General features: G+C 30.6%; 42 protein-coding genes (2 of these 42 only partly in view). 25 read left to right on the top strand and 17 right to left on the bottom strand.

The annotated features are described in order from the left end of the window. The 4 genes from BWR22_RS05055 to BWR22_RS05040 form a co-directional block, all read left to right on the top strand. Positions 1-612, top strand: partial view of a DUF368 domain-containing protein gene (locus BWR22_RS05055; RefSeq protein WP_076732333.1) — the 3' portion only. It extends 408 nt beyond the left edge of the window; 612 of the gene's 1,020 nt are visible here — the last part of the coding sequence; its start codon lies off the left edge, out of view; its stop codon occupies positions 610-612. Further along, positions 581-1,342, top strand: a complete 762-nt coding sequence (locus BWR22_RS05050; protein ID WP_394333222.1) for a shikimate dehydrogenase family protein — start codon at positions 581-583, stop codon at positions 1,340-1,342. The genes BWR22_RS05055 and BWR22_RS05050 overlap by 32 nt, the downstream gene beginning before the upstream one ends. A 101-nt stretch (positions 1,343-1,443) precedes the next feature. Then, entirely contained in the window at positions 1,444-3,450 is a 2,007-nt protein-coding gene (locus tag BWR22_RS05045) for a DUF349 domain-containing protein (protein ID WP_076732332.1), read from the top strand. Further along, positions 3,443-4,006, top strand: coding sequence for a hypothetical protein (locus BWR22_RS05040; RefSeq protein ID WP_076732331.1), 564 nt, complete (start codon positions 3,443-3,445; stop codon positions 4,004-4,006). The genes BWR22_RS05045 and BWR22_RS05040 overlap by 8 nt, the downstream gene beginning before the upstream one ends. Before the next feature lie 477 nt (positions 4,007-4,483). On the opposite strand, the gene mazG is transcribed toward BWR22_RS05040, so the two are convergent. From mazG to ruvX, 4 genes are all read right to left on the bottom strand, one after another. Next, positions 4,484-5,257: a nucleoside triphosphate pyrophosphohydrolase gene (mazG, locus tag BWR22_RS05035; protein WP_076732330.1), complete on the bottom strand. Its 774-nt coding sequence runs from the start codon at positions 5,255-5,257 to the stop codon at positions 4,484-4,486. A gap of 90 nt (positions 5,258-5,347) precedes the next feature. Then, the gene (locus tag BWR22_RS05030; RefSeq protein ID WP_076732329.1) at positions 5,348-5,764 is read right to left on the bottom strand and encodes a DUF5606 family protein; all 417 of its coding nucleotides are present in this window, start codon (positions 5,762-5,764) and stop codon (positions 5,348-5,350) included. Between the two features lie 57 nt (positions 5,765-5,821). Next, the gene (gene def / locus BWR22_RS05025; RefSeq protein WP_076732328.1) at positions 5,822-6,412 is read right to left on the bottom strand and encodes a peptide deformylase; all 591 of its coding nucleotides are present in this window, start codon (positions 6,410-6,412) and stop codon (positions 5,822-5,824) included. A gap of 4 nt (positions 6,413-6,416) precedes the next feature. Beyond that, positions 6,417-6,827, bottom strand: coding sequence for a Holliday junction resolvase RuvX (ruvX, locus tag BWR22_RS05020; RefSeq protein WP_076732327.1), 411 nt, complete (start codon positions 6,825-6,827; stop codon positions 6,417-6,419). A 180-nt stretch (positions 6,828-7,007) separates the two neighbouring features. Here ruvX and BWR22_RS05015 point away from each other — a divergent pair, with 180 nt between their 5' ends. From BWR22_RS05015 to BWR22_RS05005, 3 genes are read left to right on the top strand one after another with little or no spacing between them, the layout of a single operon-like run. Next, a complete protein-coding gene (locus tag BWR22_RS05015; protein ID WP_076732326.1) occupies positions 7,008-7,823 on the top strand; it encodes a 2,3,4,5-tetrahydropyridine-2,6-dicarboxylate N-succinyltransferase in 816 nt (271 codons plus the stop codon). Positions 7,824-7,866: 43 nt separating this feature from the next. Further along, a complete protein-coding gene (locus tag BWR22_RS05010) occupies positions 7,867-8,925 on the top strand; it encodes a glycosyltransferase family 9 protein (RefSeq protein ID WP_076732325.1) in 1,059 nt (352 codons plus the stop codon). Positions 8,926-8,928: 3 nt separating this feature from the next. Continuing rightward, positions 8,929-9,684 (top strand): glycosyltransferase family 2 protein, encoded by a 756-nt coding sequence (locus BWR22_RS05005; RefSeq protein ID WP_076732324.1) that lies wholly within the window; start codon positions 8,929-8,931, stop codon positions 9,682-9,684. Position 9,685: 1 nt separating this feature from the next. Here the strand turns inward: BWR22_RS05005 and BWR22_RS05000 are convergent, their stop codons facing one another. Genes BWR22_RS05000 through BWR22_RS04990 form a run of 3 tightly spaced genes read right to left on the bottom strand, consistent with a single transcriptional unit; the run spans position 9,686 to position 12,142 of the window. Beyond that, on the bottom strand, positions 9,686-10,444 hold the full coding sequence (locus tag BWR22_RS05000; protein WP_076732323.1) for a lipopolysaccharide kinase InaA family protein: 759 nt from the start codon (positions 10,442-10,444) through the stop codon (positions 9,686-9,688). Then, positions 10,437-11,240, bottom strand: a complete 804-nt coding sequence (locus BWR22_RS04995) for a glycosyltransferase family 2 protein (RefSeq protein WP_076732322.1) — start codon at positions 11,238-11,240, stop codon at positions 10,437-10,439. Before BWR22_RS04995 ends, BWR22_RS05000 begins: the two co-directional genes overlap by 8 nt. Next, the gene (locus BWR22_RS04990; protein ID WP_076732321.1) at positions 11,237-12,142 is read right to left on the bottom strand and encodes a hypothetical protein; all 906 of its coding nucleotides are present in this window, start codon (positions 12,140-12,142) and stop codon (positions 11,237-11,239) included. The genes BWR22_RS04995 and BWR22_RS04990 overlap by 4 nt, the downstream gene beginning before the upstream one ends. 124 nt (positions 12,143-12,266) lie before the next feature. On the opposite strand from BWR22_RS04990, the gene BWR22_RS04985 reads away from it, so the two are divergent. After that, positions 12,267-13,262 (top strand): glycosyltransferase family 2 protein, encoded by a 996-nt coding sequence (locus BWR22_RS04985; RefSeq protein WP_076732320.1) that lies wholly within the window; start codon positions 12,267-12,269, stop codon positions 13,260-13,262. Here the strand turns inward: BWR22_RS04985 and BWR22_RS04980 are convergent. From BWR22_RS04980 to BWR22_RS04970, 3 genes are read right to left on the bottom strand one after another with little or no spacing between them, the layout of a single operon-like run. Continuing rightward, complete coding sequence (locus BWR22_RS04980; protein ID WP_076732319.1) at positions 13,254-14,171, bottom strand: glycosyltransferase family 2 protein; 918 nt, start codon at positions 14,169-14,171, stop codon at positions 13,254-13,256. The genes BWR22_RS04985 and BWR22_RS04980 overlap by 9 nt on opposite strands. Before the next feature lie 2 nt (positions 14,172-14,173). Beyond that, entirely contained in the window at positions 14,174-14,797 is a 624-nt protein-coding gene (locus BWR22_RS04975) for a NeuD/PglB/VioB family sugar acetyltransferase (protein ID WP_076732318.1), read from the bottom strand. Beyond that, entirely contained in the window at positions 14,798-15,874 is a 1,077-nt protein-coding gene (locus BWR22_RS04970) for a DegT/DnrJ/EryC1/StrS family aminotransferase (protein ID WP_076732317.1), read from the bottom strand. Positions 15,875-15,985: 111 nt separating this feature from the next. Between BWR22_RS04970 and BWR22_RS04965 the strand changes: the two genes are divergently transcribed. The 6 genes from BWR22_RS04965 (at position 15,986) to BWR22_RS04940 (ending at position 21,321) form a co-directional block, all read left to right on the top strand. Continuing rightward, positions 15,986-17,161 (top strand): glycosyltransferase, encoded by a 1,176-nt coding sequence (locus BWR22_RS04965; RefSeq protein ID WP_076732316.1) that lies wholly within the window; start codon positions 15,986-15,988, stop codon positions 17,159-17,161. 124 nt (positions 17,162-17,285) lie between these two features. Beyond that, positions 17,286-17,846 carry an L-threonylcarbamoyladenylate synthase gene (locus tag BWR22_RS04960; RefSeq protein WP_076732315.1) on the top strand — a complete coding sequence of 187 codons (561 nt, stop codon included), beginning with the start codon at positions 17,286-17,288 and terminating at the stop codon, positions 17,844-17,846. A gap of 17 nt (positions 17,847-17,863) precedes the next feature. Then, positions 17,864-19,282 (top strand): CCA tRNA nucleotidyltransferase, encoded by a 1,419-nt coding sequence (locus BWR22_RS04955; protein WP_076732314.1) that lies wholly within the window; start codon positions 17,864-17,866, stop codon positions 19,280-19,282. Further along, a complete protein-coding gene (locus tag BWR22_RS04950; RefSeq protein ID WP_076732313.1) occupies positions 19,282-19,737 on the top strand; it encodes a GNAT family N-acetyltransferase in 456 nt (151 codons plus the stop codon). Before BWR22_RS04955 ends, BWR22_RS04950 begins: the two co-directional genes overlap by 1 nt. Then, the gene (locus BWR22_RS04945) at positions 19,738-20,772 is read left to right on the top strand and encodes a COX15/CtaA family protein (RefSeq protein WP_076732312.1); all 1,035 of its coding nucleotides are present in this window, start codon (positions 19,738-19,740) and stop codon (positions 20,770-20,772) included. A gap of 36 nt (positions 20,773-20,808) precedes the next feature. Further along, the gene (locus BWR22_RS04940) at positions 20,809-21,321 is read left to right on the top strand and encodes an IS1096 element passenger TnpR family protein (protein ID WP_076732311.1); all 513 of its coding nucleotides are present in this window, start codon (positions 20,809-20,811) and stop codon (positions 21,319-21,321) included. A 7-nt stretch (positions 21,322-21,328) separates the two neighbouring features. Here BWR22_RS04940 and BWR22_RS04935 read toward each other — a convergent pair whose 3' ends face one another. Continuing rightward, positions 21,329-22,387, bottom strand: a complete 1,059-nt coding sequence (locus BWR22_RS04935) for a hypothetical protein (RefSeq protein WP_198033393.1) — start codon at positions 22,385-22,387, stop codon at positions 21,329-21,331. A 134-nt stretch (positions 22,388-22,521) separates the two neighbouring features. Here BWR22_RS04935 and BWR22_RS04930 point away from each other — a divergent pair, with 134 nt between their 5' ends. From BWR22_RS04930 to BWR22_RS04890, 9 genes are all read left to right on the top strand, one after another. Then, the gene (locus BWR22_RS04930; protein WP_076732310.1) at positions 22,522-23,418 is read left to right on the top strand and encodes an ABC transporter ATP-binding protein; all 897 of its coding nucleotides are present in this window, start codon (positions 22,522-22,524) and stop codon (positions 23,416-23,418) included. Positions 23,419-23,495: 77 nt separating this feature from the next. Next, positions 23,496-24,329 (top strand): ABC transporter permease, encoded by an 834-nt coding sequence (locus BWR22_RS04925; RefSeq protein ID WP_076732309.1) that lies wholly within the window; start codon positions 23,496-23,498, stop codon positions 24,327-24,329. Positions 24,330-24,421: 92 nt separating this feature from the next. Beyond that, entirely contained in the window at positions 24,422-27,736 is a 3,315-nt protein-coding gene (locus BWR22_RS04920; RefSeq protein ID WP_076732308.1) for a T9SS type B sorting domain-containing protein, read from the top strand. A gap of 15 nt (positions 27,737-27,751) precedes the next feature. Further along, a complete protein-coding gene (locus tag BWR22_RS04915; RefSeq protein ID WP_076732307.1) occupies positions 27,752-30,121 on the top strand; it encodes a T9SS type B sorting domain-containing protein in 2,370 nt (789 codons plus the stop codon). A gap of 136 nt (positions 30,122-30,257) precedes the next feature. After that, a complete protein-coding gene (locus tag BWR22_RS04910) occupies positions 30,258-35,795 on the top strand; it encodes a T9SS type B sorting domain-containing protein (RefSeq protein ID WP_076732306.1) in 5,538 nt (1,845 codons plus the stop codon). 280 nt (positions 35,796-36,075) lie between these two features. Further along, positions 36,076-37,920 carry a gliding motility-associated C-terminal domain-containing protein gene (locus tag BWR22_RS04905; protein ID WP_076732305.1) on the top strand — a complete coding sequence of 615 codons (1,845 nt, stop codon included), beginning with the start codon at positions 36,076-36,078 and terminating at the stop codon, positions 37,918-37,920. Between the two features lie 122 nt (positions 37,921-38,042). Beyond that, a complete protein-coding gene (locus BWR22_RS04900; protein ID WP_076732304.1) occupies positions 38,043-42,854 on the top strand; it encodes a T9SS type B sorting domain-containing protein in 4,812 nt (1,603 codons plus the stop codon). A 70-nt stretch (positions 42,855-42,924) separates the two neighbouring features. Beyond that, a complete protein-coding gene (locus BWR22_RS04895; protein ID WP_156875567.1) occupies positions 42,925-45,282 on the top strand; it encodes a T9SS type B sorting domain-containing protein in 2,358 nt (785 codons plus the stop codon). A 69-nt stretch (positions 45,283-45,351) separates the two neighbouring features. Continuing rightward, positions 45,352-50,226 (top strand): T9SS type B sorting domain-containing protein, encoded by a 4,875-nt coding sequence (locus BWR22_RS04890; protein WP_076732303.1) that lies wholly within the window; start codon positions 45,352-45,354, stop codon positions 50,224-50,226. 17 nt (positions 50,227-50,243) lie between these two features. Here the strand turns inward: BWR22_RS04890 and BWR22_RS04885 are convergent, their stop codons facing one another. From BWR22_RS04885 to BWR22_RS04870, 4 genes are all read right to left on the bottom strand, one after another. Next, positions 50,244-51,146 (bottom strand): TIGR01777 family oxidoreductase, encoded by a 903-nt coding sequence (locus BWR22_RS04885; protein ID WP_076732302.1) that lies wholly within the window; start codon positions 51,144-51,146, stop codon positions 50,244-50,246. A 131-nt stretch (positions 51,147-51,277) separates the two neighbouring features. Continuing rightward, on the bottom strand, positions 51,278-51,955 hold the full coding sequence (gene mnmD / locus BWR22_RS04880) for a tRNA (5-methylaminomethyl-2-thiouridine)(34)-methyltransferase MnmD (protein WP_076732301.1): 678 nt from the start codon (positions 51,953-51,955) through the stop codon (positions 51,278-51,280). 5 nt (positions 51,956-51,960) lie between these two features. Continuing rightward, positions 51,961-52,398 carry a hypothetical protein gene (locus BWR22_RS04875; protein WP_076732300.1) on the bottom strand — a complete coding sequence of 146 codons (438 nt, stop codon included), beginning with the start codon at positions 52,396-52,398 and terminating at the stop codon, positions 51,961-51,963. Between the two features lie 3 nt (positions 52,399-52,401). Further along, the gene (locus BWR22_RS04870) at positions 52,402-52,911 is read right to left on the bottom strand and encodes a DUF4920 domain-containing protein (protein WP_076732299.1); all 510 of its coding nucleotides are present in this window, start codon (positions 52,909-52,911) and stop codon (positions 52,402-52,404) included. 111 nt (positions 52,912-53,022) lie between these two features. Here BWR22_RS04870 and BWR22_RS04865 point away from each other — a divergent pair, with 111 nt between their 5' ends. After that, complete coding sequence (locus BWR22_RS04865; protein WP_076732298.1) at positions 53,023-54,090, top strand: branched-chain amino acid aminotransferase; 1,068 nt, start codon at positions 53,023-53,025, stop codon at positions 54,088-54,090. Positions 54,091-54,168: 78 nt separating this feature from the next. Here the strand turns inward: BWR22_RS04865 and BWR22_RS04860 are convergent, their stop codons facing one another. Beyond that, entirely contained in the window at positions 54,169-54,558 is a 390-nt protein-coding gene (locus tag BWR22_RS04860; protein ID WP_076732297.1) for a pyrophosphohydrolase domain-containing protein, read from the bottom strand. A 294-nt stretch (positions 54,559-54,852) separates the two neighbouring features. On the opposite strand from BWR22_RS04860, the gene BWR22_RS04850 reads away from it, so the two are divergent. Beyond that, entirely contained in the window at positions 54,853-55,875 is a 1,023-nt protein-coding gene (locus BWR22_RS04850) for an SRPBCC family protein (protein WP_076732295.1), read from the top strand. A gap of 73 nt (positions 55,876-55,948) precedes the next feature. Here the strand turns inward: BWR22_RS04850 and BWR22_RS04845 are convergent, their stop codons facing one another. Then, a protein-coding gene (locus BWR22_RS04845) for a hypothetical protein (RefSeq protein ID WP_076732294.1) crosses the window boundary here: on the bottom strand, positions 55,949-57,671 show its 3' portion. It continues 356 nt past the right edge of the window; the window shows 1,723 of its 2,079 coding nt (coding positions 357-2,079); its start codon lies off the right edge, out of view; it ends in the stop codon at positions 55,949-55,951.

Below are 57,671 nucleotides of genomic sequence, written 5' to 3'. Positions count from 1 at the left end.
ATTGGCGCACTTATTGGTATAAGTATTAGTTTTCTTGATCCTGCAATGGAAAACGACAATCTATGGTTTGTTTTTTTATGTGGTATTATTAGCGTTTCCGGAATGACGTTACCTGGTTTCTCAGGCTCTTTTATTTTAATATTATTAGGAAATTATGTACTACTGCTAGTAGATTCTGTTAATGCTCTTTTTGATACCTTTTACGAAATTCTTGGAGGCAACTTTAGTTTTATTAATAATACAGAACGTGTAAGAATGCTTAAAGTTCTTTTTGTATTTACTTTAGGCTCTGTTGTTGGGTTGGTTAGTTTCTCTCACATATTAAGTTACATCTTAAAACATTATAAAAGTGTTACAACAGCATCTATAATTGGTTTTATTGTTGGCTCTCTTGGTGTAGTTTGGCCTTGGAAGGAAACTATTTTTAAAACTAATAATCTAGGCGTTAAAAGTTTAGATTCTGGCGGAAAACACATAATAGAAAACTACAAACGCTTTATTCCAGAACTCAATACAGAAACTTTTATAGCTATTTTTTACATTATAGCAGGTATTGCAATTGTACTTGGTTTAGAATGGTATGGCAGAAAAACACGACAAACACATGCGTAAATTTGGTTTAATAGGAAAAGACATTTCATATTCCTTCTCAAGAAATTATTTTAAAAATAAATTTGAAAATGAAGAAATAAAAAATACAACTTATGAAAATTTTGACCTTGAAAACATTTCTTTATTTGAAACAAAATTAAAAAAAGACAAAGCCATTAAAGGCTTTAATGTTACAATACCTTATAAAGAAAGTGTTATGCCTTTTTTAGATAAGTTAAATAAAAAAGCAAAAGCTATAGGTGCTGTAAACACTATAAAAATTACAAAAAAAGGAAAATACGTTGGGTACAATACAGATTTTTACGGCTTTAAAAACACCTTAAATCCCTTTTTAAAAAAGCACCATAAAAAAGCTTTAATTTTAGGTACAGGCGGAGCAAGTAAAGCCATTGCTTATGCATTAAAATCTCTTGATATTGAGTATTCTTTTGTATCCAGAAAAGCATCACAAAATGTTGCTTTTACCTATAATCAACTTTCAGAATCAATAATTAATTCTCATCAAATAATAATAAACTGTACACCTTTAGGCACCTTTCCAAATGTGGAAGCATGCCCAGATATTCCATATCATGCAATAACAAATCAACATATATTATTCGATTTAATTTATAATCCTTCAGAAACAAAATTTCTAAGATTAGGAAAGAAAAATAATGCTACAATAATTAATGGAGAAAAAATGTTAGAATTACAAGCTGAAAAATCCTGGAGCATTTGGAATAAATAGCGCAATTTAAACAAGTTAAAAAACTGAAATTGTTATTAAAAAGACAAGTTTTAGTATATTTGAAAGTATAATTTATCACCATAAACAAAACATTTTATAAAATGTCAGAGCAAGATAACCTGCAAAATGCAGACGGAAACAAAGAAAACAAAGTACCAGAAAACACATCTCCAAAACAAGTTGAAGAAGTCAACGCGGAAAGCATTAGCGAAACCACAAAACAACTTCAGGAACCTGAAAATGAACACTCTGAAGATGATGTAATTAATGAAATTGACAACTCTAATGCAGAAGATGCAGAAGACGAAGGTACTAGTGATCGCCATAATATAGAAGAAAAAAATTATAGCGAAATGTCTTTAGACACTTTGGTTATTGAGCTAGAAAACCTAATAAAAAACGAAAAAATACAAGCTATAAAAAAGCATGTAGAAGAGATAAAAAATGAATTTAACGACAAATTCAATGCTCTTTTAGATGAAAAAAAGCAAGAGTTTTTAGATCAAGGTGGTAACGAAATAGATTTCCACTACTCTACACCTATAAAACAAAGTTTTAATGAAGCCTATAAAGACTATCGTCAAAAAATAAAAGCACATTATAACAACATAGAAAAAGGCTTAAAAGATAATTTATCCATTAGACTAAAAATTATTGAAGACATCAAGACACTTACAGATCTTGACGAAACAATGAATACAAAATACAAGCAATTTAAAGAATTGCAAGAGCAATGGAAAAACGCGGGCTCAATACCTAGAGACAAGTATAATAATGCATGGAATAGCTATCATTTTAACGTAGAACGTTTTTACGATTTATTACACTTAGATAGAGATTTACGCGACAAAGATTTTGAACACAATCTAGAAAAAAAGTTGAAAATTATAGAGCGTGCAGAAGAATTAGCAAAAGAAGATAATAATAACCGTGCCTTTAGAGAGCTGCAAGCTTTACACAAAATGTGGAAAGAAGAACTAGGTCCTGTAGCAAGAGAACATAGAGAACCTATTTGGGAGCGCTTTAAAGAAGCAACAAAAGTTATTAACGATAAGCGTCAAGAATACTACAAACATTTAGACTCTTTATACGAAAAGAATTTAGAGTTTAAAACAGGCATTATTGGTTTAATACAAGAAAAAACAAACGAACCAGGAAACACGCATAAAGCGTGGCAGAAAAAAATTAAAGAAGTTGAAATGCTTCGCGAAGAATTTTTTAAAGCAGGAAAAGTACCTATTAAAGTTAATGAAGCTACTTGGACTAAATTTAAAGCAGCAGTTCGAGAATTTAACCATAAAAAAAACTCATACTACAAAAGCTTAAAAAAAGAACAGTATGATAATTTAGACAAAAAGCTAGAATTAATAAAAATTGCCGAAGACAATAAAGACAGTGATGATTTTACTGCTACAACGCAATTAATGAAAAAAATCCAAAGCGACTGGAAACGAATTGGGCACGTGCCAAGAAAAGACAGCGATAAAATTTGGAAGCAATTTAGAGCCGCCTGTAATTATTATTTTGATAGAGTTCATGCTAAAAGAAATGAAGCAAGCGCAGAAGAAGAAAAAGCATATACAGAAAAAGAAGCGCTTCTAAATACAGTTACCGCAACAAAACTTTCGGGCGAGCAAAAAGCAGATTTAGCAACTATAAAAGACTATATCGCAAAGTGGAAAACAATTGGTCGTGTTCCTGGCAATAAGCGTAAAATTGAAAGTGATTTTAATAAAGCTTTAGACACTTTATTTGGTACTTTAGATATGAATAAAAATGAAGTAGAAATGATGAAGTTTGAAAATAAACTTCAAGATTTATCTTCTGCTCAAGACCAAAGAGCTCTAGAGAAAGAATACAATTTCATTCGTCAAAAAATTGGTGATATAAAAGGAGAAATAAACCAATTAGAAAATAATTTACTGTTTTTTAAACATGCCGATGAAAAAAATCCGTTAGTAAAATCGGTTTACGATAATATTAAAAAACATAACGAAGATTTAAAAATCTGGAAAGCAAAGCTGAAGAAAATTAAAATTATGGAAAACACTAAGGCTAAAGCCGAAGCTGAGTTAGAACAAAATAAGAGCAGTGAAGTAAATGAATAAAACATTTTTAGTTGCCCTTATTTTATTTTCTCTTTCTTTTACAGCAAAAGCTCAAGATGCAAGTGTAGAAAAATCAATATTTGGAATTCAACTTGGTGCAATAGGCCTTTGGGCACATAATGAAGCTAAACTATCTCAAAGCATAGCTTTACGTACTGAAGTAGGTGCTGAATTAGGTTTTTACAGTAGTAGTTTTATTAACGATTCTGGCGTATATGTCGTTCCATCCATTACTTTAGAACCTAGATGGTACTATAATTTAAATAAAAGAGTTTCTAAATCGAGAAGAATTGATGGAAACAGCGGAAATTTTGTTTCACTAAAAGTTAATTATCATCCTGATTTATTATTGACATCTTTAAAAGAAAATTACAATTTTATTAGTGACCTTACAATTATTCCTACTTGGGGAATTAGAAGAAATATTGGTAAACATTTTAATTACGAAACAGCTATTGGTGTAGGTTATATTAAATATTTTGAAGAAGCTAACACCTTTTTTGAGCAAGCAGATATTGGAGTAAACATACATTTACGTATTGGTTATAAATTTTAATAAAAAAATGCTCATTTTAAAATGAGCATTTTTTTATTAACGAAACTACTACAAAAACCAAATCCTGCTTGATTTACATCAAACAGGATTTTGGCTCCTAACTAAACTAACCAATTATTTCTATTTCGCTTACTAGAAATAATTTTATGTAAAATGACCTATAAAAAGTTTACGCTATTAACCAATTTTCCTATGAAGAAACAAGGTCATTTGGTATTATATACGCATACATCTTAATTTTGGACTTCAAAAAAATTAAAAAAGATTACTTTTTAATAAAAATAATATATAAATATTTGATTTTCAGTATTTTAAATAGATAAAAAATATTTTATTAGCTGTTTCAATTACAGTTTTTTGGCTTCCTCCCAAAATGAAATATTTGAAAAAATCCAATTCTGATTTTTTTCAATTATAATTTTTTGGCTTCCTCCCAAAATGAAATATTTGAAAAAATCCAATTTTGTATTTTTTCAATTACAGTTTTTTGGCTTCATCCCAAAAAACATCCATTTCAGCTAAAGTCATATCTTTTAAATCTTTATTTAATGATTTTGCTTTAGATTCTAGATATTGAAAACGTTTTGAGAATTTTTTATTAGTTCTTTCTAAAGCATTCTCTGGATTTATATTTTTAAAACGTGCATAGTTAACTAAAGAGAATAATACGTCTCCAAATTCGCTTTCCATTGCATCTCTATCGTTTTTAGCTACCTCAACTTTAAATTCGCTTAACTCCTCTTCTACTTTTTCCCAAACTTGTTCTGGCTCTTCCCAATCAAAACCTACTCCAGAAACTTTATCTTGAATACGGTTTGCTTTTACTAAGGCAGGTAAACTTTTGGGCACTCCTTCTAAAACACTTGTTTTTCCTTCTTTAAGTTTTAGTTTTTCCCAATTACGCTTTACTTCTGCTTCATCTTTTACCTTTACATCTCCATAAATATGTGGATGTCTATGTATTAGTTTTTCGCAAATAGAATTACAAACATCTGCAATATCAAAACTATTAGTTTCACTTCCTATTTTGGCATAAAAAACTAAATGCAACAAAATATCTCCCACTTCTTTTTTTATTTCTTCTAGATCGTTATCTAATATAGCATCACCAAGTTCATAAGTTTCTTCTATTGTTAAATGTCGTAAACTTTCCATGGTTTGCTTTTTATCCCATGGACATTGCTCACGAAGCTCATCCATAATCGTTAATAAACGATCGAAAGCTTTAAGTTGATTGGCTCTAGAATTCATAAAAATTATTTTTTGTAAAGGTATTTAAAATGAAAAAAATCCAGCTAAAAAGCTGGATTTTAATTTATGTTTTAAAAATAGTCTATATAACTATTCTTCCTCTTCAGAGCTTTTTTTATCTTCAAAATCTAACAAATTATTTTTTTGAAGCATATTATACCACTGTATTACTTTTTTAATATCACTTGCATACACTCTATCTTCATCGTAATCTGGTAAAACATCAAAGAAATATTCTTCTAATTTGTCTTTAGATTCTTTGTGATTTATTGATGTTTGTTCACCGTTTTCTTTAGCTTTTATTTTTTTAAAAACCTCTCGTAAAGGAACTTCTTCTGTTAAAGTATAAATAGCAATTTCGCTTAATACACTTACATTTTGCTGGATACCTACAGAAATCTTACGGTTATCTAATAACGATTTTGCAATAAAACCTCCTCTAGTTTGCGTAACTAATTCGTATAATCCTGGTTTTCCTGAAATTGCTAATATTTTATCTAATGCCATATTTATATTATTTAAAGGAGCGCAAATATCTTGTACTGCACTATGTTTTGCAAGTTTTTAACGTTTCTTTTTTAGGTTTGGAAATTTCATGCGATAATCTACATTAATTTTTCCTTTAGAAATGTTTTGCAATTTGCTTTTAATTAAACGTTTTTTTAAACCAGATAACTTATCTGTAAACAATATACCTTCTATATGGTCGTACTCATGCTGGAAAACTCTTGCTGCTAAACCACTTAATTCCATGGTGTGCTTTTTAAAGTCTTCGTCAAAATATTCTACTTTAATATTAGGTTTTCTAAACACATCTTCACGAATATCTGGTATGCTTAAGCAACCTTCGTTAAATGCCCATTCGTCTCCAGATTCTTCTAGAATTGTTGGGTTTATAAAGGTGTGTTTAAATTCTTTTAAAAAGTTGCGTTCGTCGTCGTCTAACACATCGTCGTCTGCAAATGGAGATGCATCTACTAAAAACATACGAATTGGCAAACCTATTTGTGGTGCGGCTAAACCTACACCGTAAGCGCCATGCATTGTTTCTTGCATGTTTGTTATAAGTTCTTTAAGGTTTGGATAATTTTTATCTATTTCCTTAGCTTTAACTTTTAATACTGGATCGCCGTAAGCGACTATTGGTAATACCATATTATTATTTATTGTAAAGGTAACTTTGTAATATTATTGTTGCACTAATTTCGTCTACTAGTGCTTTGTTTTGTCTTTGTTTTTTCTTTAATCCACTATCAATCATGGTTTGCATTGCCATTTTAGATGTAAAACGCTCATCTACTCTTTTAATTGGTATTTGTGGAAAAAAGGTGCGTAATCTACTTATAAAAGGTGCTATTAAAGCTTCGCTTTCACTTGCTTCATTATTCATTTGTTTTGGTTCGCCAACCAAAAACAACTCTACATTTTCCTTTGTTGTATAGTCTTTTAAAAAATCTAATAATGTTGTGGTAGCAACTGTGGTTAGTCCAGAGGCGATAATTTGCATATCGTCTGTTACTGCTAATCCGGTTCTTACTTTACCATAATCTATTGCTAGAATTTGAGCCATTATTATTTTTTATGCAAATTTAAGATATTCTATACTACATACATAAATATTATGCCAAATTATAAATAGAGGTTATATTTGCGTGAAGGATGGAGGCATTTGTTGAAGCTCCTCGCAGAGAGCGACTGCCGAGAGCCTGACCTTTAGGGCACGCCCAAAACACTAAAAAAATTATTATTAATGAAAGATTTACAACAAACTATTGAAAATGCTTGGGATAACCGAGATTTATTAACTGAAGAAACAACTAAAAATGCCATTAGAGAAGTTGTTAAATTACTTGACGAAGGTACTTTAAGAGTCGCTGAACCTATTGAAAATGGTTGGCAGGTGAATGAATGGGTTAAAAAGGCTGTGGTTTTGTATTTCCCAATCCAGAAAATGGAAACTATTGAGGTTGGTATTTTTGAATTTCATGACAAAATTCCATTAAAAACGGGTTATAAAGAAAAAGGTATTCGTGTTGTACCTCATGCGGTTGCAAGACATGGTGCTTATATTTCGGCTGGTACAATTTTAATGCCTAGTTATGTAAATATTGGAGCGTATGTAGACGAAGGTACTATGGTAGATACTTGGGCTACGGTTGGTAGTTGTGCACAAATTGGTAAAAATGTTCACCTTTCTGGTGGTGTTGGTATTGGTGGTGTTTTAGAGCCTTTACAAGCTGCTCCTGTTATTATTGAAGATAATGCTTTTATAGGATCGCGTTGTATTGTTGTTGAAGGTGTACATGTTGAAACTGAAGCAGTTTTAGGTGCTAATGTTGTACTTACGGCTTCTACTAAAATTATTGATGTTACTGGTGATGAACCTGTAGAAATGAAAGGTCGTGTTCCTGCTCGTTCTGTTGTAATTCCTGGTAGTTACACAAAATCTTTTCCTGCAGGCGATTACAATGTACCTTGTGCTTTAATTATTGGTAAACGTAAAGAAAGTACTAATAAAAAAACGTCGCTTAACGATGCTTTACGCGAGCATAATGTAGCGGTTTAATTTAGTTTTCTATTGTTAACTATTTTTTGAATATATAGTAAAAATGAAAATATTGGTAATCCAGCAAAAAATGATTGGTGATGTGCTTACAAGCAGCATTATGTTTGAAGTTTTGCGTGCTAAATATCCTAATGCACAACTGGATTACCTTATTAATACGCATACTTTAGCTGTTGTAGAAAACAATCCTAACATTAGTAATTTTATTTTTTTTACTAAAAAAGAAGAGCATAGTAAAAGAGCCTTATTTAAATTTGCAAAAAACTTACGTAAAAATAATTATAGTGTTATTATTGATGTTTATTCTAAATTATCAAGTAATATTATAACTCTTTTCTCTGCAGCCAACACAAAAATTTCTTATTATAAACCTTACACAACTTTTGTTTACACAAATAATATTAAAAGGTATAAGAACACAAAATCTAAATCTGGCTTAGCTATTGTTAATCGTTTACAATTACTAAAACCTTTAGGTATTGAAGCTACAGATGTTAAACCAAAAGTTTATTTAACAGAAGCTGAAATAAAAAATAGCAAAACGCTTTTAGAAAGCAATGGCATTAATTTAAAAAAACCATTGTACATGATAAGTGTATTAGGTAGTGGAGATAATAAAACCTATCCTTTTGCATATATGGCTAAAGTTATAGATAGAATTGTAGAACAAACTAAAGGTCAATTATTATTTAATTATATACCTAGCCAAAAGGAACAAGCGCAAACTATTTATAGTTTGTGTAAAGAAGAGACTAAACAATATATTTTCTTTGATGTTTTTGGTAAAAGTCTTCGTGAATTTCTTGCTATTACCAAGCATTGTAATGCATTAATTGGAAATGAAGGTGGTGCCATTAATATGGCTAAAGCGTTAGATATTAAAACCTTTGCGATTTTTTCTCCTTGGATTAGTAAAGACGATTGGAGTCTTTTTGAAAATAACGACAATGTTGCCGTACATTTAAAAGACTACAAACCTGAACTTTATAATAATAAAAAGGAAAAAGAGATGAAAGGTGAAGCCTATAAACTTTATCAAGAATTTTCGCCTATGTTTTTTTACGATAAACTAAATGGATTTTTACAGCAAACTATAAGTTAATAAATGCATAAACTAACAGCTATAATACCTACTAAAAATGAAGCTCATAATATTGAAGCCGTTTTAGCTTCTGTAGATTTTGCTGATGAAATTTTAGTAATAGATAGTTTTAGTGATGATGCTACGGTTGAGAAAGCTGCAGCTTTGGGTGCTAAAATACTACAACGTAAGTTCGATTTCTATGGCGCTCAAAAAAATTATGCAATAGACCAAGCAAAGTACCAATGGGTTTTATTATTGGATGCCGATGAACGTGTGACTCCCGAATTAAAAACTGAAATTATTTCAATTTTAAATCAAGACACAATTAACTACGATGCTTTTAGTATAAAACGCATAAATCATTTTATGGGACAACGTGTTAATTATAGTGGTTGGAGAAACGATAGCGTTATTAGATTATTTAAAAAAGATGTTTGTAAGTACAATAATTTACATGTACACGAATCTCTTATAGTAAACGGAACTACCGGCAAATTACAACATAAATTTTTACATTATTCTTATCGTAGTTTTAACCAATACATGCAAAAAATGGATAGGTATGCTACTTTACAGGCTAAAGATTACGATAAAAAAACTGGCCGCTTAACGCCTTATCATTTTATAATAAAACCTTTTTGGGGATTTTTTAAACACTATATTTTACAAAGCGGTTTTAGGGATGGTGTTGTTGGTTTAACCATTGGTTATGTACAAGGTTATGTAGTTTTTATGCGCTATGTAAAATTATGGCTATTAAGAAAAAATAGAGTTTAAGTTATTTTTTCCAAAATTTTAAACTGTTTTTTAGTCTTCTGCGTCTGTGAAAAGATTCTTGAAACGCTTGTGTTTCTTGCCACATTAAATTAAAAACTTTGTTATAATCTTCGTTTATTAATTTTGCATATTCATCGCTCATTATTTCAACCATGCTTTTATGTATGGTAAGCTTTGCAAAGTTTTTAATACGTTTCTTTAAGCTCATATTTTCAAAAACCATTCGGTTTAAATCCACTAAATAAAATTTATAATTACCATTATTAAATTTTATTAACGTATTTCCTGGAGAATGATCTAGAAAATTAATTCCTTTTTCATGTAAGTTAAATGTAAATTTTGTGAAAGCTCTTAAAATTGCTTCGTAATTAGGTATAGTAAAATCTGTTGTAAGTTCTCGATAAGTAATATCGTCGTTTAATTGCTCACTTATATAATAGCTTTCACCAAAAAATAAACCGTCTTTTTTCTCGTAAAATGCAACTGGATCTGGAGTTCCTACAGAAAGTGCTTTTAATTTATTAGCATACTCAAAAGAACGTTGCGCCTTACTTTTTCTAAAAAATTTATAAACTACTTTATTTACTAGATTAGGCTTTTTAAAAGATTTTACATTTAGAGTTTTATCTTCTAGTTTAAATAAACGTAAACTATTTCTATCTTGATTACCAAAAGCTTCGCCTTGCGTCTTATAGTTTTCTATAAGGCTGTCTAGCGCTTTTGTGTGCATTTGATATTTAGGGTTTACAACTTTACGCATCTTTTAAATATTTGTCCACGCCATTTTTTGCCCAAGTTATAATATTATTAACTGTTTCTTGTTCTATTGAGTCGTTTGTTTTTAATCTTCCTTTCGATTTTTCTTTATGCCAAATATGAAAAACCACACCTGTATACCTTAATCTCTTAGCTTTAACACCTTTATTATGCATTCGTAACATAAGTTCACTATCTTCTCTTCCCCAACCAGTTATTGCTTCGTTATAACCATTTACTGAAATAAAATCTGATTTAAAAAACGATGTATTACAACCACGAAACTTTTTAGAAAAATTATTTTGAGTTTTGTATAAACTAGCTAAAAAAGGTGAATAAATTGCTCTAGTTCGTTTTTTTATTCCTTTTGAAAAAGCATTAAATTTTATTTTCTTTTTTTTAAATAAACTGTTTAAATAACTTTCTTGAATATTTACTCGAGCTCCAAATAAATAAGTATTTAATGCAGCAGATAACATATGATCTTTAATAAAATTATAGTGCATAATACAATCTCCATCTATTTGAATAATATAATCTCCTTTTGCTTTTGCAATGGCTTTATTTAATATAATAGATTTTCTAAATCCGTTATCTTCATGCCAAACATGGTGTATTGGTATTAAGGAGTTAGATTTATATTGTTCTATTAAAGCCTTTGTTGTATTTGTTGAACCATCATCTGCAATAATAATTTCTTCTGGTAATTGGTTTTGACTTATAGCACTTTTAAGCACTAAATCTAAAGCTTCTGGCCAATTATAAGTTGAGATTATTAATGTATTTGAAAACTTTTTCATTTTAAAAAATAAGATTCAAAGGTAGTATTTTGCTTTTTAAAAATTTTTAAAAACTTAAACCATTGTCCAAAATTCTTTTTATTTAAAAATGATTGTTTTACTTTTAAATTATTATCACTTTTTATAAGTTCTCTTATTTTATTTAAGTTTTTTGATGGCATATAACCTAAACCTTTCCAGATAGTAGGATTAAGATAAAACAAATTTTTAAGCTCTTTATAATTGGTTTCGTTTGCTTTTTTCCACTTAGGTAAAAACTCGCTATTTATTTCATGACTGTGTCCCCAATTTTCCAATTTAAATTTTAATTCTTTCTCTGTTCGAGACAAACACTCATGCAACAAAATATTATTTGTATAAATAACACGTTGTTTGGTGTTTCTGGCGCGTTTATAATTTGGATAATTTGTAGCTAACATAACTTTTGTTGGCTCATTAACATATAGTATTCCATTATCTAAATACTTATATATATTAATTAGAAAACCTGCTATTTGAATTGGTGTTTTAACTGGATTATTTAAATACGAGTTGTTATTTTTTAAAGTATTAACAAACGCTTTAAAATCTATAAAAATTTCATCTGCATCTACTTGTATTAACCAATTCCCAATGCCCATTTCCTTAGCTAACAGATAGCGTTCTCTTGTATCGTTCTGTAATGTGCTTAATTCTGGAATGTAAAAATTATTTCTATATATTTTAATCTTTTTGTCTGTATCAAAAGTTTCAATCCAAGTAAAGAAATCTTCATCTATTTCAAATCTATTACCTTTCCAAGTTCTTTGTTTGTTATCTAAAGCCAAATAAATAGTATCTGCTTCTTTATAAACAGGTGGAATAGAATATTTAAGTTTTTCATAGTCGTAAGACATTAAAAAACCGACTTGAATTTTTTTCATAAAGTGTTAAAATCTAATAACAAACTCAAAAATACTAAACAATGTGAGATTTATTAAACAATATATTACATTTACAGATAAGAACAATTTTTAGCATTTAAATAAACTAGTTTTAAAATTTAAAATGACAGAACTTACTGTAATAATGCCAGTATATAATGGTGAAGCATTTTTAGCAGAAGCTATAGATAGTGTTTTAAAACAAACATTTAGTAACTTTAAGTTATTAATTTTAAATGATAATTCTAAAGACGATACTGCTAACATTTTAAACAGTTATAAACAACAAGATTCTAGAATAGAAATTATTACTAAAACCGAAAATGTTGGTCCTGCTAACTTAAGAAACGAAGGGATTTTACATGCTAAAACAGAATACATTGCACTACTTGATGCAGATGATATTGCTTTGCCAACACGCTTTGAAAAACAGTTACTTTTTTTAAAAAACAATTTAGAATACGGCGTTTGCGGAACTTGGTTTACATTTTTTGGTGATAAAAAAAACAAAACTGTTAAGCACGAGGAAACCCATAAACAAATTAAAATACAGATGCTAAACAATTGTTGTATTGGCAATCCTACGGTTATGTTAAAAAAATCTCATCTTGCTGACTTACGTTTTGAACACCAATATGTTCCTGCTGAAGATTATGCACTTTGGAGTCAATTAGTTTACAAAACAAAGTTTTACAATATTCAAGAATCTTTACTACAATATAGATGGCACCCAAACAATATTAGCCAGACTAAGGCTGAAAATTTAAAAAAATCTGAAAATATAATTAAGAAAAAACAATTATTAAATTTAGGAATTACTTTTAAAGATGCTAATATTAATGCCTATTTAAATGCTATAAGTTTAACTAGAGGACTCACTAAAAATGAAATAAAAAATACTGTTGAAGCTTCAAAAAAAATAATAGCATTAAACATAGAGAAACAAGTATATAACCAAGAATTATTTATTGCTCATATAAATAGAATAATAATAAAAAGTATTAGAAATTGTACCGAAAACAATTGGTCTTACTACAAATACATTAAAAATTATTCTGGCTATTATTCTAAAATTCCAACTATAGATAAAATTGCTTTGTTTTTTAAGTGCTTATTTTAAAAACTTGTATTTAAATAGTTTTTTATAGTACTTAATTTTAGTTTTAAAATCTGCTTTTTTTAAATAAGTTTTCATAAAATCTAATTGATTTTCTGTAACTTTTTCTCCTTTACTTTTAAGCTTTAAAACTTCATACATTGTAGCATTACCAAGAGATTTTACTACCTTATTTATATTAGCTGTTTTAGATTCTGGAACAGCATTTGTAACCTCTAAAACATTTAAATATGAAGAATAATTTTTAAAAAAATTAGACTGTAAAGAATACACACCTCCTTCATGCACACGATAAACAGATGATAAAACATCTATAAAAACACCTTTTCCTTTTTTAAGTAAAACAATGTATAAAGAATTATCTTTAGAATGCTTAAACGATTTTAAAAGTTCTAAATCTAAAGCTTCTTTTTTAAAAACTGCCGTTAACGTTAAAGTGCAATACGGTGAAAAAATATTATTATAATCTATAGTTGTAATCTCTTTTGTATGTCCAAAACTATTAAGCGAAAAATCTGTACCGTTAAAAATTTTATAGTTAGTCCAAGAAATTACATAATTAGAATTTGCTTCTAAAAAATCAACTTGTTTTTGAAGTTTTAATGGGTCTACCCAATAATCATCGCCTTCACATAAAGCAATATATTTACCACACGCTTGTGGGAAACTGTAATGCCACCAAGGCATTATATGTTGTGAATATTTATTTTCCGTTTGAAGAATTAATTTAATTCTAGAATCTTTTTCTGCATGCCTCTTTAAAATCTCTGGAGTAGAATCTGTCGATGCATCATCATGAATTTGAATTTCAATTGGGAAATTAGTTTTTTGAAGATAAAAACCTTCTAAAGTTTGTTCTATATACTTTTCTTGATTAAAAGTTGTGCAACAAATAGTCAATAATGGTTTCATTATTAAATGTTTTTTATTTTTCCAGGAACACCAATTATTGTATTCTCTGTTAAACAATTTTCTACAACCACTGCTCCTGCTCCAACGGTTACATTGTCTCCTAAAATTACGTTAGGCAAAATAATTGCTCCAGATCCTATATTACAATTTTTACCAATATTTGCTCCTCCTAATATTTTGGCTCCTGGAGATACGTCGCAATATTCGCCAACAATAACATCGTGGTGAATTTGCGCACCAGTATTTATTAAACAACCACTACCAATAGTAACATTATTGCTTATAAAAACATTTGGCATAATGTTACAACCTTCTCCAATATCCACATTTAAATTGCCAATTATTGCGTGTTTAGAAATAATAGCTTTATAAATAGCACCAAGTTTTATAAATTTTTCTACAATGGTTCTTCTTATTTTTGGATCACCAATAGCAGATGCAAACTCTGGCTGTTTACTAAAGTCAATTTTATTAAAATGATGTATAATAGGATATTTTTCTAAAAAAAATGCTTCTTCCGGTTTTGTATAATCATCAAAAAAAATAAGATTAGATTGGGTTTTTAAAGTTTCATTTAAAACCACTAATACATCTTTTGCATGTCCTTTTGCACCAATTACAATCATTTAAATAGTATTAATAATATTACAAATTTTAGCTACTTGTTGCTTTTCTAATTCGTAATATAATGGTAAACACAAAATTTTACTAGAAATAGCTTCAGATATTGGCATATTTACTTGTTCTTTTAAATATGGTAATGTATTAAGAGATGGATAAAAATAGCGTCTTGGGTATATTTTTAATTCAGCTAATACTTCTAAAGTTTTATCTAATAACTTTTCATTTTTAAAAATTACTGGCATATAGGAGTAATTTTTTTCTGTTAACTCTCTAAAATTTAAAAAAGTAATGTTTTTATTATTTTCTAATAAATTCTCATATTGCTCTGTTAGCATTTTTCTTTTTTCAATAACCTTATTCATATAAGGCAATACGCTTAAACCAACAGCAGCTTGCATTTCTGAAGCTTTTGCATTAATACCTAAACCATGAAAATTTAGAGGTCCATTATGTCCGAAATTATGCTGATAAAAACATTTTTTGTACAAGTTATTATTAGGCACAAAAATAGCTCCTCCTTCTCCTGTATGAAATAATTTAGTAGCGTGAAAACTTGTAGTACTTATATCTCCATAAGAGAATATAGATTTCCCTTTATAATTTACTGCAAAACAATGTGCAGCATCATAAATAACTTTAAGATTGTATTTTTTTGCAATCTCTTCAATAGCTTCAACATCGCAAGGATTACCAAAAACATGGGTGGCTAAAATAGCTTGTGTATTTTTTGTTATAGCAGCTTCAATTTTTGTTGGATCGATGGTTAACGAATCTTTTTCAATATCTACAAAAACTGGCTTACAGTTTTCCCAAACTATAGCAGAAGTTGTAGCAACATAACTAAAAGGAGTTGTAATAACTTCTTTAGTAACATCCAATGTTTTTAGTGCAATTTGAATGGGTAACGTACCATTTGTTGTTATAAAAAAGTTTGAAATTTTTAAATAGTCTGCAAGTTTAGATTCTAATTCTAAAAGTAACTCACCTCTATTTGTAACCCATTTTTTATCCCAAGCACGTTTTAAAATTTTTTCGAATTCTTGAATTGGCGGCAAGAAAGTTTGTGTAACATTTATCATTAAAACAAAATTAAGAAACTCCAAATTGTATAAGCCATAAAATATTTTTATTTAAAATTGAAGAATTTGCTTGCTAAATGTATAATTTTACAAGACAAAAAGTGAAAAAAAATGAAAAAAAAAGTTCTAATTATACCATCTTGGTATCCAAATACGAACAATAATTTAGTTGGAACTTTTTTTAGAGAGCAAGCATTTTTATTAAACAATAACGGTTTTGATATTAAAATTCTTTTTGGCGTAGAGTACAATCTTGGCTTATTTAAATATTTAAAAAGTTTTTTTACAAAAAAAACCAATCTAAATAAAAGTTATTTAATTCAAGAACCCGAAGCTTATTCTTTTTCTATTTACCATTATAAAAAGTGGCCAAAAAAATGGAAATTAAAAAAAACTAAAAATGCTTATCAAGCTGCATTTAAAAACATATCTACAAATTGGGCGCCAGAAATTATTCATGCTCAATGTAGTGCAAATGGTGGAATTTATGCACATCAATTATCAAAAAACAATACTATTCCTTTTGTAATAATAGAACACCAAACTTTTATTTTAAATTATTATCATAAAAAAATTCAAAAAGAAATTAAGGAAGCTTTAGAAAATGCTTATAAAGTTGGAGCGGTAAGTTACCACCAACAACGCAGTATTTTAATGAATAGTATTAAATGTAATCCAGAAGTAATATGGAATTTAATGGATGAAAATAAGTTTAAAATAAGTAAAAAAAATACACCGAAAAAATTTACAATTCTAACTATAACCTATCCGCATTTAATTAAAGACACCGAAACATTTTTTAAAAGCTTAAAAATATTTAAAGAAATTTGCAATGATGATTTTGAAGCTATAGTTATTGGAAATGATGCCTTTACCGATAGCTCGAAAGCAAACAGCTCTAATTTTAAAACTCTAGCTAAAAAATATAATGTATTAAACAAATGTACTTTTTACCCACAACTTACAAGAGAAGAAATTAATACCAAACTACAAACTTGTAATGTTTTTGTATCTACAAGTATTGCAGAAACTTATGGTGTAGCAGTTAGAGAAGCTATGCTTTGCGGAAAACCTGTTATTGCTACAAAAAGTGGCGGTGTTGAAGATTCAATAACGCAAAAAACTGGAGTTTTAGTAAACATAAAAGATGCTAAAGCTATTGCAGACAACCTGTTAAAAATTAAAAAAGAAGCACTCGTTTTCAATCCAGAATATATTAGAGCATATATAATTAAACAAAGTGGTCGTGAAGCTTTTATTAAAACAATGACACAGTTTTACAATTAACTTATAAAAAAACAAGCTTTTATTTTTCTTTACCTACTGTTTTTATAGTCTATATATAAAGTTTTCAACTCTCATATTTATTATCTTTGTAAACTCAAAATAAGACCAAATATTTTAAATAAAAATGAGAGAAGAAATCGATAAAGCTATAGCCGTTTTAAAAAGCGGAGGTCTTATAGTTTATCCTACAGATACTGTTTGGGGAATTGGTTGTGACGCTACAAATGCCGAAGCTGTAAAAAAAGTTTACAAATTAAAACAACGCCAAGATAATAAAGCTCTTATCTGTTTGGTTAACAATTACAGCATGTTAGAAAAACATGTAGACAATGTACCAAAAATGGCTTATACTATTTTAGATATAGCCGATAAACCAACAACTATTATTTACGATGCTCCAGCAGGAGTTGCCGAAAATTTAATTGCCGAAGACAATACCTTAGCCATTAGAATTGTAGATCACGATTTTTGCAAAAAACTAATTCGTTATCTAGGTAGACCAATTGTTTCTACATCTGCAAATATAGCAGGAAAACCAACGCCAAAAAGCTTTAAAGAAATAGACGAAGCTATTTTAAAAGGTGTAGATTATGTGGTAAATTTGCAGCAACAAAAAAATGGTGGAAATCCTTCTACTATTATAAAACTAAGTAATACTAGCGGTGTAAAAATTATACGAGAATAGCTAGTTAGCAAATAAGAATGAATTACAAGCAAGCATTAAAACATAAAATCTTTAAAACAATCTCCAAATCTGCTGCCGAATTAAATTTAGACAGTTACGTTATTGGTGGTTTTGTACGTGATTTTTTACTACAACGTGGTGATGCCAAAGATATAGATATTGTAGCCATTGGAAGCGGTATCGATCTAGCAAAACAAGTTGCTAAAAACCTACCTAACAAACCCAAAGTACAAGTTTTTAAAACTTACGGTACTGCTATGTTAAAGCTTAACGATATAGAAGTTGAATTTGTTGGAGCTAGAAAAGAATCTTACAATGAAGACAGCAGAAATCCTATAGTAGAAAATGGTACACTGCAAGACGACCAAAATCGTCGTGATTTTAGCATAAATGCGTTAGCTTTAGATTTATCTGAAGATAATTTTGGAAACCTATTAGATCCTTTTAACGGTATTCAAGATTTAGAAAATAAAATAATTCGTACTCCGTTAAATCCAGATATTACATATAGCGACGATCCTTTACGCATGATGAGAGCTATACGTTTTGCGACACAATTAGGCTTTATAATTGAAAAAGAATCGCTAGACGCCATTACACGAAATAACAAACGCATAAAAATTATTACTAACGAACGTATTGTTGTAGAATTAAATAAAATTTTAGAAAGTAAAACACCATCTACTGGTTTTTTGCTTTTAGAAAAAACAGGTTTATTACAATATATCCTACCAGAATTAACTGCTTTAAAAGGTATTGATGAAGTAGACGGACAAAAACATAAAGACAATTTTTATCATACTTTAGAAGTTGTAGATAATATTGCAAAACATACAGACGATGTTTGGCTGCGTTGGGCAGCGTTATTACACGATATAGGAAAAGCACCAACAAAAAAATTCAATAAAAAAGTAGGCTGGACTTTTCATGGTCATGAATTTGAAGGTTCTAAAATGGTTTATCATTTATTTAAGCGTTTAAAAATGCCTTTAAATGATAAAATGAAATTTGTGCAAAAATTAGTATTCATGAGCTCTAGACCAATAGTTTTAGCTCAAGATATTGTAACAGATTCTGCTGTACGACGTTTAGTGTTTGATGCAGGTGATTATGTAGACGATTTAATGACACTTTGCGAAGCAGACATAACAACCAAAAACCCTAAAAAGTTTAACAAATACCATAACAACTTTAAAATTGTTAGAAAAAAAATAGTTGAAGTTGAAGAAAAAGATCATGTTCGTAACTTTCAACCACCAATTTCTGGAGAAGAAATTATAAAAGCTTTTAATTTAAAGCCTTCAAGAGAAATAGGAATAATTAAAGAAGCTATAAAAGAAGCTATTTTAGAAGGTGAAATTCCTAATGAATATGAACCGGCTTATAAATTAATGATTAAAAAAGGACAAGATTTAGGTTTAAAAATTTCGGAATAATGAAACTGAATATTTTAAGAACAGATTCAAAAAATCCAGATTTTATTGCTTTAGTAAAATTACTAGATAGTTATTTAAAAACTACAGATGGTGATGAACACGATTTTTACAACCAATTTAATAATATAGATGTTTTAAAACACGTCGTTATAGCGTACAAAGACAATAAACCAGTGGGCTGTGGTGCTTTTAAACCTTTTAATAATGTTTCGGTCGAAATTAAACGCATGTTTACCAGACCCGAATTTCGTGGTCAAAATATAGCTAGAACAATATTACAAGAACTTGAAAATTGGGCTCAAGAGTTAGCATATAAAAACACTGTTTTAGAAACTGGAAAAAGACAAACTGAAGCTGTAAATTTCTATAATAAATGTGGATATAGCATTATTCCCAATTACGGTCAATATAAGCATATGGAAAATAGTTTATGTTTTAAAAAAGAATTAAGTTAAATGAAAAAGCACTTTAGAACCATAGCCAAAACAGCCTTAATTTTAGTGTACTTGGTTATTATTGCTGGAGCAGTTGTACGCATGACAGGTTCTGGAATGGGCTGTCCAGATTGGCCAAAATGTTTTGGTTATTACATACCACCAACACACGCATCAGAATTAGAATTTAAACCAAATCACAACTACAAAAAGGGCATTGTTATTATAAGAAATGAGGCGCTTTTAGTTGCAGAAAAAGATTTTTTATCTTCAGAAAGCATAAACCTTAATAATTGGGAAACATACACAAAACACGATTACGCCAAGTACAATCCCATACACACTTGGGTAGAATATATAAACCGATTGTGTGGTGCATTGTCTGGTATCCCAATATTAATTTTTACAATTATTTCTTTTTGGTATTGGCGTAAAAATAAATGGATTACAATACTATCTATACTTACTGTTTTTGGTATGGCATTTCAAGCTTGGCTTGGAAAAACGGTTGTAGACTCTAATTTAGCTCCATATAAAATTACCATTCATATGGTAATGGCTTTAGTAATTGTTGCTTTTATTTTGTATTTAATTTATGCTTCAAAAACAACATTTAAAAAACAAATTTCAGATTCTAAATTTAGAAATATTTTACTTTTTGCCATTCTTTTAACCTTAATACAAACCGTGTTAGGTACACAAGTAAGACAACATGTTGATGAGCAGGTTAAAGCTATTGGCTACATAAAAGAATTATGGCTTCAAAATCCAACGCTTCAGTTTTATATACACCGTACATTTTCATTTTTAGTATTCTTCACTAATGCATGGCTATATATTAGAAATAAACGTTTAAACCTAGGTTACAATAAAATGAATTTAGTTATTATTTGTATTGTTTTTGAGGTAATATCTGGAATTGCAATGTATTATTTCGATTTCCCATTTTTATCTCAACCTTTACACTTGGTAATTGCAACTATTTTATTCGGAATCCAATTTTATGTATATTTAGAAAACAGACATAAAAGTATTTTTATTTCTAAAAATATTTAAACAACAATCGTACCTTTGCAAACCAAAATTTAAATTATGATTTACAGATTTAGAGTCATTTTAGACAACGATACAAAAGAGGATGTGTTTCGCGATTTAGAAATTAAAGAAACAGATACAATGGAAGATTTGCATAATATAATTACGCAATCTTTTGGGTTTGATGGTACAGAAATGGCTTCATTTTATTTAAGTAATGATGAATGGGATCAAGGAGAAGAAATATCTCTTTTTGATATGAGTGAAGGTGCAAACCAAGTGAGATTAATGAATGAAACTTCTTTATCTGACACTGTTCACGAAGCGCAAACTAAACTTATTTATGTTTACGATTTTTTAAACATGTGGACCTTTTTTGTTGAATTAGCAGAAATTGCTGAAGAAAATGAAGGTGTTGATTACCCAAATTTAATGTTTGTTCAAGGTCAAGTTCCAGATCATGCGCCTGAGAAAATTTTTGAAGCAGAAAGTGATGATGAATATGATGATGACGATGATTTTAATATTGACGATTACGACAATTTAGATTTTAACGAAAACTGGAATTAAATTAATACTAAAAATTCTTAGTATTTACACCTTCATAATTACGCTTAACATAAGCTAGAGCATTTTTTAAAATGCCTCCCATATTTTTACTTTTTTTAAACTCTATATCTAATGTATAATCATAGATTTTAGACTTTAATAAATTAATGTGTGTTGCATTAGAAATTTCATCGTTAATCATACAATTAATTAGCGCTTCAATTCTATCATTATAACTAATCATTCGTTTAGCAACAATGGAGCGTTCTTCAATTTTATATTGATCTATGGATTCTTTTTGAAATTTTTCTGAAACTAGCTCAACCATTTTTAGGTTTTCTTTAAAAAACTGAGGTCTATAAACATTAAACTTTCCTTCGTAAGATTGTTGGTCGAAATCTATTGCTCTAATTTTAAAAACAACATGATCAAAATCATGTGTTGGAACAATAACATAATTATAAGATCGCATATCGCCAAGTAACCTAATCATGCAGCGCTCGTTAAATTTCACAAATTCTTTAGCTATTTGAGATTTTTCAGAAGCAGTACAATCGTCAAGCATATTTTCTATAAACTCATCTCCTGGAATTCCAGCAATATGCTCTTCTATTAAAGTGTCTTTATGTACCATAAAGTTTAAGTTATATGGAGATAGCATGTGTTCCAATTCTAATCCATAAACACGAGAAGCATCAGCTTTTTTTACATAAAAATAGGTGTAATTATCGTTTAAAATATTTCTAATTTTTACTCGAAATGGCTTTGAGTTTCCAAAAGTGCAATAATCTACAGCGTCTACATTTAAAAAAGGAATTGTTTTTTCGTTACCATCACTATGCAATGTTGTGTACACTTTTTTAAGACTTAAATCTATTTCTGCTCTATCAAATTCGCTATAGTATACACGAATCCAAAGTGTATCTTTATCATCTTTATCGTATACTGTAATAGAGCCTTGAAACCTAAGTAAGTCGTCGTAATTAATAGCAACACGAGTATTTCTATTATACTCATCCAAATAGTTGTTTAACATACTATTAATTGGATACGACGGCTTTTTTTTAGAAATCTTTAAATCTTTCATAACTTTAATTATACTCAAATTTAAAACAATTAATACTAAAGTTGTAACAAAAGTTCGGTAGCTTCGTCTTATTTTTAAACCAATATATACTGTGTTTTAATTATATAACATTTAGTATCTAAAAATCAACCATTTTGGAAACCATTTTACAAATTAATAATCTCACCAAAAAATTTGGCAATTTAACTGCTGTAAACGACCTTTCTTTTACTATAAAAAAAGGAAATGTTTATGGAATTTTAGGACCAAATGGAAGCGGAAAATCTACAACCTTAGGCATTACTTTAAATGTTGTAAATAAAACAAGTGGAGATTTTAAATGGTTTGATGGCTCTGTATCTACACATGAGGCATTAAAAAAAGTTGGAGCCATTATAGAGCGCCCAAATTTTTATCCATATATGTCTGCTTACAAAAACCTTAAATTGGTTTGTAAAATTAAGGGTATAGATTATTCTAAAATAGACGAAAAACTAGAAGTTGTAGGTCTTTTAGAAAGAAAACATAGTAAATTTAAAACATATTCTTTAGGGATGAAACAACGTTTAGCTATAGCATCGGCATTGTTAAACGATCCTGAAATTTTAATTTTAGATGAACCAACAAACGGTTTAGATCCTCAAGGAATTCATCAAATTAGAGCTATAATTAGACATATAGCAAGCCAAGGAACAACTATACTTTTAGCTTCTCATTTACTAGATGAAGTTGAAAAAGTATGCTCTCACGTAGTCGTGCTTAGAAAAGGTGAAAAATTATATTCTGGACGCGTAGACGAAATGATTTCTAGTAATGGTTTTTTTGAATTAAAATGTGATGATGAAGAAAAGTTATTACAATATTTAGAGCAGCATACATCTATTGAAAAAACAATTAAAAAAGAAGGTTTAATTACTGCTTTTTTAAATGCGCCATTATCTGCATCAGCATTTAACAAAGAATTGGTAGAAAAAGGTATTTATATTTCTCACTTAGTTATGAGAAAGGAAAGTTTAGAAGAGCAATTTCTTCAGCTTACAGATAATAAATAAAAATCTATTTATCAATAAACGCATCTCTGCATTATAAACCATCACTGAAAATTTTTCAGTATAAAAAATAAAAGACCATGTTAAGACTTTTAAATATAGAATTTATTAAACTTTGGAATAATAAAGCCAGTAAAGTATTAATTCTTGCTTATTTCATTTTACTTTCACTAATAGCAGGAATTGCTGCTATAAAATTCAACTTTGGAGTTTTCGACTTTCATCTTGCAGAACAAGGCATTTTTAATTTTCCATTTATTTGGCATTTTAATACTTATGTCGCTGCAGAATTAAAATTCTTTCTTGCTATTGTTATAGTTTCTATGGTTGCAAACGAATACAGTAACAAGACTATTAAGCAAAATTTAATTGATGGATTAAGTAAAAAAGAATTTATAATTTCAAAATTTGTAACCGTTGCTGTTTTTGCATTTATTTCTACACTATTCATTTTTATTTTATCGTTAATTCTTGGTTTAATCTATTCTAGTTACAATGAGACTAGTATAATATTTTCGGATTTAGAATACTTATTCGCTTTTTTTGTAAAACTTTTAGGTTTTTTCTCTTTCTGTTTATTTGTTGGTATGCTAATTAAACGTTCTGCATTTGCGCTAGGTTTTCTTTTTATATGGTACATGTTCGAAGGCATTGTTAGATTAGGTTTATTTTTAATGGAAAGCACAAAAGAATATGCCGATGCTATTACTCAATTTCTACCTTTAAAATCGATGTCTAATTTAATAGAACAACCACTTGCAAGACTTGGTGCCGCTAAAGAAATAGCTAGCATGGCAGGAGAAGATTTAAGTTACGATTACGCTGTACATTGGTATGAAATTGCTATAGTTTTAGGTTGGACAGCTATTTTTATTTTCTTTTCTTATAGACTTTTATTGAAACGAGATTTATAATAAATCTATTAAAATCTACTTTATTTTAACATTCAACTTATAGATATGTTAAAGCAATTGTAATATATTTGGTTGCTATTGCTTGTAACTAAATGAAAAAGATTGTTTTAATACTTACCACACTTTTATATTGTGCAATTTCTAATGCACAAAAAGAAGCCTCTAATTGGTATTTTGGTGATAACGCTGGAATTAATTTTAATTTAGACACAAATACGGTTACCGCTATAAGTAATGGCCAATTAGCAACAGACGAAGGTTGTACAAGTATTTCTGATAGCAACGGAAATTTATTATTTTATACAGATGGAAGAACGGTTTATAATTCTAATCATGCTATAATGCCCAATGGGACGGGTTTAAAAGGAGATCCATCGAGTACGCAATCTGCTATAATAATTCCAAAACCTCAAGACCCAGATACATACTATATTTTTACTGTAGACACACCATCTTTAGACAATATAGATTTAGGTTTTCATTTCTATGAAGTTAACATGAATTTAGATGGTGGTTTAGGTGGTGTTGTTGCAAACTCAGAAACTCAATTACTTAGTAATACTTCCGAGAAATTAAGTGCTGTTTTAAAAGATTGCCTAACGCAAGATGTTTGGGTTATTACATACGCAAGCAACAACGGAAGTAATAATAACAATACGTTTTACGCATACCAAGTTACAAATACTGGTGTAAATACTACTCCTGTTGCAACTCAAATAGGAAATTCTATAAGTGAAGCTAGAGGCTATTTAAAGTTTTCTCCAGACGGCACAAAATTAGTAAGTGCTAATGTTGCCCAAGGCTTATTTTTATATGATTTTGATAAAAATACTGGAATGGTTAGTAATGCTCAAATTATAAACACAAATTTTACCGCGCAGGATGGTACGCTTTTAAGATCTTATGGTGTAGAGTTTTCTCCAAACAACAAATTATTATATGTTTCGGTATTTAACAATAGTACCAATGCTAACAGTTCTAATAATCAATACGGTGCATTGTTACAATTTAATTTAGAAGCACAAAATATAAGTGACTCTCAAGTTGTAATAGACGATAGACAAACCTATAGAGGAGGATTGCAATTAGGTCCAGACGGCAAAATATATAGGGCAATGAGTGATAACTATCAATTAGGAAGCCCTTTTTTATCTGTAGTAAATAGTCCCAATCAAATTGGCACTGCCTGTAATTATGTAAACAATGCAATTGCTTTAACAAACAATTCAAGACAAGGCTTACCTCCTTTTATTACTTCGTTTTTTAGTGAAGATATAGATATTATCCAAAATGGTATAAGCACAATAAACTTAGGGCTTTGTACAGGAGAAACATATACTTTAATGGCAGATGATATTCCTGGTGCGACTTATACATGGACTAAAGACGGCTTACCTTTACCCGAAAGTGATTTTGACTTAGTTGTTTCAGAAGAAGGAACTTACAGAGTAGAAATTGAAGTGAATGCAAACAGTTGCGGCTTATTGGAAGGCGAAGCCAACGTTACGTATTATAATATTCCAGTTGCTAATCCTGTAGGAAACATAAATGCTTGTGATAATGATAATGATGGCATAACAACTTTCGATTTTACATCGCAAACAAGTACAATAATAGACACACAAGATGCTACTGTGTTTGAAGTTAACTACTTTGAATCTATGGAAGACGCCACAGATAATGTTAATGCCATTAATGGTACCTATACAAACACTAGCAATCCACAAACAATATTTGCTAGAATAGATAATATTAACAACAGAAACTGTTTAGATATTACCACTTTTGAAATTGAAGTATTTAATACGCCAACAATAGCTTTATCAAACGATTTACAAGTTTGTGATATTGATACAGATCCTACAGATGGACAAACGCAAATAATTCTATCAAATTTTAATACAGATATTTTAGGTAGTCAAGACGAAACAGTATACACTGTTACTTACCATGAGTCGCAAGCCCATGCAGATGCTGGTATTAATAATCTATCTAATAACTACACAAATCAAACACCTTTAAACGAAACAATTTTTATACGAATTGAAAATAACAACAACACAAATTGTTATAATACAGGAAGTTTTAATCTAGTAGTAAATCCTCTTCCAGAAGCTAACGATTCTTACATTTATCAATGCGATGAAGATGGAATAGTTAATGGTTTTACAACATTTAATTTAACAGAAGCTAATAGTGCATTAACTGGAGATACAACAAATAGAAATACACAATTTTATCTAACATTAAATGATGCTATAAACAACACAAACGAATTAAACGGAAACGCATACAATAATATAAGTAATCCTCAAACAGTATTTGTAAGAGTAACAAATACTATAACAAGTTGTTATAATTTTTGTGAACTTGTTCTAGAAACAAGCGATACACAAATTTCCAATTATACTGCTCCAATAGTTTGTGACGAACCAGATTCTCCAGATGGAAAAAACACTTTTAATCTAGATGATTTTTCTACCGATATTTTATCTGGATTACCATCAGGTTTAGAGATAGCTTATTACGAAAATGCAAACGATGCACTTTTAGAAAACAATCAATTACCTTCAATATACGAAAACACAGTACCATATTCTCAAACCATATATGTTAGAGTAGAAAATAACAATGCCTGTTACGGTATAAACGAAGTTTTATTAACTATAGATACAATACCAGATTTAGATGATGATGAAACTGTATTGTATTGCTTAAATGAATTTCCAAATACTATAACTTTAGACGCAGGTTTAAATGATTCTCCTTCAAATTACAGTTTTAGCTGGGACAGTGGAGAAACTACAGAAACTATTGCTGTAAATACAGCAGGAAACTTTACAGTAACCGTTACAAACAATACAACTTTATGTAGTAACACAAGAACAGTTACTGTAGAACCATCTAACATCGCCACTATTAATGATATTGTTGTTGTAGATGGAGATATAAACAATAATACTATTACTGTTATTTTAGAAGATAGTGAAGGTGAGTATTTATATGCTTTAACAGACGACGAAGGTAATACAACGCTTTTTCAATCTAACAATACTTTTTATAATGTATCACCAGGTATCTACAATGTATTAATTAAAGATTTTAAAAATTACTGCGGAACTGTAGAAAGCAAAGTTTCGGTTATAGGCTTCCCTCCTTATTTCACTCCAAATGGAGATACTTTTAATGATACATGGCAAGTTTATGGTGTTTCTAAAATGTTTCAAGCAAACTCCGAAATTTTAATTTTCGATAGATTCGGAAAACTTATCACTCAAATAAATCCATTAGAAAAAGGATGGGACGGTACTTTTAATGGTACTCCTCTACCACAAAGTGACTATTGGTTTTCTGTAACTCTTCAAGATGGTCGTGTTTATAAAAATCATTTTACATTAAGAAGGTAATGAAATAGCATTGTTATGTCAAAAAAAACCATATTAATTATACTCCTGTTGGTTTCTCAAGCTGTAATAGCTCAAAACCAAACGGCTAATTGGTTTTTTGGAGACTATGCTGGTCTAAGTTTTAATGCAGGCTTTCCTAATCCAAATACTGATGGACAACTTATAACTTTTGAGGGTTGCTCTACAATTTCAAACAAACAAGGAGAACTATTATTTTATACAGATGGCGTTACTGTTTGGAATAAGAATCATACAATAATGCAAAATGGTGATGGTTTAACTGGTGACAATTCTAGCACACAATCTGCTATAATTATACCCAAACCTAATAGCACTGATATTTATTATATTTTCACAGCAGATGCAAGAGCTGGAGAGGATGGTTTAAGATACTCTGAAGTAGATATAAATGGTGACTCCGGACTAGGTGCAATAACCCAAAATAAAAACATTTTACTTACCACACCTATTGCAGAGAAAATTACAGCTGTAGAAAGTGCTGATGGAGAAAGCATTTGGGTAATAAGCCACAAATGGAATAGCAACGAGTTTGTTGCCTATTTAGTAAGTGATACAGGAGTAAACACGACTCCAGTAATTAGTGCAGTAGGCTCTGTGCATGATAATGAAGTTGGAAATAATTTTATAGGATATTTAAAAGCTTCTCCCAATAGAGCAAAAATTGCTTGTATAAAATCTTATACAAATAACGAAACTCAAATTTTCGACTTTAATGCTGCAACTGGTGTTCTTTCTAATCCGATTACAATAAACAATTATAGTTCTGAAATTTTCGGACCTTATGGTTGCGAATTCTCTCCAGACAGTAAACTTTTATACGTCTCTGAAATTATAAGATATGAAACCTTATATGTCTCAAAAATTCATCAATACGATTTAACGACATATAATCAACAAGCCATAATCAATTCTGATATTATAATTAACCAAGAAGAAGGATCTTTAGGTGCTTTGCAACAAGCTTTAGATGGCCGCATATATATTGCAAAATCTGGTTCTTCTCAAATAGGAGTTATAAAAAACCCAAATGAAATTGGAGCTAATTGTAATTATGAAAGTAATGCTATTTCATTAAATGGTAGAAATTCTCGTTTAGGTCTCCCACCTTTTGTACAATCTTATTTTTTTGCTACAAATATTTTTGAAAACACATGCTATGGAGACAACACAAGCTTTAGCATAGATACATCTACAATTATAGATAGTATAAGTTGGGATTTTGGAGATATAGCGAGTGGTACAAATAATACTTCTCAAAACCTTAACCCAACACATGTTTTTACATCTCCTGGAAGTTATGAAGTTACAATATCAATACAAACTCAAGGAGAAACTCAACTCTTTTATAGAACAGTAATAATTTCTCAAAGACCTCCTGTCTTAGATTTAGATCCTATATCTACCTGTATTTCAAACAACAATACTTTAAATTTAGTTAATTCTATTCCAGATGATATAATAAACAACTCAAATTTTATTATATCTTTTTACAATACTATAGAAGATGCAAATAATAGAGAAAATAGTATTACTTCTCCAACTGAATATAATTCTCCTCAAAATAATGAAATTATATATATAAGATTAGATAATATAAATGGCGACTGTTCTAGCATAAGTGAATTAGAATTAAATATTGTAGATATTCCTGTTGTAGAAGCCAACCAATCTGTTTTCATTTGCGAAAATGAAACTACAACAATTGATGTTGGCAACTTACCTCTACCTTTAAACAACTATAGTTTTTTATGGTTACACTCTAACGAAACAACATCTCAAATTCAAGTCAATCAAGAAGGAATATACACTGTACATATATCTTATGCTTCTTCCCAAACACCTCAAAATATTAATAATTGCTTTGCTGAAAGAAATGTACAAGTTAGCGAATCTAATGCTGCAACAATTTTAAATATAGAAATTACAGGAACTACAGCTACTATTTATGCTGAAGGTTTAGGAGCTTATGAATACACAATAGACAATATTAATAATTCTTATCAAAATAGTAATGTGTTTACTAATATAACGCCAGGTGTACATACAGCATATGTTAGAGACATTAATAATTGTGGTATTTCAGAAGCTAAATTTTCTATTATTGATTTTCCAAGTTTCTTTACTCCAAATGGAGATACGATAAATGATTTTTGGCAAGTTAAAGGCATCTCTAATTTATTTCAACCCAATTCTAAAATTTTCATTTTCAATCGTTTTGGAAGACTTATAACCCAAATAAAACCATCAAGCAAAGGTTGGGACGGTACTGTTAATGGCATTCCTCTTCCACAAAGTGATTATTGGTTTTCTGTAACTCTTCAAGATGGTCGTGTTTATAAAAATCATTTTACTTTAAAAAGATAATCCTATCAAATTACAAATCTTTATACTTATACTTAAAGCATATCTACTTTAAGTTATTATAATAGTATTAAATTTACAGCCGAAATTATTTTATAATTTCTAAAATGTAAACTCTCAACATACAAATAAATACCAAATGCTTAAGAATACTTTAAAAATAACATTTATACTTTTTTTATTAATACAATCTACTTTTTCTTATGCACAACAACCTAACGATTGTGTTAATGCCGTTGTAGTTTGTGGCGATTCCGATATTGTTTTAGATGTTAATGGCGCTGGAAATAACAGTAACGAATTTCCAACATCATGTAGTAGTGGAGAAAACAATAGTTTATGGCTTGAAGTAACCGTTACAACTTCTGGTTCTTTAGCTTTTACACTTACTCCAAATAGTACAGCTATTACAGAAGATTATGACTTTTTTATTTTTGGACCAAATACAACCTGTGGAAATTTAGGACCAACAATAAGATGCTCTACAACAAACCCACAAGCCTCTGGTCAAGGCAATAACTTAACAGGTTTAAGTACAGTAGAGACAGATAATTTTGAAGGACCTGGAGCTGCCGGCAATAGTTTTGTTAGCGCTATAAATGCAACCGCAGGAGATTCATATTTTATTGTTATAGATAGGCCTGTTGGTAATAGTCCATTTAGTTTGCAATGGACGGGAACTGCTCAATTTAGTGATGCACCAACAAGTGAAACAGATCCAACAGGAGATGCTTTAGATATTACTATTTGTAATACAGGAAACTCATCAGCATTTAATTTAGAACAAAATACGCCATTAATTATTGGTTCGCAAACAGATATTGATGTCGCATATTATGAAAATGAAAGTGACGCAAATATTGGAACAAATGCTCTATCTAGTCCTTATCCAAATCTAAATAATGGTCAAACTATTTATGCAACTATTACAAATACAATTACTAATTGTTTTACCATACAAGAATTTAATCTTTTTTTAGAAGATAGTCCACAAATTACCTCTTTAACAAGTAACACTAGTGTTTGCTCTGGCCAAGACGCCATTTTCACCATTACTGGAGACGCAGGCAATGTTGTAGACTACAATATTAACGGTGGTGGTACAATGCAAGTAACACTAGATGCAGCAGGACAAGGTGTTGTTACCGTTGCAGGAGCTACAGCAGACCAAACCATAACTTTAGAAGCTGTTACCAATCCATCTACAACATGTACAACAACATTAACAGATACTGAAACAGTTACTATTGGAGCAAATCCAACCATTACAAGTTTAACAACCAATACAGATATTTGTTCTGGAGCAGACGCTATATTCACTATAGATGCCACTGCCGATGATGTTATAGACTACACTATTAATGGAGGCGCAACACAACAAGTTGTTGTAGATGCTACAGGTCAAGCTATTGTAACCATTACAGCAGCAACCGTAGACCAAACTATAGTTTTAGAAGCTATTACAAACCCAATAACTATGTGTAGTAGTATACTAACAGATACAGACACTGTTACGGTAATAGCTAACCCAACAGTAGCATTAGCGAGTAATGATCAAGTATGTATAGGTGAAGATGCCGTATTTACTATAACCGGTACACCAGGAGATATTGTAGATTACAATATTAATGGTGGCGGTACAGTACAAGTAACACTTGACGCAGCAGGAGAATCTGTTATTACTATAGCAGCACCAGCAGTAGACCAAGAAATGACTTTAGAAGCTGTAAACAATCCAACTACAACGTGTACAAGCCTTTTAACAACATCTAATACAGTGGTAGTAAATTCACTACCAACAGTAATAACTCCAACAACGCTAGAAGCATGTGATGATGAAACTTTAGATGGTTTTACAGAAATAAATTTAAATATAAAAAATAATGAAATTACCGGAAGCAATCCAGCCTATGCTGTAACCTACTATTTAAATCAAAATGATGCTATTAACGAAAGTAATCCACTTGTAAGTCCTTATACCAATATCTCAAATCCACAAATTATTTCTGTTCGCGTGGAAAATGTTAATACTGGATGTTTTGACATAACAACATTAGAGCTAGAAGTCGTTGAACCTCCTGTTTCATTTCCTGTTACATCATTAAGTTATTGTGATCCAGATAGCGACGGTTTTGGTGAATTCTTTTTAAATAATACTGCAACTCAAGCTTCTGGAGGAGACACAAACTTATCAGTTACTTTTCACGAAACAATGGCTGATGCTCAAAACAATGTTAATGCTATTACAAATGAACCATATAACAATATAGTAGCCAATACACAGACTCTTTACATTCGTGTTCAAAGTTCTACAGCATCAACAAATTGTGCGAGTTACGAAACACTTCAATTAATCGTTAACCCAGAACCACAAATTATTACACCAGCAAATTTAACACCATTAGAAGTTTGTGATGATGATGCCGATGGATTTGCAAGTTTCGATTTAACTGTTAAAGAGCCAGAAGTACTAAATCTTTTAGATGGTGATGCCACTAACGATTTAGATCCAACATTATACACCATTACTTACTACCAAACACAAGCCAATGCCGAGGCACCAAACAATGCCATAGCTACACCAAACGCTTATGTAAACACCACTGCCGATATGGACAGTGTATGGATACGTGTAGAAGACAATGCTACAGGTTGCTATAAAACCATAGAGCTAGAACTTATCGTTAATCCGTTACCAGTATTAGCACAAGCCGCATCATTAAATTTATGTGACGTTAATAATCCAGGAGACGAGGTAGAAGCCTTTACATTAGAAGATGCTAATGCCGATATTTTAGCAGGACAAACCGGTATCACCTTAACCTATTTTAGCACACAAACAGGCGCAGAAACCAACGATCCAGCCGACCAAATATTTAGTCCATACACAAACACTGCAAATGCACAAACCATTTATGTATTAGGAACAAATAATGTAACAGGCTGTAGTAGCATTACTACTTTTGATATTAGAGTAAACCCACTACCATCGCCAGTAGCAATGCCAGCGGTAGTAGAAGAATGTGATGATGATAACGATGGATTTGCACTGTTCGATTTAGACGCACAAACAGTAATAATAGAGAACGGAGAACCAGACGTTACCACAACCTATTACGAAACGCAAGACGATGCCATGAATGGAATCAATCCATTAAGTAGCCCGTATGCCAATATTGTACAGTTTAACCAAACGGTTTATACCTTTGTACAAAACGATTTAACCAGCTGTTACACTATAGTAGAATTACCATTATCGGTAATACCATCTCCAGTAGTACCAATAGCAATTGAAGATTATGTAATTTGTGATGCCGATAACGATGGTACTGCTCAATTTGATTTTGATGCCGTTATCAATCCACAAATTTTTGCAAACGGACAAACACCAGCAGATTTCACCTTAACATACCACACCACACAAGCAGGAGCCGATAGTGGTAACAACCCAATAGTAAACACGAGTAACTATACCAATGTTACCAATCCACAAACCATTTACATTCGCTTAGTAAGCAATGCTAATGGCTGTGTTACCACAGGAAGTTTTGTTATTCGCGTGGAATTCCCACCAGTAATCGATGCTAATTATGACAATTTATTATCACAATGTGATGATTTAGATGCCGATTATATGGAAGCTAATAATGGTTTCACTTTCTTCGATTTAACGGTAGAAGATATAGAAATCACCGGACCAATGAATGTAAGTTGGATAGTTACCTATTACGAAACCATGGCCGATGCGCAAGCCGATACGAATGCCATTCCAGATCCAACAGCGTACCAGAATACCATGACAGGTCCACAAACCTTATACGTAAGAGTGACCGATAATGATACCGGTTGTTTCAGTTTTACAACCGTAACCATCCGTGTATTAAACAATCCATCACCAACACCAGATCCAGAAGATTTAGAACTGTGTGACGATGTTGATATTGTAGGACCAAACGATATGCTAGAGACTTTCGATTTAACACAAAACGAAGCCACTATTATTAATGGAGAATTAGGAGTAACCGCAAGTTATTACCTATCACAAGACGATGCTATTATGGGTAACAATGCTATAGCAGACCCAAGCATGCATATTAACGAAGATCCAGCAAATCCAGGAGTTGCTGTTACACCACAAACCATTTATGTGCGCTTAACCAACGGTACAGACCCAACAGGATTAGGCGGTACAGGATGCTACAGTTTAGTGAGTTTCAATATTATTGTAAACCCATTACCAGTAGTAACACCAGTAGAAGACTATGTGATTTGTGAATTAAATACAGATAACGTTGCAGACTTTGATTTAACAACAATGACAGCAGCCATATTAAACGGTCAAGATCCAGCCATCTTCACGGTAACCTACCATGAAACACAAGCTGAAGCCGATGCAGGTATTAATGATTTAGCAATAAGTGGCGATTACACTAATACTAGTGATCCACAAACCATTTACGTTAATATTACCAATACCGTAACCGGATGCGATACCACAGCACTTACCTTTAATTTAGTAGTAGACGAAGCAGCACAAGCCAATCCAGTTGGAGGCCCAATTGTATACGAAGCCTGTGATGACACAATGGAGTTTGATGGAGACACGACAAACGACACTACTGTTTTCGATTTAACCACTCAAAACGCAGATGTATTAGACGGTCAAGATCCAGCAGATTACACTGTAACGTATTACGAAACACAAGCCGATGCAGATGCAGGTATCAATCCATTACCATTTACTTACACTAACACGGTTAACCCACAAGTTATTATTGTAAGAGTCGATAATGATTTAATGATAAACGATCCTGCCAATCCAGGAACGATGATAGACAGTTCATCATGTTACGAGACTGCAGAAATTACCTTACAGGTTAATCCAATGCCATCGTTTATGTTAGACAGTGCATACTTATTATGTATTAACACTAATGGCAGCGAGGTTATAAACTCACCAGTAATAGATACCGGTTTAGATCCTTCACAATATACTTTCGAGTGGACTTTAGATGGTGCAGTATTACCAAACGAGACCTCAGAATTTATAGAGCCAACACAAGGCGGAACTTATGGTGTAGTGGCGACAGATAATGCTACAGGATGTTCAAACGACGAAGTAACCACTTTAGTTACCGTAAGCGAGCCACCAGTATTAGAAGCAGAGGTAACAACATTGGCCTTTGCAGAGCAGCATGATATTTTAGTAACCGCAACAGGTACTACTAGCACATCTATAGCCGAATACGAATTTAGTTTAGATGGTGGCGATTGGGAATTAGGCACACAAAACACTGCGGGTGCTTATGTGTACACCTTCTCTGATGTTGCAGCAGGAGAACATACTATAACAGTAAGAGACACACAAGGTTGTGGAGAAAGCACAACAACAATAACAGTTATGGATTATCCATTGTACTTTACACCAAATGACGATGGTTACCATGACACGTGGAATATTTACGATATAGGCCGTCAGGCAGATGCTGTAATCTATATTTTTGATCGTTATGGTAAACTCTTAAAACAGTTAAGTCCATTAGGCGAAGGTTGGAATGGTACTTACAATGGTAACCCAATGCCAACTAGCGATTACTGGTTTACTGTAGAATATAGAGAACCTAATAATCCTACAGTTAAGAAACAGTTTAAAGCACACTTTACTTTAAAACGATAAACGTTAAATTATTAAAAACTAAAACGCCCAAACATAAGTTTGGGCGTTTTTTATTATATGTTATATTAGGTATTGCAATATTGAATGGAATGCATGAGTGCGCTTACGTTAAGGATAGCAGCGGCATCCTTTTTTGCGCGCGCTTATGCGCGAAAAAGATATAGCGTATAGCCTGACCGAGTCATGCCTAAGCATGGCTTGGGAACGCAAAAAAAGTAAAACTATTATTTAAAAAATATAACCCAAAATATTCGTAAGTTTAGATCATTATAAATCTGTAATGCAAAGTAAAACTGTACTCATATTATTTTTACTACTTTTTCTTCGTTTGGAAGTAAAAGCGCAGGACATTTCAATTTTCCAACAATTTAATGGCCGTTATGACTATTTAGCTATAGGCAATACTCTTAACCAAGCAGAAAATAATATTGTGCAAGATTTTTGCGAAATACTTCCTTCTTCACAAGCTACTCTCAACATTGACAATACTTCAACCATAGTCGCTGCATATTTATACTGGGCCGGATCTGGATCAGGAGACACAGAAGTATCACTTAATGGAACACAAATTATTGCGGACGATACGTACACGACAGTTTATTCTGATTTTAGCAATGGTGACTTAACATACTTTTCTTGTTATGCAGAAGTAACAAATCAAATTCTTACCGAAGGCAACACAGTGTATACTTTAGCAGATTTAGACATCTCTGAAACATTAGCAAACAACTCTGGTTACTGTAACAATAGAACAAATTTTGCTGGTTGGAGTTTATATGTAATTTACGAAAACAATAGCTTACCATTAAATCAAGTGAATTTATTTCAAGGTCTAGAAATTATAAATAGAAATGTTACCGAAAAAATTATTTTACTCGAAAACGTAAATGTACTAGATAATGACAATGCTAAAATAGGTTTTTTAGCATGGGAAGGAGACAATGCATTAAATTTTGGAGAAAGCCTCTCTATAAATGGAAATATAATTTCTAATCCTCCATTAAATATGGCTGATAATGCTTTTAATGGTACAAACTCTTTTACCAACTCTTCTACATTTTATAATGGAGATTTAGATGTTTATAGTATAGAAAATAATATTAACGTTGGAGACACACAAGTAGAAATAAAATTAACTACAGGTGCTATAAACCCAAATACAGGTATTTTTAGCGCCGATTTAATAATTGTAAATAATATTATTACAGTTTTAAACAGCCAGTTACCAGATGCTACAATTGTAATAGACACAACTGAAACTAGTTGTAACTCAAGAAATTTAACCATTAACTATATCGTAAATAATTTTAATAGTACAGAGTTATTACCTGCCAATACTCCAATAGCAATTTATGCCGAAGGACAACTAATTGCACAAGCATTTACAGAAAACAATATACCAATTAACGGTTATGAAAGTGGCGTTATTAACGTTACAATACCTAATTTAATACCTGATAATTTTCTATTAAATTTAGTGGTAGATGATGATGGCTTTGGAAACAGTACTGTAATAGAAATTTTGGAAAACAATAATATAGACGAGACTATAATTAACTTATTTCCAGAACCCACGGTTACCAATCTACCAAGCTTAAAATTGTGTGACATTGGTTTTAACACTGCTATTTTTAATTTAAATAATGTCCTAATAAATATTAATGATACTGCTTTTTTAAACTTTACTTTTTTTGAAAACTTACAAGATTTAGAACAAAATGAAAATAACATTCTAAATCCTGAAAATTACCAATCCCATAATTCTCCTCAAACTATTTTTATTAGAGCTGAGAAAAATAGCTGTTACGATATCTTCACTTTTATATTAAACACAGAAAACTGCCCACCAATTATTCCTCAAGGATTCTCACCAAACAACGATGGTATTAACGACCACTTTAACATTCAAGGTCTTTATACTATTTTCGAAAAACACGAATTACTTATTTATAGTAGATATGGGAACCTTATATTTAAAGGCAACGACAATTTAAAGTGGTATGGTATCTCTAATCATGGTATTAATAAAGGAAAACCGGTACCAACAGGCACATATTTTTACGTCCTAAAATTAAACGATAGTAACTATTCTAATTATTTGGGTTGGGTTTATTTAAATCGCTGAAAATAAAACAATTGTATTTCATCGAATAAATTTGCTTTTAAACTATTAATCGTTATTTTTGTCCTTTAAACCTTATCATTTATCGATTTATCGCTAATCTTGAATGATAATACATCCCAAATATGAAACATTTATTCCTAACAATCCTACTATTTGCTTTTGCTCATCAAGCAACTCAAGCACAACAAATTACGGTAAACGATTCACAAACACCAGAACAATTAATAAATGCTTTAGTTGAAGGTTGTGTGGAAGTTTCAAATATTTCTAGTCCAATTAATGGTACCACAAATGGTTTTTCTAGTTATGGTTTTTTTGAGCAGGCTAACTCAAATTTTCCATTTGAAAATGGAATTGTTCTATCTACTGGAAACGTAAATTCTGCTGGAAATGCACAAAATACGAATGCTCTTAATGAAGGTGAGACGTCATGGCAAACAGATCCAGATTTAGAAACAGCTTTAGGAATAAACAACACATTAAACGCAACCTCTATAACATTTAATTTTATTTCTGCCACAAGTAGTATTAACTTCAATTATATTTTAGCCTCTGAAGAATATTTTGCTGATTATCCATGTAATTATTCCGACGGTTTTGCTTTTTTAATAAAAGAAGCAGGCACAAATCAACCATATCAAAACATAGCAGTAATTCCAAATACTACAACACCAGTAAATACAAGTACAATTCATGAAGAAATTGTAGGTTTTTGTGATGCAGAAAATGAAAGCTTCTTCGAAGGATATAATATTGGAGACACTAACTTTAATGGAAGAACAAATGTAATGTCTGCTTCTGCCAACATTACTCCAAACGTAGAATACAATATAAAATTAATAATTGCAGACCAAACCGATAGAAATTTTGATTCTGCAGTATTTATAGAAGCAAATAGTTTTACAAATAGTGTAGACTTAGGAGCAGATTTTTCTACCTGTAATGCCTCAACAACTTTAAATGCAGAAACCAATAATACACAAGCTACTTACGAATGGTTTTTAAATAATTCTATTATTAATGGTGAATCTTCTAGCTCTTTAAACGCTACAAGTTCTGGATTATACTCCGTACTTATTACTGTTCCATTAAATGGTACAACTTGTACTTTTGAAGACGATATTAACGTTGTGTTAAACTCCATACAAACTTTTCCTCAGTTAGCAGATTTTACTCAATGCGATGACGCTAGTAATGATGGTGTAGAAACATTTAATTTAACTACACTAGACAGTCAAGTAGAAGCAAGTATTCCTGCTTCAAGTTACACAATAAGCTATCATACTTCAAGTCAAGATGCAGAAAACAATAGCAACAGTGTTACTACAATTAATAACTCCTTAAATCCAGAAACCATTTACATTAGAGCTATAGATAACAATACTGGATGCGTGTATATGTCAAGTGTACAGCTAATTGTAAATTCGTTTCCTACAATTTCAGAACCATCAAATATAGAAATTTGCAGTAATTCTAGTGGTGATGCAATGCTAACCAATAGTGATTTAGAAATAACAAACAACAACCCAAATTATAGTGTTACTTATCATTATTCACAAATAGATGCAGATAGTGGTGCAAATGAAATTTCATCTCCATACACTCCATCAAATACTACAGAACAATTATTTGTTAGAGTTTTAGATACTACAACTGGATGTGTAGCATTTACAAATATAACAGTAGAAGGTTTAGAAAGTCCGAATATTAATAACGAAACCCAACAAATAAATGCTTGTGAACAAGATGATGATGGATTTGAAATTTTCGACTTAACAAGTGTTATTAATAATGTACTTCAAGGAGAAACCAATGTTACCGTTACCTACCATGTAACTATAGAGGATGCTAACTCTGGAGAAAACCCAATAAATGACCCTACACAATTTCAAAATACAACTCCAGACCTTCAAACCGTTTTTATAAGAGTTGATAATGATAATAATTCTTGTTACGATATTGTTTCTGTAGAATTACATACAAATATTTTAGAAACAGGTACTAATATTAGAAATTTTGGAGCTTGTGACGAAGCACCAGACGATGGTAATGCGACTTTCGACTTAACAGCTATTACAGATGTTATTGCTAATGGTTTACCAGATATTACAATTACATATTATGAAACAGAAGAAGACTTATTAAATAACACAAACCCAATAGATGACTCTGTAGATTATGAAGTATTAAATAGCTTCCAACAATTATATCTTTTAATTGAAAATCCAGATTGTAATAATGATACAGAAATATTATTAAATGTAAATGCCTCTGTAACAATATTAAATAACAATCCTGTAACTTATTGCGATACAGATGATGATACTTTAACCTCTGTTGAGTTATCTACATTCGACTCTATAGTAAATGTTGGTATAACAGAACCTATTGTTTCTTATTTTGAAACCGAAGCAGATGCTAATGCAAATACAAATTCATTACCTCCATTTTATAATAATACAGTTAATCCTTTTACTGTTTATGTAAGAGTTATAGATGGCAGCTCTGGTTGCTACGATGTTAAACCTTTACAAATAGAAGTACTTCCAGCACCTTCAATAAATTCTAATCCAGAATTTGTTATTTGCGATAACGATCAAGACGGACTATCGATTATAGACCTAACCTCTATAAATGCAGAAATAAACTCAGAATCCACAACTTTAATTTCTTATTACCTTACTCAAAACGATGCCAATAACTCTACTAATGAAATAACAAACAGTACTAATTATAACACTGCAACATCCACCGTTTTTGCAAAAGTAGAAAACAATACTACAGGCTGTTATGCATTATTACCAATTAGTATTATTGTAAATACATTACCTAACTTTACAACAATTACAAATTATGTGTATTGTGAAACAGATGGTAACCAAATTGGAGATTTTATTTTATCTGATAAAGATGCCGAAATCCTTAATGGACAAACAGGCAAAGAAGTTTTTTATTTTGAAACTGAAAATGATGCATTAAACAATACCAATAGCATAGATAAAAACTCTATTTACAATAATACATCTCAATTTCAAACCATTTATGTACGTGTAGAAAATATAACAGATACAACTTGTTTTGGAACTTCAACATTTTTATTAGAAGTTGGGTCTGAGCCAATTTACAATGCTCCAGAAGATGTTAATGTATGTGATGACAATTCTAATGATGGTTTTGAAACCTTTAATTTAACCGAGAAAACACAAGAAATTATTGCTAATAGTACAGATACATTAACTGTAACCTACTATTTAAACCTAGAAGATGCTCAAAACCAAACTAACGCCATTACAGGAGACACTTTTACCAACACAGTAAACCCTCAACAAATTTTTGCTAGTATAGACAATGGTACTTTTTGTAAAGGCATTACAACTTTTGAGTTTAATGTTATACAAGTTCCAATTATTGGTAATGCTCCAGATTTAACAGCTTGTGATACAGACACAAATGGTACTGTGGTTTTTGATTTAACACAAGTTGAAATAGATGTTGTAGCAGTAAGACAAGATAACACTATAGTTAATTTTTACGCAAATGAAATAGATTTATTAGCAGGAACCAACCCAATTAATAATCCTGAAACATATACTAATATTTCTAATCCACAAACAGTTTACATAGAAGTCTACAATACGGTTTCTAATTGTGGAGCTTCAGTTCCTTTCAATTTAATTGTTAATTTACCACCAGAAATTGCACCAATTACAGAATATGAAACATGCGATACTAGTGACAATTCTTTTAACTTAAATGAAACAACACAATCGCTAATTGGTAATCAACAAGATGTTGTACTTACCTTCTACTCTACTTTAGCAGATGCACAAACATCTCAAAATCCTTTAGATACTAATTACAACTACAATTCAAACAACGATACAATTTATGTTAGAGCAGAGTTTACTACCACAAACTGTTTTAGTACAAGTGCTTTTACATTAGTAGTAAATCCATCTCCAACATTAAATTTACAAGATTTAGAAGCTTGTGATGATGATTTTGATAGCGAACTAGTTTTCGATTTATCACAACATTCATCAATAATTATAGGTACTCAAGATGCTAATAATTTTATAATTAATTATTTTGAAACTGAAAATGATGCGTTAAATAATACCAATGCAATTTCAGATTTAAATTATAATGCCCAAAACGAACAAACACTTTATGTACGGTTAGAAAATATAACTACAGCTTGTTTTTCAACAGGAGCATTTAATGTGTACATAAATAGAAAACCAGAAGTAAACATTACAAACCAAGTAGTTTGTATAGATAATTTACCACTAGTAGTAACGGCAGAAACCAATGTAGCATCAGACTCCTATTTGTGGTCTACTGGAGAAACAACTCCTGTAATAGACATTACAGAAATTGGAAATTATTGGGTTACAGTAACTACGGCTTTTAACTGTACAACTACTTCTAATTTTACTGTTACTGCGTCACAACAAGCGCAAGTAGATTTTGATGTTTCTCCAGCTTTCCAAGATCCACATACTATAATTGTAGAAACTCAAGGTATTGGAAACTACATTTACCAATTAAATGATAACGAACCTCAAGTATCTAATGTATTTAATAATGTACCTATTGGAGTTCATTATATTACAGTAATAGATATTAATGGTTGCGAACCAACACCTCCTAAGAGAATATTTGTAATTGATGCTCCACAGTTTATAACACCAAATAACGATGGTTATTTTGATACTTGGCATATAACAGGTGTTAGTCAATTAGAAGGAACTGTAGTAACTATATATGATCGCTACGGGAAACTTTTAAAAATTCTTAAACATAATGATTATGGTTGGGATGGACGCTATAATGGAAACCTTATGCCCGCAAGCGATTATTGGTTTGTAGCAGATGTAGTTAATGGAAGCGAAGAATTTCAAGTTAAAGGACATTTTTCTTTAAGATTATAAATACTCCTTTAACACTATTTTTTGTTCAACATATTAGGTTCTTCACTATCTTTGCATGCTGTTTGTTGTTATGATAAAGAAAACCCTAATACTATTAACGCTGTTAATTACTATCTCTCTTAATGCTCAAAACATTATTGTAGATAGTCAAACTTATACACCTCAACAATTAATTGAAGATATATTAGCAGATAGCAACTGTATCTCTAATATTGTAGTTAATGGAACTGTTGGTGGAGATTTTGGAGGAACAGACCAAAGCTATGGTTATTTTGATGCCACAGGAACTAGTTTTCCATTTCAAAGTGGTATTGTTTTAAGTACAGGAAGATTAGCAAATGTTCCTGGGCCAAATAATAGTTTAAGCGATGATAATGCCTCAAATTGGAGTGGTGATATTGATTTAGAAATGGCATTACAAGAATCGAATACTACAAATGCTACTATTATTGAATTCGATTTTACTACGGTAGCAAATCAAATTAGTTTTCGTTATATTTTTGCATCAGAAGAGTATCAAGAAGGCAATGCAAACACTTGTCAGTTTTCAGATTTATTTGGTTTTTTAATAAAGCCTGCAGGTGCTACTAACTCAGAATATGAAAACATTGCTTTAGTTCCAGAAACCACTACTCCAGTAAAAGTTACGACAGTACACTCTGGAATTCCTGGTGCTTGCGATCCTATTAACGAAAGTTATTTTGACAGTTGGAATCCAGAATCTGCAACCTCAACATCGCCAATTAACTTTAATGGTCAAACTACTATTTTAACTGCAACCGCCACTACAGTGCCTAATGCTAGTTATCATGTAAAACTAGTTATTGCAGATGAGCAAAATTATCGTTTTGACTCTGCAGTATTTTTAGAAGCTGGTAGTTTTCTATTAAACACAGATTTAGGTCCTGACAGATTGTTAGCAACCAATAATCCGGTTTGTGGTAACGAAATTATCACATTAAATGCTACACAAAACGGAACACCTTCATACAAATGGTTTCAAGACGGAATAGAACAAACTACAGAAACCTCTAGCACATTTAATGTTTCGTCAACCGGAACATATAATGTAGAAGTAACTTTAGACAATGGTTGTATATCTTATGGAGAAATTGTTATAGAATATGCACCAATTCCAAACGTTAACAATACTACTCTTTTTGAGTGCGATAGTAATCAAGATGGTTTAACAACATATAATTTATATAATGCCGAAGAAAGTATAATTAATAACAACCAAGCTTTAACTGTATTAGATTTTTATACTTCCTTAGCAAGTGCAACAACAGAAAACAATCCTATTTTAAATCCAAATAGTTTTAATAACACTGTAGTAATGCAAACAGTTTATGCAGTCGTAATCAATCAAACAACTGGTTGCAAGGCTATATCTGAAGTAACTTTAGATATCTCTACAAATACATTAATTTTAGACGATGTTACTGTTTGCGATGATGAAGTTGTAGATGGTTTTTCTACATTTAATTTAAATGATGTTGCAACCATTATAGAACCACAAGTTCCTGCTAATGCAAGCATCACTTTTTATGAAACAAGTGCAGATGCTTTTTCTGAAACAAATAGCATTAACGGAGATTATAACAATACGGTTGCAAATTCTCAAACTATATTTGTTAAGGTAACGACAGATACTAACCAATGTTATGCTATTTCAGAACTCTCGCTTAATGTTTTATTTACGCCAGAATTATTAGAAGATGAAGCATTTTTATATTGTCAAAACACTTTTCCTGAAACTATTACACTTATCGCCGGAGTTACAAATGATGTTCCTAACAATCATTATTTCCAATGGCTATTTAATGGTGTAGATACAGGTAGTGTTAGTCCTACTTTTGAAGCTAACCAAATTGGAACTTACACCGTTATAGTTACAGATCCTAATGGCTGTTCTAACACTAGAGATATAATTTTAACTCCTTCTAATGAACCTACAATAGAAAGTATAGAATATACAGAATTAACATCAAACAATACTGCAACCGCTATAATTGAAGAAGTTGGAGATTACGAGTTTGCTATAGACAACGAATTTGGCTTTTACCAAGATGCAAACACCTTTACTAACTTAGAACCTGGCTTTCATACCATTTATGTTCGCGATAAAAATGGTTGTGGAGATATAGTATCTAGAGAATTTTCAATTTTAGGCTTTCCTCAATATTTTACACCAAATGGAGATACTTTTAATGAAGTTTGGAAACCTTATGGCACATCTAAAGATTTCAACTCTAATTTAGAGCTTTTAATTTTTAACCGATATGGTAAACTACTTAGTAAAACTAGCTCCTTTAAAGGTTGGGATGGTAAATTAGATGGTTTTAATTTACCTAATGATGATTACTGGTACATTATTAATCATCCTAATGGCAAACAGTATAAAGGTCATTTTGCTTTAGTTAGGTAGACTTTTTCTTACACAACCTTCAAATTAAAGTTGGAATTATTATTTTTGTACAGATAATCAACACTTTAAATGAAATCATTCTACATCTTATTTCTTTTTTGTTTTGTTAACGTAGCTTTATATGCGCAAACCACACCAATTCCAGACACTAATTTTGAGCAAGAATTAATAAACCAAGGCATAGATACTAACGGCTTAAACGGTAACGTTTTAAATACAGATGCACAATCTATAACCAATTTAACACTAGCCGGCACTAATATTACAGATATTACAGGTATAAATGCTTTTATAAACTTAACAAATTTAGATTTAGGTAATAATCAAGTTATTACTGTTTCATTAACAGCTTTAACGCAATTAGTAAGTTTTAGAACTAATGATAATGAAGTATTAGCTAGTGTTGATTTTAGTCAAAATGTTTTATTAGAAGAAATATTTATACATGGTAATTTTCCATACACAACTTTACCACCAATTACAACAATAGATTTATCTCAAAATTTAAATTTAATTTCTTTTGACGGTGATTTTTTAAATAATGTTACAGATATTATCTGGCCAATAACCAACACACTAACCACAATTGATATAAGATATTTAGCAGATACCACATTAGATTTTTCTCTGTTAAGTGGTTTAGAAGATTTAAATATTGGCGGTTCAAGCGCAAACAATGTTGTTATTACGCTTCCTAATGTATTTACAAATCTTAAATATTTAAGAATAACCAGCATAGATATTCCTACTATAGATATTTCAAATTATATAAACCTTGAAAGCATTTATTTTTGGGGAACTTATGTAGAAAACCTTTTGCTTCCAAATTCTAATACACTTACAGACATTTTTATTATTAATCACGATATTCAAAATCCATTAGATTTTTCGGTTTTACCCAATCTAACAGATTTAGATATTACCTCTAACCAAACAACACCTTTAGTGGTAGACGTTACTCAAAATATATTATTAGAGAACGTCGACTTATCTTATAACGACATAAACACTATAGATTTAACACAAAATATAAATTTAGAAGAGTTAAGTATAGGCGCTAATAATTTAACAGCTTTAGATGTAACACAAAATACTCTACTGTATCGATTAAGTGCAGCCTATAACCAATTACCAACTATAGATTTATCTCAAAACACCATTTTAGAGTATTTAACATTAAGCTTTAATTTAATTCCAACTTTAGATGTAACACAAAATGTTATTCTTCGTCAATTAATAATAGATAATAATTTATTTACCACAACAGGATTAGATTTAACACAAAATGTAGAATTAAACTATATAAACATATCGCATAATCAAGTTGAGTCTTTATATATTTTAGATTGTATAAAACTTATAAGTTTAAATATTAGCCACAATTTATTTTCTGGTACAGATATTTTAGATCAATTATACACTGTAAAATCAAATTATTTTGGTGTTTCTGCCTCCAATTTAATAGATGTTAGCTACAATAATCTTCACGGTCTAATGCCCGATTTTGCAAGTTTAGTTGGTACAAATGCAAACTACTTTAGATTTTATTTTCACAATAACGCATTCGAATTTGGACATTTTGAAGATCAACATAACCAATTTGTAAATTTTTTATCACAAACAAACACTTTTGGATCATCACAATTACCAATTATGACCGAATACGGTTATGCACCACAGGCTAAAGTAGATGTTATACAAACTATTAATGCTAATGCAGGAGATGCTGTAACATTAACAACTGTATGTGCTGGAACTCAAAACCATTATACTTGGTTTAAAGATGGCGTTGCCATTCCAGGAGCTCCAGACTCACCAAGCTACACTATTCCTTCTGTTAACAGCTGCGACCAAGCAGTTTACCACTCCGAAATTAAAAGTGACTTAGTACCTTTCGAAAACGGAAATCCTCCTGGAACAGGAAATAAAAATTTATTATTAATAAGAAACGATATCACGCTAAATGTTAACTCTCCTGCAGAAAGTTGTACATCTTTAATTTCACCAGTAAACGGAAGCACAAATATACCATTAAATGAAGTTTTAACTTGGACAGAAAGCTTAGGTGCTTGTGGTTATTTTATAAGTATGGGTACTACTTCTGGAGCAACAGATATTTTAAATAATGTAGATGTAGGTAATGTAACTAGTTATACAACAACTTCTAATTTGCCTCCAAACACTCAAATATTTATAACAATAACGCCATATTTTCTCAATGGCACAGTATTAAATTGTAATGAAGAAAGTTTTACAACAGGAAACACAACCGTAATTCCAGAATGTACAACACTTTCGCATCCTGTTAATGGTGATACAAATCAGCCTGTTTCTATAGATTTATATTGGAACAGCATTGCTAATGCTACTGGTTATATACTTAATGTTGGAACAACTTCTGGAGCAACAGATATTTTAAATAACATAGATGTAGGCCTTGTAACAACTTATGATTTTGCAAATGATTTATCGGAAAATGAAACAATATACGTAACAATTACACCATATAACTCTGCTGGAAATGCCATTAGCTGTTTAGAAGAAAGCTTTACCACATTACAAACTTGTAACGTTACTGCCGAGACTTTGCCAGACACAACACAATGTGATAATTACACGCTGCCTACATTAACTTCGGGCAACTATTTTACAGCGTCTGGCGGAACAGGAACGCCGTTAAATGCCGGAGATACAATTACATCTACGCAGACCATTTATATATATGAAACTAATGGCAGTTGTAGTGACGAATCTAGTTTTAATATCACCATAAACATAACACCAACTGTAGACATTTTAAACAACCAAACTGCTTGCGATAATTTCACACTACAAGCTTTAACTGTTGGTAATTATTTTACTGCGTCTGGCGGAACAGGAACGCCGTTAAACGCAGGAGATACAATCAATACAACACAAACCATTTACATATATGAAACTAATGGTAATTGTAGTAATGAGTCTAGTTTTGATGTTACAATTACATCAACTCCAACTGTAGATGTTTTAAACAACCAAACTGCTTGCGATAGTTTCACGCTACAACCTTTAACCGTTGGTAATTATTTTACCAATACTGGAGGAACAGGAACACCGTTAAATGCTGGTGATGTAATTACAACAACACAAACCATTTATATATATGAAACTAATGGCAGTTGTAGTGACGAGTCGAGTTTTGATGTTACAATTACATCAACTCCAACTGTAGACATTTTAAATAACCAAACTGTTTGCGATAGTTTTACTCTACAACCTTTAACAGTTGGAAACTATTTTACCAATACTGGAGGAACAGGAACGCCGTTAAACCCAGGAAATACAATCACAACAACGCAAACCATTTACATATATGAAACTAATGGCAGTTGTAGTGATGAGTCTAGTTTTGATGTTACAATTACAACAACACCAACTGTAGATGTATTAAATAACCAAACTGCTTGCGATAGTTTCACACTACAACCTTTAACCGTTGGTAATTATTTTACAGCATCTGGTGGAACAGGAACGCCGTTAAACGCAGGAGATACAATTACATCTACGCAGACCATTTATATTTACGAAACTAATGGCAGTTGTAGTGATGAGTCGAGTTTTGATGTTACAATTACAACATCACCAACTGTAGATGTGTTAAATAACCAAACTGCTTGCGATAGTTTTACACTACAACCTTTAACTGTTGGTAATTATTTTACTGCATCTGGCGGAACAGGAACGCCGTTAAACGCAGGAGATACAATCACAACAACGCAAACCATTTATATATATGAAACTAATGGTAGTTGTAGTGATGAGTCAAGTTTTGATGTTACAATTACAACAACTCCAACTGTAGATGTGTTAAATAACCAAACTGCTTGCGATAGTTTTACACTGCAACCTTTAACCGTTGGTAATTATTTTACAGCATCTGGCGGAACAGGAACACCGTTAAACGCAGGAGATACAATCACAACAACACAAACCATTTACATATATGAAACTAATGGTAGTTGTAGTGATGAATCTAGTTTTAATATTACCATAAACACAACTCCAACTGTAGATGTTTTAAATAATATAATTGTTTGCGATAGTTATATTTTACAAAATTTGAATAATGGCAATTACTTTACACAGCCTAATGGTAATGGTACACAATTAAATGCAGGAGACATTATATCAACTTCCCAATCGCTTTACATATACAACGAAATTAATAATTGCTCTGCAGAAACCTTTTTTAACATTACCATACACGAAACTCCAACAGTAGATATTTTACAAGATGTAGTTTCTTGCGATTCGTTTATTTTACAACCTTTAAATAATGGAAATTATTATTCAGCACCTAACGGTATGGGAACTCCTATGCTACCTGGTGAAAACATTCTAGCATCTCAAACTATTTATATTTACGCCGAAACAAGCACAAATCCAAATTGTTTTAACGAAAGTGTTTTTACTGTAACCATTAATCCATCTCAAAATTTTAATCTAACACAATCAAATTTAAATATATATGAAGGTGAGTTAATAGTAACAATGAACGATACTTCTATAGATTATCAATATTCTATAGATGGTTTTAACTATCAAAATAATAATTTATTTTCTGGATTATCAGATGGCAGTTATACACTTTACGTAAAAGACACAAATGGTTGTTTAGAAAAAACTATTGATTTCACTATAGAACTTAAACAATTTATTATCCCAAAATTCTTCACTCCAAATGGCGATAACGTTAATGAAACTTGGGATATTATCGATAATAAAAATGAAATTAAATTAACATCCATTTTTAATCGTTATGGCAGACTATTAACACAACTCAAAACAACAAAAAGATGGGATGGTACGTATAGTGGAGAGTTATTACCAACATCAGATTATTGGTACATTATAGAATTAAAAAATGGCACTATTTTAAAAGGACATTTTAGTTTGGTGAGATAATATTTAGTATAAAAAAATTATACTAAATCGTTTAAAGCAGAATCTAAATTAAAATACTCAAACTTATAATTAAATTTTTCTATTTTTTTTGAACTTACACGCTGACTTTCAAATAAGATAATATGCATTTCTCCTAGAATAATTTTCATTACAAATTTTGGAATATTTGGTAGAAATAGAGGCATTTTCATTTTTTTAGCAATGGCCTTTGTTAGCATTTTATTAGTCACAGGATTTGGTGCAACACCATTATAAACACCTTCTAATTCGTTTTCTAATACATACAAAAATATTCCTGCTAAATCATGTAAATGTATCCAAGACATCCATTGTTTCCCTGTTCCCATTGCAGCTCCAACGCCATATTTTATAGGTTTTGCTAATTCAGGAAAAGCACCACCTTTATTAGATAATACAACACCAATTCTAACTTTAGATACAATTATATTTAATGTTTTAAAACTATCTACAACTTGTTCCCATTCTTGAACTACTTTACCAAGAAAAGAATTACTAACTTCTTTTTCATCTTCTGTATAATATTTAGTTAAAGAATCTGGGTAATAACCAATGGCGCTAGCAGAAATAATTTGCGTTATAGTATTATGGTTATTTTTTAAAGTTTCGTGCAGTAATGCTGTGGTTTCCAACCTGCTATTTATTATAGCCTGTTTGTGCTCTTTTGTCCAACGTTTAGAAATACTTGCTCCTACTAAATGTATAATAACATCTACATTTTTAAGACAATTAACATCTATTTTAGATTGACTTGGGTTCCAATAGAAACCTTTAAAATTATCTTTATTTTCTATCTTATCTTTACTAGTAGTAAGGTAATTTACATCAATATTTTTTTTATGACATTGCTTTACAATTTCACTACCTATTAAGCCTGTTGCTCCTGTAATAAGTACTTTCATATCTTTTTATTTAAAAGTACAATACATTCTATAATTAAGAAAGACATTTAAGTAAGGTTTAACGTTAACTAAAGACATTTAAAATGGCGGTGTGATAAATACTAATAAAATTTCTAAATTTTATGTTTGTATTACAATTTAACAGCTCTTAGCATATGTCTCTTTCCTGGAGGTCCTTCTACTCTTTCTACAGTAAATCCTACCGATATCATAGCTCGCCTTGCGTAACCTTGAGCACAATATGTAACTAAAACACCATTTACCTTCATTGCCTTATACATAATTTCGAATATTTTTTTTGTCCATAATTCTGGTTGAACTCGTGGCCCAAATGCATCAAAATAAACAACATCATATTTGTTTACATCTGTAATTTGAGCAAACTGTTTTTGTTCTTTTTTTAATTCAAAATATTTAGAAATTTCACAGCTTTGCTCCCATGTACAATTATGAAGAGCATTAAATATAGTCTCCCTTTTTAAGGTTTTAGTAAAATTTAAAGCTTTTAGTTCTTCAATAGAAACAGGAAAACCTTCTACGCCTACATAATTACAATTTAGCTTTAACTCTTCTGCTTTAATTGCAGTTAAAAACGCATTTAAACCTGTACCAAAACCAATTTCTAAAATAGAAACTTGAGATTTTGTTTTATATAAATTATTAGATGTATAAAAAAAGGCTAAGCCATGTTTTAAATAAACATGCTCAGCCTCTTGTATAGCGCCATGTGTAGAATGGTATTGTTCGTTCCACTCTGGTATATGGATGGTTGTAGAACCATCTTTAGTAATCATTATTTTACGTTTCAAAAAAACTATTTAATTAGTAGCTTTTTAATTCTTGGAATTGGTCCTGTACACTCTGTTTGATGACAAGAAATACAAACACCAATTGCATTATTAAATCGATCTTCTATAGGAATTTTTGATTCTGAATTAAAAACCTCTTGTTCTGCATTAATATATAATTGAGAATAAGCTTTAAATTTATCGTTACGCTTTTTAAAATCTGAAAGTTCTGCTGTATGAATTTTCATGAAATCTAAAGGAAATTCTCCAAGTGTATCTCCTGCTAAAATTTCAGCCTTTATTTTTTCATTTTCAGCATAAAAGGCATTCATTAAATTTGCCATTTCAGAAGGTTCATACATATCGTAAACCTTTTTATTAGAAACGCTTTTTTCATTTTCTTTAACTTTAGAATCACAACTAAAAACTAAAGCCAAAGATAATATACACAGTAGGTGTTTCATTATTTATTCTTCAACTAGTAGTACACCATCTGCTTCAAAAGAATACGTTTTTTTAGGCTCTGTAATTTGCGCAATTTCTTCGGCAGATTTACCTGCATCTTCTGCGTAATGGCGTAACTCCTCTACAGGAACTTCATTTACATAAGCTTTACCATTAATAATTACGTCTTGTCCTGCAATATTTTTTGGCATAAAAAAACCATAATCTTTAAATTTAACCATTACTTGCTCTCCATTCTCTAAGTCTAATTTCATCCAGCAACCTTTTGCTTGACAAACATCGTCTACTTTAGCAATCATTTTACTGTTAATGCTATCTCCAACATTCATTTTCTTGTAATGTTCTGCCATAGAAGCAGTAGACATGGCATCGTCTGCAATAATTTCTTTTCCAAAAGATTTATATGTTACTTCCGCAATTTCTTCAGCAGGCATTTCTTCGTTAGATTTTGCATCATTTTTACAAGCAAATATTGCTAAAGCCATTGCTAATACAAGTATTGTTTTTTTCATAATTATATTTTATTAGTAATTTACTTTTCAAAGATACTATTTTAAGATGAAATTCTAATTTCTTAAAACTTTATTCTGTATTTTTGTAATCGAAAAACCACACTTATATTCATGGGACAACTAACAAGAGAACAAATAAAAATTAACAAAGTAAAAACGTCTAAAATTGATAGTATAGATTTTAATAATCTTGCTTTTGGTCAAGTATTTTCAGACCATATGCTAACTTGCGACTATATAGATGGAAAATGGCAATTACCACAAATTGAACCTTTTGCTCCTATTAGTTTAATGCCTTCTGCGAAGATTTTTCATTATGGACAATCTATTTTCGAAGGGATGAAAGCCTATAAAGACTCTAACAATGATATCTTTTTATTTCGCCCATTAGACAATGTAAAGCGTTTAAATATTTCGGCAAAACGTTTAGCTATTCCAGAAATTCCTGAAGATTATTTTATGGAAGGTTTAAAAGCGCTTTTAAATATAGAAAAAGATTGGATTCCTACTAAAGAAGGAAGTTCGTTATATATAAGACCTTTTACTTTTGCTACTGGCGAAGGCTTTCATGCTTCTCCAGCAGATAATTATAAATTTATAATAGCTTGCGCTCCATCTGGTTCTTATTTTGCTGGTAAAGTAAAAGTATTAATCGAAGAGAAATATTCACGTTCTGCTAATGGAGGTGTTGGCTTTGCTAAAGCAGGAGGTAATTATGCTGGGCAGTTTTATCCAACACAATTAGCTAAAGACAAAGGATACCAACAAGTTATATGGACCGACGATACAACACACGAATATATTGAAGAGGCTGGAGCAATGAATGTTTTTGTACGTATTAATGATACGCTTTTAACTTCTCCTGTAAGCGACAGAATTCTTGATGGAGTTACTAGAAAAAGTATTTTGGAACTTGCTAAAGCTGAAGGTATAAAAACTGAAGTAAGAAAAATTAAAGTAAGTGAACTTGTTGAAGCTGCAAAAAACGGAAGCTTAAAAGAGATTTTTGGTGCTGGAACAGCTGCTGTAATATCTCCAATTTCTGGTTTTGGTTTTAGAGATCAAGATTTCGACTTACCAGAAATTAAAGATACTTTTGGAGAAAAATTAAAAAACAAAATTGTAGCAATACAAACTAATAAAACTGAAGATCCTTTTGGATGGAGAATTAAAGTATAAATAATTTATACCTGAAAATCCATTTATCACAATAAAAAAAAAGCAACTAGATTAGTTGCTTTTTTTATTTACGTAAGTTTATATTTTATCTAAAATAGCTTTAATATCTGGCTTAAAATAATTTGGCCCTTTTAATACTTTTCCATCTTCTCTATAAATTGGCTGCCCATTTTCGTCAAGTTTACTCATATTACTACGTTGTATCTCGTTAAAAACCTCTTCTATTTTATGTTGCATACCATGTTCTATAATAGTACCGCAAAGTATATAAAGCATATCACCTAAAGCATCTGCAACCTCAACCAAATCATCATTATTTGCAGCTTCAAGATACTCTTCGTTTTCTTCTTGCATTAATTTAAAACGCAACGTGTTTTTAGCATTTCCTAAGTCTGCTTTAGGAGATTCTAAATGTCCTATTTTAAATGCTGTATGAAATGCTTTTACGGCTTCTATTTTATTTTTCATTGAAATCGATTTTTACTACTTGTATTCGTTATTTTTGCATAAAAATAGTAAATATGTTTAGTACAGGACAATTAATTTTTGCCATTTGTTTTGCCCTTGTTTTTATTTTAGCTCTAATTTATACTTACAGAAAGGATCTAAAATTACACAAACAACATTACAAAGGAACTTTTTGGGTATTAGTTGCTTTTATTTCTTTTATAGGACTTATTGCAGCCATAAAATTTATATTTAAATAAAACTTAAATATATAAATTTTGTAAATTTGATAGTAACCAACTTAACTTATTATATATGAAAGCCATAAAATACATTTTCTTTCTTTTACTTATTGCCATTATTGCACTAGCAATTTACATTGCTGTTCAACCAAGCGAATTTTCTGTAACAAGAACTCGTACAATAAATGCTCCTGCCGAAGTTATTTTTAACAAAGTAAATAATTTTAAAAGTTGGGAGTCTTGGTCATCATGGGTAGAAAAAGAACCTAGTATAAAAATAACGTTACCAGAACAAACAATTGGAGAAGGCGCTAGCTATACTTGGGAAGGTAAAGAAGGTATTGGCACTATGAAAACTGTTGAAACAAACGCAAATAAATCTATAACACAAGTTATGCAAGTTGGAGAATATCCAAAATCTGATGTGGCTTGGAAATTTACTCCAAATACTAATGGATCTACAGATGTTACATGGAGTATTTCTGGAAAAGATTTGCCTTTCGATTTTAAAGCCTACACGGCTTTTATGGGAGGAATGGAAGAACTTATTGGTCCTGATTACGAACGTAGCTTAGAAAAACTTGATAGCATTGTTATTAACGACATGAAAAAATATAACATTGTTGTAGATAGCGAAACAACACAACATAGTGGTGGTTATTATATATACAATACCACAGCAACAACATTTCAGGATTTCCAATCTAAAATGGCAACTATGCTTCCTGAAGTTATAAATTATGCATTAAAAAATAACATTACAATGGCTGGCGCACCATATATTTTATACCATAAATGGGATGAAGAAAATAATGCAGTTATGTTTTCTTGTTGTGTACCTACAACTGCAAAAGTTATTACTACAGATAGCAATATCTTAACTGGTCAATTAGAACCTTTTAAGGCTGTAAAAACAACATTAACTGGTGACTATAGCAACTTAAAAGAAGCTTGGGAAAAAGCAACAATTACAATTGCAAAAAGCGGTTTGGAACAAGATGAAGATGGACCTAATATAGAAGCATACTTAAACTCGCCAATAAACACACCAAATCCAGCAAACTTAAAAACTGAAATTTATATCGCTGTAAAATAGACATAGCAGATGTTCTTTAATAAAAAAAGCAGTCCTAAATTTAGGACTGCTTTTTTTTAAAAATAATTAAAAATCAACTTTCCTTTAAACATATTGTTTTAGGCAAGTTTTTACCATCATGCATCTCTCTACTATGAATTACAGTTCTTGGTTTTGCAAATATGCTAATTACTCCACAGTTTTTTGTAGACGATGCAGTAAAATTAAATGTTCCTGAAAACTCTGTTTCTGTGAGATCTGTAGGAATTACATGTTCTAAAATATTAACACCAGATTCGTTTATAGAAGTACTTAAACGATAATATTCTATATGGCTTTCTGAAACAGAAAAATTACCACTTATTGGCAGACCTTTTACAAAATGAGAACAATCACCATAATTTGTAATATTTAACTCCAAATCTGGATTACTATTATCCATTTGAATAACTTTACTTGACGATGTCCCATCTGCATGTTCAATAGTTACTCTTATTAAATCGTTTGTTCCTGGATAAAATTTAGCTACTGCGTTTAAAGAGTTATTGGTAGCATCTCCATAATAAGTATATTCTTTTGTTATTGGATTAGCATGAGAAACATTAAAAACATTATCCATTACAAAAGAATTATCCACATAATAACTATCTCCAGTATTTAAATTATCGACTCTTACTTTATAACGCTGACCATTAAATTTATTAGTTTTTGCTTCTACAATAATTAAACCTCCAAAAGCGCTTCTATTAGTAACCTCCAAACCAGTAAATCTAAAATGTGCATTTGGCATAGTTAACCCATTTGCTCCTATCCAGTTTACATCTACTCCGCCAATAGCAACTATTTCCGGTCCATTTCCTATAGTGGCTTTCTCTGGCTGAATTTGTACATAAGACTCTAGTATATTTCCCCAACGAGAACACTCCATACCTTGTGGCTCAACATTCCAAGATAATATTGCCTTTACTTTTAACACTTGTGGATTTCCACACTCTTGTTTTAAATCATCAAATTTATAAGGCAGTACTGCAGAGTAAAAAATTCCATTATCTGGAACATCTGGAATATCGTAAACGTTTACATATGTTGTACCAGCATGTATCCATTCGCAATTTTCTTCGGTTTGTATCCAAAAAGAAACATATTCTTTACTTCCGTCTGTACATAATCCACCATTATAACCAGAAGATTTATTAACTTTAAATGTTCCTATTAAAGCTTGTCTATTATAATCTGCACCAACACATACTAATTCTTCAAATTCTGTGTCGCAGTTTACATTATTAAATTCTGCTAAACTGTCTAATAAATCACAATTATTTACTTCAAAAATATTCGAAATATTATTTAACTCTATATGATTTGGAGCCTTTATAACACTTTGCAATTCTTTAATACCAAAACGGTGTGGTTTAATTTTATTCTTATTATACAAAACTGAAAGCTCCGAAAAATTTAGCGTCTTTGGTTTTATTGCTGCTTTTGCTTTTTTAATAGCTAAAAGTTTTTCGGGTTTGTGTAATGTTAATTGATTTAATGATAAACTAGGATTTAAAATTATCGAATTTAAAATATCATCAACTTCTAAAATTGGAAAATCTGGTAAAAAGAATTTATAAGGCTCTATTTGAATTTGAGCATCTTTAGTATCGCTCCAAACATAAGTACCAATTTCTAAATCTGGATCATTAGGCTCTGGAACAGTATTCCATGATAACACAGCTCTTACGATTGGCAAGTTAGGCACAGAACAAAATTTTCTTTTAGATTCTATATCTAATCTTGCTACATAAGTAATTGGCTTTTCATCTTGATTA

Source organism: Lacinutrix venerupis (genome assembly GCF_001971745.1).
Taxonomy (GTDB): domain Bacteria; phylum Bacteroidota; class Bacteroidia; order Flavobacteriales; family Flavobacteriaceae; genus Lacinutrix; species Lacinutrix venerupis.
This window is presented reverse-complemented; position numbering and strand designations above follow the sequence as displayed.

Bases quoted from the DNA above. Each gene is read 5' to 3' on its own strand.
- BWR22_RS04935 (WP_198033393.1), bottom strand. From the start codon at position 22,387: ATGAAAGATTTAAAGATTTCTAAAAAAAAGCCGTCGTATCCAATTAAT.
- BWR22_RS04955 (WP_076732314.1), top strand. From the start codon at position 17,864: ATGAATTACAAGCAAGCATTAAAACATAAAATCTTTAAAACAATCTCC.
- BWR22_RS04875 (WP_076732300.1), bottom strand. From the start codon at position 52,398: ATGAAACACCTACTGTGTATATTATCTTTGGCTTTAGTTTTTAGTTGT.
- BWR22_RS04990 (WP_076732321.1), bottom strand. From the start codon at position 12,142: ATGAAAAAAATTCAAGTCGGTTTTTTAATGTCTTACGACTATGAAAAA.
- BWR22_RS04995 (WP_076732322.1), bottom strand. From the start codon at position 11,240: ATGAAAAAGTTTTCAAATACATTAATAATCTCAACTTATAATTGGCCA.
- BWR22_RS05050 (WP_394333222.1), top strand. From the start codon at position 581: ATGGCAGAAAAACACGACAAACACATGCGTAAATTTGGTTTAATAGGA.
- BWR22_RS04860 (WP_076732297.1), bottom strand. From the start codon at position 54,558: ATGAAAAATAAAATAGAAGCCGTAAAAGCATTTCATACAGCATTTAAA.
- BWR22_RS04870 (WP_076732299.1), bottom strand. From the start codon at position 52,911: ATGAAAAAAACAATACTTGTATTAGCAATGGCTTTAGCAATATTTGCT.
- BWR22_RS05015 (WP_076732326.1), top strand. From the start codon at position 7,008: ATGAAAGATTTACAACAAACTATTGAAAATGCTTGGGATAACCGAGAT.
- BWR22_RS05005 (WP_076732324.1), top strand. From the start codon at position 8,929: ATGCATAAACTAACAGCTATAATACCTACTAAAAATGAAGCTCATAAT.
- BWR22_RS04850 (WP_076732295.1), top strand. From the start codon at position 54,853: ATGAAAGCCATAAAATACATTTTCTTTCTTTTACTTATTGCCATTATT.
- BWR22_RS05040 (WP_076732331.1), top strand. From the start codon at position 3,443: ATGAATAAAACATTTTTAGTTGCCCTTATTTTATTTTCTCTTTCTTTT.
- BWR22_RS05030 (WP_076732329.1), bottom strand. From the start codon at position 5,764: ATGGCATTAGATAAAATATTAGCAATTTCAGGAAAACCAGGATTATAC.
- BWR22_RS04960 (WP_076732315.1), top strand. From the start codon at position 17,286: ATGAGAGAAGAAATCGATAAAGCTATAGCCGTTTTAAAAAGCGGAGGT.
- BWR22_RS04920 (WP_076732308.1), top strand. From the start codon at position 24,422: ATGAAAAAGATTGTTTTAATACTTACCACACTTTTATATTGTGCAATT.
- BWR22_RS04940 (WP_076732311.1), top strand. From the start codon at position 20,809: ATGATTTACAGATTTAGAGTCATTTTAGACAACGATACAAAAGAGGAT.
- mazG (WP_076732330.1), bottom strand. From the start codon at position 5,257: ATGAATTCTAGAGCCAATCAACTTAAAGCTTTCGATCGTTTATTAACG.
- BWR22_RS04980 (WP_076732319.1), bottom strand. From the start codon at position 14,171: ATGAAACCATTATTGACTATTTGTTGCACAACTTTTAATCAAGAAAAG.
- BWR22_RS04890 (WP_076732303.1), top strand. From the start codon at position 45,352: ATGAAATCATTCTACATCTTATTTCTTTTTTGTTTTGTTAACGTAGCT.
- BWR22_RS04885 (WP_076732302.1), bottom strand. From the start codon at position 51,146: ATGAAAGTACTTATTACAGGAGCAACAGGCTTAATAGGTAGTGAAATT.
- BWR22_RS04970 (WP_076732317.1), bottom strand. From the start codon at position 15,874: ATGATAAATGTTACACAAACTTTCTTGCCGCCAATTCAAGAATTCGAA.
- BWR22_RS05000 (WP_076732323.1), bottom strand. From the start codon at position 10,444: ATGCGTAAAGTTGTAAACCCTAAATATCAAATGCACACAAAAGCGCTA.
- BWR22_RS04965 (WP_076732316.1), top strand. From the start codon at position 15,986: ATGAAAAAAAAAGTTCTAATTATACCATCTTGGTATCCAAATACGAAC.
- BWR22_RS04950 (WP_076732313.1), top strand. From the start codon at position 19,282: ATGAAACTGAATATTTTAAGAACAGATTCAAAAAATCCAGATTTTATT.
- BWR22_RS04915 (WP_076732307.1), top strand. From the start codon at position 27,752: ATGTCAAAAAAAACCATATTAATTATACTCCTGTTGGTTTCTCAAGCT.
- BWR22_RS04945 (WP_076732312.1), top strand. From the start codon at position 19,738: ATGAAAAAGCACTTTAGAACCATAGCCAAAACAGCCTTAATTTTAGTG.
- BWR22_RS04985 (WP_076732320.1), top strand. From the start codon at position 12,267: ATGACAGAACTTACTGTAATAATGCCAGTATATAATGGTGAAGCATTT.
- BWR22_RS04910 (WP_076732306.1), top strand. From the start codon at position 30,258: ATGCTTAAGAATACTTTAAAAATAACATTTATACTTTTTTTATTAATA.
- BWR22_RS04895 (WP_156875567.1), top strand. From the start codon at position 42,925: ATGATAAAGAAAACCCTAATACTATTAACGCTGTTAATTACTATCTCT.
- ruvX (WP_076732327.1), bottom strand. From the start codon at position 6,827: ATGGCTCAAATTCTAGCAATAGATTATGGTAAAGTAAGAACCGGATTA.
- BWR22_RS04900 (WP_076732304.1), top strand. From the start codon at position 38,043: ATGAAACATTTATTCCTAACAATCCTACTATTTGCTTTTGCTCATCAA.
- BWR22_RS04975 (WP_076732318.1), bottom strand. From the start codon at position 14,797: ATGATTGTAATTGGTGCAAAAGGACATGCAAAAGATGTATTAGTGGTT.
- BWR22_RS04905 (WP_076732305.1), top strand. From the start codon at position 36,076: ATGCAAAGTAAAACTGTACTCATATTATTTTTACTACTTTTTCTTCGT.
- BWR22_RS04865 (WP_076732298.1), top strand. From the start codon at position 53,023: ATGGGACAACTAACAAGAGAACAAATAAAAATTAACAAAGTAAAAACG.
- def (WP_076732328.1), bottom strand. From the start codon at position 6,412: ATGGTATTACCAATAGTCGCTTACGGCGATCCAGTATTAAAAGTTAAA.
- BWR22_RS05010 (WP_076732325.1), top strand. From the start codon at position 7,867: ATGAAAATATTGGTAATCCAGCAAAAAATGATTGGTGATGTGCTTACA.
- BWR22_RS04925 (WP_076732309.1), top strand. From the start codon at position 23,496: ATGTTAAGACTTTTAAATATAGAATTTATTAAACTTTGGAATAATAAA.
- BWR22_RS05045 (WP_076732332.1), top strand. From the start codon at position 1,444: ATGTCAGAGCAAGATAACCTGCAAAATGCAGACGGAAACAAAGAAAAC.